Annotated in this window: 54 protein-coding genes; 20 read left to right on the forward strand and 34 right to left on the reverse strand. The window is 54.2% G+C overall.

Translation table 11 applies throughout. The features are described 5' to 3' along the window. Positions 1-418: 418 nt before the first annotated feature. A complete protein-coding gene (locus tag HFD95_RS19090) occupies positions 419-733 on the forward strand; it encodes a hypothetical protein (protein WP_010672113.1) in 315 nt (104 codons plus the stop codon). Positions 734-995: 262 nt separating this feature from the next. Here HFD95_RS19090 and mobA read toward each other — a convergent pair whose 3' ends face one another. After that, on the reverse strand, positions 996-1,601 hold the full coding sequence (gene mobA / locus HFD95_RS19095) for a molybdenum cofactor guanylyltransferase MobA (protein WP_064690977.1): 606 nt from the start codon (positions 1,599-1,601) through the stop codon (positions 996-998). 44 nt (positions 1,602-1,645) lie between these two features. On the opposite strand from mobA, the gene HFD95_RS19100 reads away from it, so the two are divergent. From HFD95_RS19100 to polA, 4 genes are all read left to right on the forward strand, one after another. Then, positions 1,646-1,921 (forward strand): YihD family protein, encoded by a 276-nt coding sequence (locus tag HFD95_RS19100; protein WP_003850728.1) that lies wholly within the window; start codon positions 1,646-1,648, stop codon positions 1,919-1,921. A 45-nt stretch (positions 1,922-1,966) separates the two neighbouring features. Beyond that, complete coding sequence (locus HFD95_RS19105) at positions 1,967-2,953, forward strand: serine/threonine protein kinase (protein ID WP_010258460.1); 987 nt, start codon at positions 1,967-1,969, stop codon at positions 2,951-2,953. A 26-nt stretch (positions 2,954-2,979) separates the two neighbouring features. Next, complete coding sequence (gene dsbA, locus HFD95_RS19110; RefSeq protein ID WP_010258458.1) at positions 2,980-3,609, forward strand: thiol:disulfide interchange protein DsbA; 630 nt, start codon at positions 2,980-2,982, stop codon at positions 3,607-3,609. A 378-nt stretch (positions 3,610-3,987) separates the two neighbouring features. After that, positions 3,988-6,774 carry a DNA polymerase I gene (polA, locus tag HFD95_RS19115; RefSeq protein ID WP_167430620.1) on the forward strand — a complete coding sequence of 929 codons (2,787 nt, stop codon included), beginning with the start codon at positions 3,988-3,990 and terminating at the stop codon, positions 6,772-6,774. Positions 6,775-7,191: 417 nt separating this feature from the next. Here polA and yihA read toward each other — a convergent pair whose 3' ends face one another. Beyond that, positions 7,192-7,827, reverse strand: a complete 636-nt coding sequence (gene yihA / locus HFD95_RS19120) for a ribosome biogenesis GTP-binding protein YihA/YsxC (protein ID WP_010258448.1) — start codon at positions 7,825-7,827, stop codon at positions 7,192-7,194. Between the two features lie 551 nt (positions 7,828-8,378). On the opposite strand from yihA, the gene yihI reads away from it, so the two are divergent. Both yihI and hemN read left to right on the forward strand, forming a co-directional pair. Next, complete coding sequence (gene yihI, locus HFD95_RS19125) at positions 8,379-8,903, forward strand: Der GTPase-activating protein YihI (RefSeq protein ID WP_010258445.1); 525 nt, start codon at positions 8,379-8,381, stop codon at positions 8,901-8,903. 233 nt (positions 8,904-9,136) lie between these two features. Beyond that, entirely contained in the window at positions 9,137-10,510 is a 1,374-nt protein-coding gene (gene hemN, locus HFD95_RS19130; protein ID WP_010672109.1) for an oxygen-independent coproporphyrinogen III oxidase, read from the forward strand. A 41-nt stretch (positions 10,511-10,551) separates the two neighbouring features. Here the strand turns inward: hemN and glnG are convergent, their stop codons facing one another. From glnG to glnA, 3 genes are all read right to left on the reverse strand, one after another. After that, complete coding sequence (gene glnG / locus HFD95_RS19135; RefSeq protein ID WP_010258440.1) at positions 10,552-11,961, reverse strand: nitrogen regulation protein NR(I); 1,410 nt, start codon at positions 11,959-11,961, stop codon at positions 10,552-10,554. Positions 11,962-11,968: 7 nt separating this feature from the next. Next, positions 11,969-13,018, reverse strand: a complete 1,050-nt coding sequence (gene glnL / locus HFD95_RS19140) for a nitrogen regulation protein NR(II) (RefSeq protein WP_008926971.1) — start codon at positions 13,016-13,018, stop codon at positions 11,969-11,971. Between the two features lie 139 nt (positions 13,019-13,157). After that, positions 13,158-14,567 carry a glutamate--ammonia ligase gene (glnA, locus tag HFD95_RS19145; protein WP_010258434.1) on the reverse strand — a complete coding sequence of 470 codons (1,410 nt, stop codon included), beginning with the start codon at positions 14,565-14,567 and terminating at the stop codon, positions 13,158-13,160. A 438-nt stretch (positions 14,568-15,005) separates the two neighbouring features. Between glnA and typA the strand changes: the two genes are divergently transcribed. The 5 genes from typA to fabY all read left to right on the forward strand — a co-directional run bounded on the left by typA (position 15,006) and on the right by fabY (position 19,947). Next, complete coding sequence (typA, locus tag HFD95_RS19150; protein ID WP_010258429.1) at positions 15,006-16,829, forward strand: ribosome-dependent GTPase TypA; 1,824 nt, start codon at positions 15,006-15,008, stop codon at positions 16,827-16,829. 210 nt (positions 16,830-17,039) lie between these two features. Next, a complete protein-coding gene (yihX, locus tag HFD95_RS19155) occupies positions 17,040-17,636 on the forward strand; it encodes a glucose-1-phosphatase (protein WP_010258428.1) in 597 nt (198 codons plus the stop codon). A gap of 3 nt (positions 17,637-17,639) precedes the next feature. Continuing rightward, positions 17,640-18,509, forward strand: a complete 870-nt coding sequence (locus HFD95_RS19160; protein WP_010672108.1) for a virulence factor BrkB family protein — start codon at positions 17,640-17,642, stop codon at positions 18,507-18,509. Then, on the forward strand, positions 18,506-18,943 hold the full coding sequence (gene dtd, locus HFD95_RS19165) for a D-aminoacyl-tRNA deacylase (RefSeq protein ID WP_022624890.1): 438 nt from the start codon (positions 18,506-18,508) through the stop codon (positions 18,941-18,943). Before HFD95_RS19160 ends, dtd begins: the two co-directional genes overlap by 4 nt. 56 nt (positions 18,944-18,999) lie before the next feature. Beyond that, positions 19,000-19,947 carry a fatty acid biosynthesis protein FabY gene (gene fabY / locus HFD95_RS19170; protein ID WP_010258423.1) on the forward strand — a complete coding sequence of 316 codons (948 nt, stop codon included), beginning with the start codon at positions 19,000-19,002 and terminating at the stop codon, positions 19,945-19,947. Positions 19,948-19,981: 34 nt separating this feature from the next. Here fabY and HFD95_RS19175 read toward each other — a convergent pair whose 3' ends face one another. From HFD95_RS19175 to gmk, 7 genes are all read right to left on the reverse strand, one after another. Then, on the reverse strand, positions 19,982-21,661 hold the full coding sequence (locus HFD95_RS19175; RefSeq protein WP_167430621.1) for an AsmA family protein: 1,680 nt from the start codon (positions 21,659-21,661) through the stop codon (positions 19,982-19,984). 118 nt (positions 21,662-21,779) lie between these two features. Then, the gene (locus HFD95_RS19180; protein WP_010258420.1) at positions 21,780-23,153 is read right to left on the reverse strand and encodes an NCS2 family protein; all 1,374 of its coding nucleotides are present in this window, start codon (positions 23,151-23,153) and stop codon (positions 21,780-21,782) included. Between the two features lie 104 nt (positions 23,154-23,257). Then, positions 23,258-25,336, reverse strand: coding sequence for an ATP-dependent DNA helicase RecG (gene recG / locus HFD95_RS19185; protein ID WP_010258417.1), 2,079 nt, complete (start codon positions 25,334-25,336; stop codon positions 23,258-23,260). Further along, on the reverse strand, positions 25,333-26,031 hold the full coding sequence (gene trmH, locus HFD95_RS19190) for a tRNA (guanosine(18)-2'-O)-methyltransferase TrmH (RefSeq protein ID WP_010258414.1): 699 nt from the start codon (positions 26,029-26,031) through the stop codon (positions 25,333-25,335). Before trmH ends, recG begins: the two co-directional genes overlap by 4 nt. A gap of 2 nt (positions 26,032-26,033) precedes the next feature. Further along, positions 26,034-28,142, reverse strand: coding sequence for a bifunctional GTP diphosphokinase/guanosine-3',5'-bis pyrophosphate 3'-pyrophosphohydrolase (spoT, locus tag HFD95_RS19195; RefSeq protein WP_010258411.1), 2,109 nt, complete (start codon positions 28,140-28,142; stop codon positions 26,034-26,036). Between the two features lie 20 nt (positions 28,143-28,162). Further along, complete coding sequence (gene rpoZ / locus HFD95_RS19200) at positions 28,163-28,438, reverse strand: DNA-directed RNA polymerase subunit omega (RefSeq protein ID WP_003851346.1); 276 nt, start codon at positions 28,436-28,438, stop codon at positions 28,163-28,165. Positions 28,439-28,492: 54 nt separating this feature from the next. Continuing rightward, a complete protein-coding gene (gene gmk, locus HFD95_RS19205; RefSeq protein WP_010258405.1) occupies positions 28,493-29,116 on the reverse strand; it encodes a guanylate kinase in 624 nt (207 codons plus the stop codon). Positions 29,117-29,355: 239 nt separating this feature from the next. On the opposite strand from gmk, the gene ligB reads away from it, so the two are divergent. Then, positions 29,356-31,107, forward strand: coding sequence for an NAD-dependent DNA ligase LigB (ligB, locus tag HFD95_RS19210; RefSeq protein ID WP_167430622.1), 1,752 nt, complete (start codon positions 29,356-29,358; stop codon positions 31,105-31,107). On the opposite strand, the gene HFD95_RS19215 is transcribed toward ligB, so the two are convergent. From HFD95_RS19215 to HFD95_RS19245, 7 genes are all read right to left on the reverse strand, one after another. Then, positions 31,045-31,662, reverse strand: coding sequence for a trimeric intracellular cation channel family protein (locus tag HFD95_RS19215; RefSeq protein WP_010258398.1), 618 nt, complete (start codon positions 31,660-31,662; stop codon positions 31,045-31,047). The two genes, ligB and HFD95_RS19215, sit on opposite strands and share 63 nt — an antisense overlap. 432 nt (positions 31,663-32,094) lie before the next feature. Then, positions 32,095-32,739: an oligosaccharide flippase family protein gene (locus tag HFD95_RS19220; protein ID WP_010258395.1), complete on the reverse strand. Its 645-nt coding sequence runs from the start codon at positions 32,737-32,739 to the stop codon at positions 32,095-32,097. A gap of 146 nt (positions 32,740-32,885) precedes the next feature. After that, the gene (locus tag HFD95_RS19225; protein WP_163640555.1) at positions 32,886-33,086 is read right to left on the reverse strand and encodes a hypothetical protein; all 201 of its coding nucleotides are present in this window, start codon (positions 33,084-33,086) and stop codon (positions 32,886-32,888) included. 433 nt (positions 33,087-33,519) lie between these two features. Continuing rightward, positions 33,520-33,915 (reverse strand): hypothetical protein, encoded by a 396-nt coding sequence (locus tag HFD95_RS19230; protein WP_010258391.1) that lies wholly within the window; start codon positions 33,913-33,915, stop codon positions 33,520-33,522. 136 nt (positions 33,916-34,051) lie between these two features. Continuing rightward, positions 34,052-35,194, reverse strand: a complete 1,143-nt coding sequence (locus HFD95_RS19235) for an alanine racemase (RefSeq protein ID WP_167430629.1) — start codon at positions 35,192-35,194, stop codon at positions 34,052-34,054. A 234-nt stretch (positions 35,195-35,428) separates the two neighbouring features. Next, a complete protein-coding gene (lpxP, locus tag HFD95_RS19240; protein ID WP_010258386.1) occupies positions 35,429-36,352 on the reverse strand; it encodes a kdo(2)-lipid IV(A) palmitoleoyltransferase in 924 nt (307 codons plus the stop codon). Positions 36,353-36,775: 423 nt separating this feature from the next. Further along, positions 36,776-37,639: a YicC/YloC family endoribonuclease gene (locus HFD95_RS19245; protein ID WP_010258384.1), complete on the reverse strand. Its 864-nt coding sequence runs from the start codon at positions 37,637-37,639 to the stop codon at positions 36,776-36,778. Positions 37,640-37,794: 155 nt separating this feature from the next. Here HFD95_RS19245 and HFD95_RS19250 point away from each other — a divergent pair, with 155 nt between their 5' ends. Beyond that, positions 37,795-38,220 (forward strand): DUF3574 domain-containing protein, encoded by a 426-nt coding sequence (locus HFD95_RS19250; RefSeq protein ID WP_010672099.1) that lies wholly within the window; start codon positions 37,795-37,797, stop codon positions 38,218-38,220. A gap of 38 nt (positions 38,221-38,258) precedes the next feature. On the opposite strand, the gene HFD95_RS19255 is transcribed toward HFD95_RS19250, so the two are convergent. Next, a complete protein-coding gene (locus HFD95_RS19255; protein ID WP_031591888.1) occupies positions 38,259-39,443 on the reverse strand; it encodes a NupC/NupG family nucleoside CNT transporter in 1,185 nt (394 codons plus the stop codon). Positions 39,444-39,593: 150 nt separating this feature from the next. Between HFD95_RS19255 and rph the strand changes: the two genes are divergently transcribed. Next, positions 39,594-40,310, forward strand: a complete 717-nt coding sequence (gene rph, locus HFD95_RS19260; protein ID WP_010258378.1) for a ribonuclease PH — start codon at positions 39,594-39,596, stop codon at positions 40,308-40,310. A 49-nt stretch (positions 40,311-40,359) separates the two neighbouring features. Continuing rightward, positions 40,360-41,001 (forward strand): orotate phosphoribosyltransferase, encoded by a 642-nt coding sequence (gene pyrE, locus HFD95_RS19265; RefSeq protein WP_010258375.1) that lies wholly within the window; start codon positions 40,360-40,362, stop codon positions 40,999-41,001. 35 nt (positions 41,002-41,036) lie between these two features. Here pyrE and slmA read toward each other — a convergent pair whose 3' ends face one another. The 3 genes from slmA to coaBC all read right to left on the reverse strand — a co-directional run bounded on the left by slmA (position 41,037) and on the right by coaBC (position 43,410). Next, positions 41,037-41,633 (reverse strand): nucleoid occlusion factor SlmA, encoded by a 597-nt coding sequence (gene slmA / locus HFD95_RS19270; protein WP_010258372.1) that lies wholly within the window; start codon positions 41,631-41,633, stop codon positions 41,037-41,039. Between the two features lie 120 nt (positions 41,634-41,753). Further along, positions 41,754-42,212, reverse strand: coding sequence for a dUTP diphosphatase (gene dut / locus HFD95_RS19275; protein WP_159227305.1), 459 nt, complete (start codon positions 42,210-42,212; stop codon positions 41,754-41,756). Beyond that, the gene (coaBC, locus tag HFD95_RS19280; protein ID WP_122889939.1) at positions 42,190-43,410 is read right to left on the reverse strand and encodes a bifunctional phosphopantothenoylcysteine decarboxylase/phosphopantothenate--cysteine ligase CoaBC; all 1,221 of its coding nucleotides are present in this window, start codon (positions 43,408-43,410) and stop codon (positions 42,190-42,192) included. The genes dut and coaBC overlap by 23 nt, the downstream gene beginning before the upstream one ends. A 180-nt stretch (positions 43,411-43,590) precedes the next feature. Between coaBC and radC the strand changes: the two genes are divergently transcribed. The 4 genes from radC to mutM all read left to right on the forward strand — a co-directional run bounded on the left by radC (position 43,591) and on the right by mutM (position 45,791). Then, positions 43,591-44,247: a DNA repair protein RadC gene (gene radC, locus HFD95_RS19285; RefSeq protein WP_167430623.1), complete on the forward strand. Its 657-nt coding sequence runs from the start codon at positions 43,591-43,593 to the stop codon at positions 44,245-44,247. A 241-nt stretch (positions 44,248-44,488) separates the two neighbouring features. Next, entirely contained in the window at positions 44,489-44,725 is a 237-nt protein-coding gene (rpmB, locus tag HFD95_RS19290) for a 50S ribosomal protein L28 (RefSeq protein WP_006121249.1), read from the forward strand. Positions 44,726-44,744: 19 nt separating this feature from the next. Beyond that, complete coding sequence (gene rpmG, locus HFD95_RS19295; protein WP_003024094.1) at positions 44,745-44,912, forward strand: 50S ribosomal protein L33; 168 nt, start codon at positions 44,745-44,747, stop codon at positions 44,910-44,912. 69 nt (positions 44,913-44,981) lie between these two features. Next, the gene (mutM, locus tag HFD95_RS19300; RefSeq protein WP_031591878.1) at positions 44,982-45,791 is read left to right on the forward strand and encodes a bifunctional DNA-formamidopyrimidine glycosylase/DNA-(apurinic or apyrimidinic site) lyase; all 810 of its coding nucleotides are present in this window, start codon (positions 44,982-44,984) and stop codon (positions 45,789-45,791) included. Here mutM and coaD read toward each other — a convergent pair. The 11 genes from coaD to rfaD form a co-directional block, all read right to left on the reverse strand. Further along, entirely contained in the window at positions 45,788-46,267 is a 480-nt protein-coding gene (gene coaD, locus HFD95_RS19305; protein ID WP_124889589.1) for a pantetheine-phosphate adenylyltransferase, read from the reverse strand. The two genes, mutM and coaD, sit on opposite strands and share 4 nt — an antisense overlap. After that, positions 46,264-47,040: a glycosyltransferase family 2 protein gene (locus HFD95_RS19310; protein WP_045139504.1), complete on the reverse strand. Its 777-nt coding sequence runs from the start codon at positions 47,038-47,040 to the stop codon at positions 46,264-46,266. Before HFD95_RS19310 ends, coaD begins: the two co-directional genes overlap by 4 nt. Then, on the reverse strand, positions 47,040-48,314 hold the full coding sequence (waaA, locus tag HFD95_RS19315) for a lipid IV(A) 3-deoxy-D-manno-octulosonic acid transferase (RefSeq protein ID WP_010258275.1): 1,275 nt from the start codon (positions 48,312-48,314) through the stop codon (positions 47,040-47,042). Before waaA ends, HFD95_RS19310 begins: the two co-directional genes overlap by 1 nt. Positions 48,315-48,406: 92 nt before the next feature. Continuing rightward, positions 48,407-49,540, reverse strand: a complete 1,134-nt coding sequence (locus HFD95_RS19320; RefSeq protein WP_022624906.1) for a glycosyltransferase family 4 protein — start codon at positions 49,538-49,540, stop codon at positions 48,407-48,409. After that, positions 49,533-50,609, reverse strand: coding sequence for a putative lipopolysaccharide heptosyltransferase III (gene rfaQ / locus HFD95_RS19325; RefSeq protein WP_010672090.1), 1,077 nt, complete (start codon positions 50,607-50,609; stop codon positions 49,533-49,535). The genes HFD95_RS19320 and rfaQ overlap by 8 nt, the downstream gene beginning before the upstream one ends. Positions 50,610-50,682: 73 nt before the next feature. Continuing rightward, a complete protein-coding gene (locus tag HFD95_RS19330) occupies positions 50,683-51,669 on the reverse strand; it encodes a glycosyltransferase (protein WP_191914759.1) in 987 nt (328 codons plus the stop codon). 327 nt (positions 51,670-51,996) lie between these two features. Continuing rightward, complete coding sequence (locus HFD95_RS19335; protein ID WP_010258267.1) at positions 51,997-53,001, reverse strand: glycosyltransferase family 8 protein; 1,005 nt, start codon at positions 52,999-53,001, stop codon at positions 51,997-51,999. A gap of 9 nt (positions 53,002-53,010) precedes the next feature. Continuing rightward, positions 53,011-54,087, reverse strand: a complete 1,077-nt coding sequence (locus HFD95_RS19340; protein ID WP_124889590.1) for a glycosyltransferase family 9 protein — start codon at positions 54,085-54,087, stop codon at positions 53,011-53,013. After that, positions 54,084-55,061, reverse strand: coding sequence for a lipopolysaccharide heptosyltransferase RfaC (gene rfaC / locus HFD95_RS19345; protein ID WP_167430624.1), 978 nt, complete (start codon positions 55,059-55,061; stop codon positions 54,084-54,086). The genes HFD95_RS19340 and rfaC overlap by 4 nt, the downstream gene beginning before the upstream one ends. Then, positions 55,049-56,104 carry an ADP-heptose--LPS heptosyltransferase RfaF gene (gene rfaF, locus HFD95_RS19350; RefSeq protein ID WP_010258260.1) on the reverse strand — a complete coding sequence of 352 codons (1,056 nt, stop codon included), beginning with the start codon at positions 56,102-56,104 and terminating at the stop codon, positions 55,049-55,051. Before rfaF ends, rfaC begins: the two co-directional genes overlap by 13 nt. A 17-nt stretch (positions 56,105-56,121) precedes the next feature. Further along, positions 56,122-57,054, reverse strand: a complete 933-nt coding sequence (gene rfaD, locus HFD95_RS19355) for an ADP-glyceromanno-heptose 6-epimerase (RefSeq protein ID WP_010258257.1) — start codon at positions 57,052-57,054, stop codon at positions 56,122-56,124. Positions 57,055-57,249: the final 195 nt, after the last annotated feature.

Raw genomic sequence — 57,249 nt, forward strand, 5'->3', positions numbered from 1 at the left:
CATTAAATAAGTGAAGAAGCCCCGCACGAAAGTGCGGGGCTTTTTTACGTCTGCACTTTGCCACGTTAAGCTGAAAACTTGACCTGTAAGCCTGCTCCGGTAGCCTCCAGGTTCCTCCATTTCCTTTTTGAATTACCAGTGGCCTGATAAACACCGGAAACTATAATAATCATTAGATCAAAATATAAAATAAAGACTAGCAGATACAAAGTTTTTGAAATTTATAGCTCAATAAGTTACCAACTTATTAAGCTAATATGATAATAAACCTGCTAACAGGACTAACGCATAGCATTTAGAATGAATGGATTTTATTCTATTTACATTTTTTAGTGCTTGATCGAAACTAATTTCGACATTTAATTAAATGTCTCCGATGGATTTCTATTGAGCATTAACTAATTTAAGGAAGATTAAAATGAAAGAACTGACTGTTGCTGAAACAGAATTAGTATCAGGTGCCGCCTCTACTGGGATCTTAGACAGCATCGGTGGTGCAGTTATCGGAATGTTTGCTGGCGGAATGGGCGTTGCATGGGCGGGCTGGAACATCTCTGCTAATACTAATGGCGTAACCAGTGGAATCCTGGCTCCAGCACAGGGTGTTTTAGGCGGCCTGTTTGGTGGCATTTGGGGCGTTGTTTTTGGTCTGGTAGTCGGTGCTGCGGAAGGTACTGCTGATTCAATGGCACGCGCAGATTCAGTCTGGACAAATATTTTGAACGCTGGCTGATAATGCTCTGATCGTCCGGGGCATCACCTGCCATTTTAAATATCAGGCGTGCTGCCCCTTTTTTCTCTATCCCTGTCTGAAGCTATTTTACTGGTAATCAGTCATCCGATGTTGCAATGGCTGAGAATGCTCAGCGACTCTTATTCCACGAATAACTGTAGCCATCGTCATCCAGAGATAAAAAAGCTCTTTTTTTTGCAAAAATAAGGACGTCCCGTTAATTGTTACTATCGGGCAGGATCTTTTGCTACTGGACTTTACATTATGCTGGCTGACGACCATTTCCGTCCGGCATATTGCCGGCAGGATAGTCCCTAAGGTCATCAGGCGTATTCACATTCAGGAATAGCGATTCATCATCATCCAGCAGCACCGCATGTCCACCCTGATCGAGCAGGAACTGCATCAGGCGACGCTCACCAGCCTGCAGGTATTCACCGAGTGGCGTACGGAGATCGCGATGAATAAGCGCCAGAGTAGGATGATCCCGGGTTTGTGAGCGCACCCACACTGCGGGGGCATCGCCTCGTTGTTGCATCAGCCGCTCCACGAAGTTGAGCGGGATAGCGGGGGTGTCGCAGGCGCTGAATACCGCCCATTCCCCTTCAATCTCACGCAACCCACTGTAGATTCCGGCCAGCGGACCGGGATAATCATCAAAAACATCCTGAATAACCCGACATCCGCTTAACTGATAGCGATCAATATTACGATTCGCATTAATCATGACAATGTCGACTTGTGGCCTGAGCCGTTCAAGGACATGCTGATAAAGCGGCCTGCCATCCAGCTGTACTAAACCTTTGTCCTGACCACCCATACGGCGGCCCTGACCACCGGCCAGAATGATGCCGGTTAATATTGTCATGACTGTGCCCTCGCTGATGACGCACTGTGAAAGGAGAAATCTGAATGAAATGCCATCGTTTAAACGAGTTAATCGCGTTGCTGCAACCCGCCTGGCAAAAAGAGCCTGATCTTAATCTGGTCACATTTTTGCAGAAACTGGCTCAGGAATCTGGTTTCCGTGGCCCGTTAAGTGAATTAACCGATGATGTATTAATTTACCATCTCAAGATGCGTGACTCAGCCAGCGATGATGAGATCCCAGGCCTGAAAAAAGATTATGAAGTTGATTTCAAAACAGCACTGCTCCGCGCACGGGGTGTCATTAAACAGGACGAGTAGTGTTATCCTTGGCTGCTATTTGCAAGGGCAACTACAGGTAACATGATGAGCGACGCTGCTTTTAACTTCCAGACATTGAATCCCGACGTGTTGCTTGATGCGCTCTGGGAAACAGGAATTCGCGTCGAATCGGGTCTGACAGCCCTGAACAGCTACGAGAACAGGGTTTATCAATTCAGCGACGACGAAAAACGCCGCTATGTTGCGAAGTTTTATCGCCCACAGCGCTGGCGTGCCGAACAGATTGCTGAAGAACATCAGTACGCACTTGATCTGCTGGCTGACGAAGTGCCCATCGCGGCGCCACTGCGGTTAAAGGGTGAGACACTGCATAGTCACGCTGGCTTCTTCTTTGCCGTATTCCCCAGCCTGGGCGGACGACAATATGAGACAGACAACGAAGATCAGATGGAGTGGGTAGGCCGCTTCCTGGGCCGCATTCATCAGACCGGGCGTAAAGCGCTGTTCAGGCATCGGCCTGCCATCGGTCTGGATGAATATCTGCATGAACCCCGGCAGGTGCTGGAGCACTCTCTGTTAGTGCCTGCATCGCTTAAAGTCGCACTGCTACAGGCTATCGATAAGCTGGGAAACACGCTGCAACAACAGTGGCACACCACGTGGCAGCCGCTACGATTACATGGCGACTGCCATCCGGGTAATATCCTGTGGCGTGACGGACCGCTGTTTGTCGATCTGGATGATGCCCGTAATGGCCCGGCCGTGCAGGATCTCTGGATGCTGATCAGCGGCGATCGTCAGGAACAGCGTATTCAATGGGATATACTGCTGGAGGCGTACAGTGAGTTCAGTGATTTTGATATTAATGAATTGTCACTGATTGAACCTTTACGCGCCATGCGCATGGTTTATTATCTGGCCTGGGTTGTCCGACGCTGGCAGGATCCCGCTTTTCCGCGCGCTTTCCCCTGGATGACAGATGAAGATTTCTGGCGCAGGCAAATTTCACTCTTTACCGAGCAGGAGAAGCTGTTGCAGGAACCTCCTCTGCAGCTGACACCGCAATATTAATGACGTAGTCAGGAGAATTTTTCACGATGAAAAAAATTTGGTTTGCACTGATGGGTTTAGTGCTGGCATTCAGCGCATCTGCTGCCCAGTTCACTGAAGGTAAACAATATGTGAGTCTGCCTAAACCTGTGGCCGGCGAACCTCAGGTGATGGAGTTCTTCTCCTTCTTCTGCCCGCACTGCTATCAGTTTGAACGTATTTATCACGTCAATGACGCGGTGAAAAAGAATCTGCCTGCTGACACTAAGATGGTGAAATACCACGTCGATTTTCTCGGTGGAGAGCTGGGGCCGGTCGTGACCCATGCCTGGGCTGTCGCGATGGCGCTGGGCGTTGAAGATAAAGTGACAGCACCGATCTTCGATGGCATTCAGAAAACGCAGACCATCACCGATCCTGCCAGTCTGAAAGAGACCTTTGTCAAAGCGGCCGGTATCTCTGCGGCGGACTATGATGCAGCCTGGAACAGCTTCGCCGTAAAAGCGCTGGTTGCGCAGCAGCAAAAAGCCGCTGCTGATGTTGATCTGCGTGGTGTGCCTGCTATTTTCGTGAATGGCAAATACATGGTTAACAACGGCGGTCTTGATACCAGCTCTATGGATAATTTCGTCGCAGACTATGCGAACGTGGTTAAATTCCTGGTAAGCCAGAAGTAATCAGCCTCACACCCCCGTTAAACGCCAGCTCTGCTGGCGTTTTTTTTATGCCTTTGAACAACGGGCCAATTTTTGTCCATCTCCAGGGCATAAATTTAATATCCACACAAGGGATCGCGCTATTAAAAATAGCGATCGGGTCACGGAAATTAAATAAGCCAATGAAATTTATGGTTTTTATTCAAGTGTCGATTATTTATTTTCCTGAAAAACAGCGCGTTATAATTTTTACGCACAAAGTTATCCACAGAACGATCGTTGCGATCCTGTCCCCAAAAGCGTGAAAAACTCCAGACGTGGCACGCCTTAGTTCACCATTTCTGCCTGGTTGTGGCATCCTTATAGCCCAACTCATAGCAACGAAGACTACACAGACTTATGGCGCAAATAGCAGAAAATCCCCTGATTCTGGTCGATGGCTCATCCTATCTTTATCGCGCGTATCACGCGTTTCCGCCGCTGACCAACAGTGCAGGTGAACCCACTGGCGCCATGTACGGCGTGCTCAACATGCTGAAAAGCCTGCTGGCGCAATACAATCCGAGTCACGTTGCTGTGGTGTTCGATGCCAAAGGCAAAACCTTCAGGGACGAGCTGTTTGAGCATTACAAATCTCACCGTCCCCCGATGCCTGACGAGCTCCGTGCACAAATTGAGCCGCTGCATGAGATGGTGCGGGCAATGGGGCTGCCGTTGCTGGCTGTGAGCGGCGTCGAGGCTGATGATGTCATCGGTACGCTGGCGCTGGAAGCGGAGAAAAAGGGTCTCTCAGTACTGATCAGCACCGGCGACAAAGATATGGCGCAGCTGGTCACGCCCGCCATCACGCTGATTAACACTATGAGCAACACCATTCTGGGACCAGAAGAGGTTGAGCAGAAATATGGTGTTCCACCCGCATTGATCATCGATTTCCTTGCCATGATGGGTGATAGCTCCGATAACATTCCTGGCGTGCCAGGCGTCGGTGAGAAAACGGCACAGGCGTTGCTGCAGGGGCTGGGCAGCATGCAGACGATCTATGACAATCTGGACAAAGTGGCCGATCTCGGCTTTCGTGGTGCCAAAACCATGGCGACCAAACTTGAGCAGAATCGTGATGTGGCGTTTCTCTCTTATCAGCTGGCGACCATTAAGACAGACGTTGAGCTGGCGCTGCCCTGTGAAGAGCTCACAGTCACTGAGCCCGATACAGAGGCATTGCAGGCCCTGTTCAATCGTTACGAGTTCAAACGCTGGCTGAGTGACCTGCAGGACGGTAAATGGCTGCAGGGTAAAAAGAGCACTACGCAGGCGCAAAAAGCGCAGGCCGATGAACCGGCCCCGGTGGCTGAAACCAGCAGCGTGTTACCGACCGAGGGTTATGTCACCATTCTGGATCAGGATCTCTTTGATAGCTGGCTGGAGAAGCTGAAAAACAGCGAAGTCTTTGCGTTTGATCTGGAGACCGACGCGCTGGATACCCTGAGCGCTAATATCGTCGGCATCAGCTTCGCGGTGGCGCCCGGTGAAGCCGCCTATCTGCCGGTTGCCCATGACTATCTTGATGCGCCTGATCAACTGGATCGCGCTACCGTTCTGGCACAGCTCAAGCCCTTGCTGGAAGATGAGAGCGCATGGAAAGTTGGCCAGAACCTGAAATACGATCGCGGCGTGCTGAAAAACTACGACATTGAACTGGCCGGTATCAAATTCGACACCATGCTTGAGTCCTATATCCTCAACAGCGTGGTGGGCAAACATGACATGGATAGCCTGGCCGCTCGCTGGCTTAACCATAAAACCGTGACCTTCCAGGAGATCGCCGGTAAAGGCAAAAATCAGCTGACGTTCAATCAAATCGCGTTAGAGCAGGCATCCCATTACGCTGCCGAAGATGCAGATGTGACCCTGCAGTTGCATCTGAAGATGTGGCCAGAGCTGGAGAAAGAAGCGGGCCCGAAAAAAGTCTTTGAACAGATTGAGATGCCGTTACTGACGGTGATTTCGCGCATAGAGCGCAACGGTGTGCTGATCGATCAGTCTATTCTGGCGCAGCATTCGAAAGAGCTGACGGCCCGACTGGCTGAGCTTGAGTTGAAAGCGCATGAGCTGGCGGGGGAACCCTTCAACCTCTCATCCACCAAGCAGCTTCAGGTGATCCTGTTTGAAAAACAGGGCATCAAGCCCACGAAGAAAACACCAGGCGGCGCGCCTTCAACCAGCGAAGAGGTGTTAGCCGAGCTGGCACTTGATTATCCGTTACCCAAAGTGATTCTGGAGCATCGCGGCTTATCCAAACTTAAGTCTACTTATACGGATAAATTACCGCTGATGATCAATCCGATCAGTGGCAGGGTACATACCTCTTATCATCAGGCCGTCACCGCAACCGGACGCTTATCCTCTGCCGATCCGAATCTGCAAAACATTCCGGTGCGTAATGATGAAGGACGCCGAATCCGTCAGGCATTTGTAGCGGCCAAAGGCCATCGCATTGTGGCGGCAGACTATTCACAAATCGAACTGCGTATCATGGCGCATCTCTCTCAGGACAAAGGATTACTGGACGCTTTTGCCCAGGGCGAAGATATCCACCGCGCGACGGCATCCGAAGTGTTTGGCGTGGCGCTGGATAAGGTCAGCGGCGAACAGCGTCGCAGCGCCAAAGCGATCAACTTTGGTCTGATTTATGGCATGAGCGCCTTTGGCCTGTCGCGTCAGCTGAATATCGGTGCGGGTGAAGCGAAAAAGTATATGGATCTCTACTTTGAACGCTATCCGGGCGTCCTGCGCTATATGGAGAACACACGCCAGCTGGCGGCGAGTAAAGGCTATGTCGAAACGCTGGAAGGCCGTCGGCTGTGGCTGCCCGATATTAAATCCGGTAACGCCATTCGCCGGAAAGCCGCTGAACGTGCCGCGATCAATGCGCCGATGCAGGGAACGGCAGCGGATATCATTAAGCGGGCAATGATTGCCGTGGATACCTGGCTGGAACAGCAAAACGACAATGCCGTCAGAATGATCATGCAGGTTCACGATGAACTGGTGTTCGAAGTCAAAGCCGGGGCGGTTGAAGAGGCGAGCCAGAAAATCCGTGCGCTGATGGAAGGTAGCGTGCAACTCGACGTACCTTTACTGGTTGAAGTCGGTGTGGGTGACAACTGGGATGAAGCCCACTGATTCGATGCGTGTGGTCGGTTCTGAAGAACAGAACCGGCCCTGAATCAGGTATAAGAAAATCGTTTAGTTGACCGGTTTAGCGTGGTTAACGCTGGCACTGAGAGAAAACGCTTTTCTAACTGCTTATGGTCTAAACACTTTTTTCGTCATTAAACTACATCGCAACGCTATTTTTGTGACGTGCATGGTAAAAAAAGTCCTGTTTCATGTAAGTAAGCAACAAAAAAGCCTTTGTCACGCACAGAAAATCAGGTAAAGTTCGTCGCGTAGGGTACAGAGGTAAGATGTTCTATCTTTCAGACCTTTTACTTCACGTAATCGGATTTGGCTGAATTTAGCCGCCCCAGTCATTCTGTGACTGGGGCGTTTTTTATTGGGCTTTTTGTACCGTCAGCATCACCGGCACAAGGTTGCCACTCACTCTTCCGCGTCCTGATCTTCAACCGCAGGTTCAAGCGTATTAAACCAGCTGTCCAGCTTCTGACGAACCTTATCCACGCCGATTTTCTTCAGCGATGAGAAGAGCTCTACCTGCACATCACCAACAAATTCGAGTGCGGCTTCACGCACGACATTGAGCTGCGCTTTACGGGCACCTGAGGCCAGTTTGTCTGCTTTAGTGAGAAGCAACAGCACCGGAATGCCACTTTCCACTGACCACTGAATCATCTGCCGGTCGAGATCTTTCAGCGGATGACGGATATCCATCAGGATAACCAGTCCTTTCAGCGCCTGACGTTTTTGCAGGTATTCACCTAACGCGCGCTGCCACTTCAGCTTCATCTCTTCCGGGACTTCGGCATAACCGTAACCGGGCAGGTCGACCAGACGCTTACCTTCTTTCACTTCAAACAGGTTAATCAGCTGCGTACGTCCCGGCGTTTTACTGGTACGCGCCAGACCCTTCTGATTGGTTAACGTATTCAGCGCACTCGATTTTCCCGCGTTCGAGCGGCCAGCGAAAGCCACCTCAATTCCGGTATCGGCAGGCAGATGGCGGATATCCGGCGCGCTCATGACAAAGTGGGTAACGTGGTAATTCAATTCAGACAAGGTGACACTCCAGAAAACGCATTAAGGCAATGCGGGCGATTATACGCGTTATGACGCGAAAGTGCTCAATCGCATCTCGGTAACAAACTTTGTAAGAGATTTGCCATTCACGGTGCGGGTTATTTCGCTTTTTACTTTAATTACTAAAAATAAAAAAATATGTAATTCAAACCCTTATCTTAAAACGTTCTTTTTTTGAACTAACTATTTTTGACACTGACTTGAGGCTTTTACCAGTTGGTCTACATTAGTGTGCAGTGCACGGCAGCACACATCAGGATGATGCGCTCAGGGATACCAGGAGGGTTATGAGCGATGGAATGGAACAGGGTCAGGGATGCGGCCAGACAGGGATAAGGAATAGCTCAGGAGTTGAGCAGGCGCGGGATTAACCGGGATGTTACGAGCCGAAAAGGATTTAAAACATGATTCCTTCTTATGAAGGTATGAAATAAGGCGACAGCTTGAGCTGTCGCCTTTTTTCTTTGTCTACTTTCTGCTAGATTTCGCCGCAATTCTATACTGAATAAAAAAAGCCGGGACCGAATACTATGAAGCAACCTGCACGAGCTGCTAACGGCAAACCTGCCGTCAAAGCCAAACGCAAATCGCGTGACGATATCAACCATGAAGCACGCGATCGCAAACGTGATAAAAAGCATCGCGGACATGCATCTGGCAGCCGTGCTAATCCGGCTGCGTCCGAAAACAATGGCGGACGTCAGGCGGACAGCGTGAAAGATCCGCGCATCGGGAGTAAAAAACCGGTGGCCCTGATCGCTGAAGGAAAAACCGCCGCCGTTAAACCAAAGAAAAGCGCAGAAAAACCGGCAGCAGAGAAGAAAGTGCGTCTGACACCAGAAGAAGAGCTGGCGAAGCTGGAAAATGACGAACGTCTGGATGCGCTGCTGGATCGGCTGGAAAATGGCGAAACGCTGTCGGCTGAAGATCAGGGCTGGCTGGATGCCTCGCTGGATCGTATCGACGAACTGATGGAGCAGTTAGGCATTGTGATGGATGATGCCGAAGATGAGCAGGCTGAAGAAGATATGTACCGTCTGCTGAAAGGCAACTAAGCAAATTTGATCGGCATGCGTTACCCGCATGCCGCGCTTAACAGGTAAACGACAATGTTTTGGCCTGGATCAATTTTCGCGCTGCTGGCGACATGTTATCTGCTGTGGTTATTGTTTAAACTACGACGCCTGTCGCGTCTGAAGCAACGTTTACGTCGGGTCTCATCCCGCTCACCTTTTATCTCCTCTTCTTCGCGACCTTCTCTCAGACGACGTCACCGGAAGGAGTGAGCATGCCATCGCAGCAGATTGAGTGGGATCAGGCGTTAATTGAAAAGTACAATTATGCCGGCCCGCGTTACACCTCCTATCCCACTGCGCTGGAGTTCAGCGAGCAGTACGCGGAAAACGACTTCCAGCGTGCCGTGGCGCGTTACCCTGAGCGTCCGCTGTCGCTCTATGTCCATATTCCCTTCTGCCATCGTCTCTGCTACTTCTGCGGCTGCAATAAGATAGTGACGCGTCAGCGCCACAAAGCGGACCGCTATCTGGATGTGCTTGAGCAGGAGATTATTCAGCGTGCGCCGCTGTTTCGTCAGCGTCAGGTCACGCAGCTTCACTGGGGCGGCGGTACGCCAACCTTCCTCGACAATGCGCAGATTTCCCGGCTGGTGGGTTTACTGAAGCAGCATTTCAGTGTGGCCGATGATGCCGAAATGTCGATCGAAGTAGATCCCCGGGAAATTGCGCTGGATGTGATTGATCACCTGCGATCGCTGGGATTCAACCGGCTGAGCATGGGGGTGCAGGACTTCAACAAATCGGTGCAGGAGCGGGTTAACCGGGTACAGGATGAAGAGATGATTTTCGGGCTGATGGCGCGTGCCCGTGAACAGGGGTTCAGCTCGACCAGCATTGACCTGATCTATGGTTTACCCCTGCAGACGCCCGCCAGCTTCGCCTGGACGCTGGAGCGGGTACTGGCGCTGAGCCCGGATCGTCTTAGCGTCTTTAACTATGCGCATTTGCCGGCGATGTTCGCGGCACAGCGTAAAATCAAAGAGGGTGAACTGCCATCGGCTCAGCAAAAGCTGGATATTTTACAGCAGACCATCGCAACTCTGACTCAGCAGGGCTACCAGTTCATTGGAATGGATCACTTTGCGAAGCCGCAGGATGAACTGGCTATCGCGCAGCGCAAAGGCCAGCTGCATCGCAATTTCCAGGGATACACGACGCAGGGCGACAGCGATTTGCTGGGGCTTGGCGTCTCTGCCATCAGCATGATTGGCGACAGTTATGCGCAGAACCAGAAAGACCTTAATACCTGGTACAATTGTGTGGAACAGCAGGGAAATGGCCTGTGGCGTGGCATCGCCTTAACCGACGATGATTGCCTGCGTCGTGACGTGATAAAAACGCTGATTTGTAACTTCTCGCTGAATTTTGCCGCGACAGAAGCGCAATGGGGCATTCGCTTCAGCGACTATTTTGCTGAGGACCTGGCGCTGCTGAAGCCGTTGATAGCTGATGGGCTGGTGGAACAAACCGCTACGGGGCTGGAGGTGACGGGAATTGGCCGGTTACTGATCCGCAATATCTGCATGTGCTTTGATCGCTATCTGCGTCAGAAAGCGCGTCAGCAGCAGTTCTCCCGCGTTATCTGAAGAAACGGGCTGGCAGACTACACCAGCCCGAACTGAACCGCTTATTCCATGCCCAGCTCTTTGAGCTTGCGCGTCAGCGTGTTTCGTCCCCAGCCCAGCAAACGTGCCGCTTCCTGTTTGTGGCCCTGCGTATGACGCAGCGCAGTAGTGAGCAGCGTGCGCTCCATCTCCGGCTGGGCTTCTGACAGCAGATTCTGATGACCGGAACGCAGAGCGCGATCGGCCCACTGTGCCAGCAGCGTTGCCCAGCTGTCAGGCAGCGACTGCACCGGATTCTCCGGCGTACTGGATTCAAACAGTTCTCCGGGCAGGTCCTGAATCAGGACTTCCTGACCCGCAGCCATCACGGTCAGCCAGCGACAGGTGTTCTCCAGCTGACGCACGTTACCTGACCAGTGCAGTCGGGTTAACGCTGTCTCGGTTTCCGGATGCAGAATCTTCGCTTCCACACCCAGCTCACGCGCCGCCACCTGCAGGAAATAACGCGCCAGACGCGGGATATCCTCACGACGCTCACGCAGCGGTGGCAGATGCACACGAATCACGTTCAGGCGGTGAAACAGATCCTCACGGAACTTGCCTTCCTGTACGCGTAATTCCAGATTCTGGTGGGTCGCCGCGATAATACGCACATCCACTTTGACCGGCGCATAGCCACCAACGCGATAGAACTGGCCATCGGCCAGCACGCGCAGCAGACGGGTCTGCACATCCAGCGGCATATCACCGATCTCATCCAGAAACAGCGTGCCGCCATCCGCCTGCTCAAAACGGCCCTGACGGATCTGGTTCGCCCCGGTAAAGGCGCCTTTTTCGTGACCAAACAGTTCTGATTCAATTAAATCTTTGGGGATCGCCGCCATGTTGAGCGCGATAAAGGGCGCTTTGGTGCGCGGGCTGTGGCGATGCAGCGCATGGGCCACCAGCTCTTTACCGGTACCGGACTCGCCGTTGATCAGCACACTGATCGACGAGCGCGATAATCGCCCGATGATGCGGAACACATCCTGCATCGCGGGCGCTTCACCGATGATATCGGTGGTGGGTCCGCTGACCGGCTGATTACGTGGCTGCTGCTGCTCCTGATAGTGGCTGATAGCACGCTCGACCAGCGCAACCGCTTCATCGATATCGAACGGCTTAGGCAGGTAATCAAAGGCACCCTGCTGATAGGCGCTGACGGCTGCGTCCAGATCAGAATGCGCCGTCATTATGATGACCGGAAGCATCGGATGACGCTGCTTAATCTGTTTCAGCAGCGCCAGGCCATCCATACCGGGCATGCGAATGTCTGACAGTAAAACGTCCGGGGTCTTGGTTGAGAGGGCATCCAGCACCTCGCTTGCGCTGTCAAAAGTCGCACAGCTCAAACCGGCTCCAGTGAGCGCGCGTTCAAGCACCCAGCGGATGGAGCTATCGTCATCGACGATCCAGACTATCCCTCGTTGCATAGAAACCTCACTGGCGAATAGGCAGGTAAACCGAGAATTCGGTGTGTCCCGGCCAACTGTTAAATTCTATTTTTCCTGAATGTTGATCAATCAGGCTACGGGCGATGGAGAGGCCTAAACCGGTACCGCCTTCGCGTCCGCTGACCATCGGATAAAACAGCGTATCCTGCAGCTGGGCCGGAATGCCGGGGCCATCATCTTCAATATCAATACGTGCCACCAGGCGATAACGCGTGCCGTGCAGCGTCAGCTGGAAAGCCGTGCGGGTGCGGATAATAATGGTGCCGCCATCGTCGCCCAGCGCCTGAAGCGCATTGCGCACCACGTTAAGCAGCACCTGTTCAATCTGATCGGGATCGTGCGGCAGTTCCGGCAGGCTGGGATCATAATCCCGTACCAGCGAGACATTCTCCGGCAGCTCCATCGACACCAGATTGACCACCCGTTCGGCCACCTGATGAATGCTCTGCGTGATGTGCATGCCCGGCTGCTGCGGCCCCAGCAGACGATCAACCAGATTCCGCAACCGGTCGGCCTGTTCAATAATCACTTTGGTATATTCATTCAGCGAGGGATCGGGCAGGGCGCGGGATAAAAGCTGTGCCGCGCCGCGCAATCCTCCCAGCGGATTTTTAATCTCATGGGCCAGGCCGCGAACCAGATCGCGAGCGGCCACCTGCTGGGCGTGCTGTAACTGTTCCTGACTGAGACGACGCTGATTATCCATCGGCGCCATTTCCATCAGGATTAAGCCATCGGGTAACCGCTGGGCGGTCAGCGACATAATGTGCGCGCGACCATCTACCACCAGCGTGACCTCACTGTCAGTAAATCCCTGGCCAGCCTCAAGACTCTCGCGCATCACCTCGATATTCAGCGAAAAGTAGCCGGTTAATTCCGGTAACGGCGTGCCGAACAATTTGCGTGAGCTTTGCGCCAGTAATTGCTGCGCCGCCGGGTTGGCGTAATGAATAACCAGATCGTTATCCACCAACAAAATACTGTTGATTAACGCGTTGAGAATCTGCCCTGCATCGGGCAGAGAGCCAGTTGCCATACAACGTTCCTCTGCACTAAAGAGGTGCATTTTAGTCTTTAAGCCGAAAAGAGGGCGAATGAACGGTGAATTCGCGGAGAAAAAAGCCCATCCGAAGATGGGCTAAAAGTTTCCACGGCAACAAAAAACGTCTGACCAGTTAAACGCTGTAGTAGAGCTCGAACTCAACCGGGTGTGGCGTCATGCGAACGCGATCCATCTCTGCTTTACGCAGTTCGATGTAAGCATCGATCGATTCGTCAGTGAATACTCCGCCGCGGGTCAGGAACTCGCGGTCTTCGTTCAGTGCATTCAGCGCTTCTTCCAGAGAGCCTGCAACTTTTGGAATCTCAGCTTCTTCTTCCGGTGGCAGGTCATACAGGTTTTTGTCCATCGCATCGCCAGGATGGATTTTGTTGATGATGCCATCCAGGCCAGCCATCAGCAGTGCGGTGAACGCCAGGTATGGGTTAGCCGCTGGATCCGGGAAGCGCGCTTCGATACGACGCGCTTTCGGGCTGGCAACAACCGGAATACGGATTGAGGCTGAACGGTTACGGGCAGAGTAAGCCAGCATAACCGGTGCTTCGTAACCCGGGACCAGACGCTTGTAAGAGTTGGTGGTCGGGTTCGCCAGGGCGTTGATCGCTTTAGCGTGCTTGATGATACCGCCGATGTAGAACAGCGCCATTTCAGACAGGCCGCCGTACTTATCGCCGGCAAACAGGTTCTGGCCACCTTTGGAGAGTGACATATGGCAGTGCATGCCTGAACCGTTGTCGCCAAACATAGGCTTCGGCATAAAGGTCGCGGTTTTGCCGTAAGCATGCGCAACGTTGTGAACCACATATTTGTAAATCTGAATTTCGTCCGCTTTTTTGGTCATGGTATTGAAGCGGGTTGCCACTTCGTTCTGACCCGCGGTCGCCACTTCGTGGTGATGCGCTTCAACAACCAGGCCCATCTGCTCCATGGTCAGACACATGGCAGAACGGATGTCCTGTGATGAGTCAACCGGTGGAACCGGGAAGTAGCCGCCTTTCAGACCTGGACGGTGACCTTTGTTACCGCCTTCGTACTCTTTACCGGTGTTCCATGCCGCTTCGATATCGTCGATAGCAACGTGTGAACCGGACGTCGATGAGCCGAAACGGATGTCATCGAACAGGAAGAATTCTGGTTCTGGTCCAAACAGTACGGTATCAGCGATGCCGGAAGAGCGCAGGAAATCTTCAGCGCGCTTAGCGATAGAGCGTGGATCGCGGTCGTAGCCCTGCATGGTGCCTGGCTCGAGGATGTCACAACGGATGATCAGCGTAGAATCTTCGAAGAAAGGATCCATGACCGCCGTGGTGGCGTCAGGCATCAGCACCATGTCTGATTCGTTAATGCCTTTCCAGCCGCCAATAGACGAACCATCGAACATTTTGCCTTCTTCGAAGAAGTCAGCGTTAACCTGGTGAGCAGGGATCGTAACGTGCTGTTCTTTACCTTTGGTATCGGTAAAACGCAGGTCAACAAACTTAACTTCATGCTCGTTCATCATCGAGAGAACGTGTTCAGCGGACATACTCAACTCTCCTGGAAATGGTCTTTCATTATCTACATGGCGAGGAAACGTCGTTTCCGGAATACGTTGCGGGAAAACAACTCCCTGACCAACCTCTTCCGGCACGCTCTTCAACCGACATCTGTCTGGCGTTTACGCTTGATTTAGATAAAGCGAATTCTGTGCCAACTTTTTTGATGATGCTTAAATCGCCTTGTGGTGCACCTTTTTGTCATAAAGCGGCTGCACCACGATCGTTTTATTGCACCACTGTGGTGCTTAATGGTCATCTGACGGCACTATTTTGGTGCATCAGACCAACTTAGTGCATTTTCTGCACCGGTAACAGGGCAAATTGGCCTCCATGCAATAAACTTTCAGTGAAAAGTGTGATCGTGTTCAGTCTTCCGCTTAATCAGTGTACAATAACGCGCTATTTCTAATGCCTGAGGCAAAGCTGTGATCGAAAATTTGCGTAACATCGCCATCATCGCGCACGTTGACCATGGAAAGACCACCCTGGTTGACAAACTGCTGCAACAATCCGGTACTTTTGATGCCCGTACCGAAGCAACAGAGCGCGTGATGGACTCCAATGATTTGGAGAAAGAGCGTGGGATTACCATCCTCGCAAAAAACACCGCCATTAAGTGGAATGACTACCGTATCAACATCGTTGATACCCCGGGACACGCCGACTTCGGTGGTGAAGTTGAGCGCGTCATGTCCATGGTGGACTCGGTGCTGCTGGTTGTAGATGCGATGGATGGCCCTATGCCGCAAACCCGCTTCGTGACCAAAAAAGCGTTCGCGCATGGTCTGAAGCCGATTGTGGTTATCAACAAAGTAGACCGCCCTGGTGCGCGTCCGGATTGGGTTGTTGATCAGGTCTTTGACCTGTTCGTTAACCTGGATGCTACTGATGAGCAGCTCGACTTCCCTATCATTTTCGCCTCTGCGCTGAATGGTATTGCTGGTCTTGAGCACACCGACATGGCTGACGATATGACCCCGCTGTATCAGGCGATCGTCGACCACGTTGCACCTCCGCAGGTTGAGGCTGACGCCCCACTGCAGATGCAAATCTCTCAGCTGGACTACAACAACTACCTGGGCGTGATCGGCATCGGCCGTATCAAGCGCGGTAAAGTTAAGCCTAACCAGCAAGTCACTATCATCGATAGCGAAGGCAAAACCCGTAACGGTAAAGTCGGTAAAGTCCTGACTCACCTGGGTCTTGAGCGTATCGACAGCGACCTGGCAGAAGCGGGCGATATCATTGCTATCACCGGTCTGGGCGAGCTGAACATCTCTGACACCATCTGTGATCCACAGAACGTGCAGGCGCTGCCAGCACTGAGTGTCGATGAGCCAACAGTTACCATGTTCTTTAACGTCAACACCTCACCGTTCTGCGGTAAAGAAGGTAAGTACGTGACGTCACGTCAGATCCTTGAGCGTCTGAACAAAGAACTGGTTCACAACGTGGCACTGCGCGTTGAAGAAACCGAAGATGCTGACGCGTTCCGCGTATCAGGTCGTGGTGAGCTTCACCTGTCAGTTCTGATCGAAAACATGCGTCGTGAAGGTTTCGAACTGGCGGTATCCCGTCCGAAAGTTATCTTCCGCGAAATCGATGGCCGTAAACAGGAGCCATTCGAGAACGTTACGCTGGATATCGAAGAGAACAACCAGGGTTCAGTCATGCAAGCCATGGGTGAGCGTAAGGGCGATCTGAAAAACATGGATCCGGATGGCAAAGGCCGCGTACGTCTCGACTACGTGATCCCAAGCCGTGGCCTGATCGGCTTCCGTAACGAATTCATGACCATGACTTCCGGTACCGGTCTGCTCTACTCTACCTTCAGCCACTACGATGACATTCGTGCGGGCGAAGTGGGCCAGCGTCAGAACGGCGTACTGATCTCCAACGGTCAGGGTAAAGCAGTTGCGTTTGCACTGTTCAGCCTGCAGGACCGCGGTAAGCTGTTCCTGGGTCACGGTGCAGAAGTCTATGAAGGCCAGATCATCGGTATTCACAGCCGTTCTAACGACCTGACAGTTAACTGCCTGACCGGTAAGAAACTGACCAACATGCGTGCTTCAGGTACTGATGAAGCCACGACGCTGGTTCCGCCAATCAAGATGACCCTTGAGCAGGCGATCGAGTTCATCGATGATGACGAACTGGTAGAAGTTACACCACAGTCAGTGCGTATCCGTAAACGTCACCTGACTGAAAATGACCGTAAACGTGCATCACGTGGTCCTAAAGACGCATAATTGCGCCTTTAACTGATAAAGAGCCCCGCCTGCGGGGCTTTTTTTTTGCCTGAAATTCCTGCCTCTTCAGCCGGGCCAGCGATTATTTGTGGGATATGTCGCGCTTTTTACCTGCCCGCTGCCGTTTACGCTTTTCTCTCCGCGAGTGCCTGTTCAGCCTGCCCTTTTGCCGCTAGAGTGAATACTCCAGGGAACAGAAGGAGACACACCATGCTGTATATCTTTGATTTGGGCAATGTGATTATCGATATCGACTTTAACCGCGTGCTGGGTGTCTGGAGTGACCTTAGTCGTGTGCCGCTGGCCTCGCTGCAAAGCCATTTTCAGATGGATGAGGCGTTTGAACAACACGAACGTGGCGAGATCAGCGATGAAGATTTCGCGCTGGCGCTGTGTGAAAAGCTGGAAATCGCGCTGAGCTATGAACAGTTTGCCGCTGGCTGGCAGGCGGTATTCGTTGACGTGCGTCCGGAAATCCTGGCGCTGATGAACCGGCTGCGGCTGGAGGGCCATCGGGTGGTGATCCTCTCTAACACCAACAAACTGCATTGCGAATTCTGGCCAACACAGTATCCGGACGTGCAGCAGGCAGCCGACAAGCTCTATCTCTCCCAGGAGCTGGGCATGCGTAAACCGGAAGCCCGGATTTATCAGCATGTGCTGGACGCAGAAGGTGTGGCTGCCGATCAGGCGGTATTTTTTGACGATAATCCACAGAATATTGAGGCGGCCCGCGCCCTGGGTATTGAAAGTGTACTGGTTACTGACAGTAAAACGGTACCCAACTGGTTTGCAGGTCAACAGTAATTCATGATGTCACGTAAATTTCGTCCCGGGCTGCATGCGTTCTGGTTGTGGCTCAAACTGTTGTGGAAACGCATTGATGAGGATGGCATGACGACCCAGGCCGGTAATCTGGCTTATGTCTCATTGCTGGCGCTGGTGCCGCTGATTGCGGTGGTGTTTGCCCTGTTTGCGGCGTTTCCGGTCTTCTCTGATATCAGCGTGCAGTTGAAGCACTTTGTCTTTACCAATCTGATGCCGGCTGCAGGTAACACGCTGCAACGCTATCTTGAGCAGTTTGTGGCTAACGTAAACCGGATGACGGCGGTCGGAGCGGTCGGCCTGATCGTTACCGCCTTACTGCTGATGCATTCCGTCGATACCGCGTTAAACACCATCTGGCGCAGCAACAAGAAGCGGCCGATGGTCTATTCCTTTGCGGTCTACTGGATGATCCTGACACTTGGCCCGTTACTGGCCGGTGCCAGTCTGGCGATCAGCTCCTATCTGCTGTCGCTGCGCTGGATTAACGCGACAGGCGTCACCAGCCTGGTCGATCAGATGCTGCGTATTTTCCCGCTCCTGCTGTCGTGGCTCGCCTTCTGGTTGCTCTACAGCATCGTTCCTACCCAGCGAGTGCCGCCGCGCGATGCGCTGATTGGCGCGCTGGTTGCCGGTGCGCTGTTTGAGCTGGGCAAAAAGGGCTTTGCGCTCTATGTTACTATGTTCCCCTCTTATCAGCTGATCTACGGCGTACTGGCCGTGATCCCCATTCTGTTTCTCTGGGTCTACTGGACCTGGTGTATTGTGTTGTTAGGCGCGGAAATCACCGTTGCGTTAGCCGATTATCGGCAGTTAAAGCAGCAACACAAAGAGGAGCAACGCGAGGAAACATGATTGCATTGATTCAACGCGTACAGCGCGCCAGCGTCAGCGTCAATCAGGAAGTGGTCGGTGAAATTGATGCCGGTTTACTGGTTTTGCTGGGCGTGGAAAAGGGCGATGACAACGCGCGTGCGGAACGTCTCGCAGAACGCGTATTGGGCTATCGCATCTTTAGTGATGAGCAGGGCAAAATGAACCTGAGTGTTCGCCAGGCGGGCGGAAGCGTGCTGGTGGTGTCACAGTTTACGCTGGCCGCAGATACCCAAAAAGGGATGCGTCCCTCCTTTTCGGGTGGCGCCGAGCCCGCTGAAGCCGAGCGGCTGTATGAATATTTCAGCGACTGCTGTCGCAAGCAGGGCATCACCACGGCTAATGGCCGTTTTGCTGCGGATATGCAGGTCTCGCTGGTGAATGATGGTCCTGTGACGTTCTGGTTACAGGTGTGAGAACGTCAGCTGAGCGGCAGGGAACTGGCCACACATCCGAGCGGGAGAAACATTACATGTATCACCTTCGCGTGCCACAGACGGCGGAAGAGCTGGATATCTATTATCAGTTCCGCTGGGAGATGTTGCGTAAACCTCTGCGTCAGCCGCAGGGGTCGGAACGTGACGCCTGGGATGCGCTGGCGCATCATCAGATGGTGGTTGATGAGCAGGGAAATCCGGTCGCCATCGGCCGTCTCTATATTAATGCCGACAATGAGGCCGCTATCCGCTTCATGGCCGTTCATCCTTCGGTTCAGGGCAAGGGACTGGGTACCCTGGTGGCGATGACGCTGGAATCCGTGGCGCGTCAGGAAGGGGCTAAGCGGGTAACCTGCAGCGCCCGCGAAGATGCTGTCGCTTTCTTCGCTAAACTCGGCTACATCAATCAGGGCGAGATTACCGCGCCGCAGACGACGCCGGTTCGTCACTTTCTGATGATCAAACCGGTCGTCACGCTTGACGATATCCTGCATCGCGCCGACTGGTGCGGTCAGCTGCAACAGGCCTGGTATGATCATATCCCGCTCAGCGAAAAGATGGGCGTCCGTATTCTGCAGTTTACCGGGCAAAAATTTATCACCACCATGCCTGAAGCGGGCAACCAGAATCCACACCAGACGCTGTTCGCTGGCAGCCTGTTTTCGCTGGCAACGCTGACCGGCTGGGGGTTGATCTGGTTGCTGCTGCGCGAGCGTCATCTGGGTGGCACCATTATTCTGGCGGATGCGCACATTCGCTACAGTCACCCCATCAGCGGACGGCCTGGCGCGATTGCCGATCTGGGCTCATTAAGCGGCGATCTCGACCGCCTGGCGCGCGGACGTAAAGCGCGTGTGCAGCTCGAAGTTGAGCTTTTTGGCAATGATGAGTGTGGCGCGGTGTTTGAAGGGGTCTATATCGTCCTGCCCGCCGATCCTGACGGGCCGCTGGAAGAGGGGGGGTCCGGCGCGCGTATCAACTAATCATCAGGGCCGCTTCAGCGGCCCTGATCTGTTGTTAACGTACCTCGCCTGCCTGCATAGTCTGCTGCAGTTGCTGACTGTCGGTTGTCACTGACAAACTGCCATTAACCGTCGGGCGCAGCGGCTGATTTGCGGTTAATGCACCGTTCAGCTGCAGCTGCATATTACTGTCACCGGTTAACGGCAACGCGGGCCATCCCCAGTTCTGCAACACATTCACCGGTACAGCACGACCTGTCAGTTGCAGCGTCAGCGGACGGGCTGGCTGCTGGCCTACGGTGGCCGTCCCTTCGAGCAGACCCTTATTACTGAATGCACTCAGCTCCGTAACCTGAATCTGCTGCTGGTCAGCGCTCAGCGCAATCGACGGATGACGCAGGTCGGTGCGATTAAAGGTTGATTCTGCCGCGTTCAGGCTGAGTTTACCCGACCAGATCCCCCACTGATGCTGCTGCGCCAGCAGCAGGTTTTCACCGGATCCATCCAGTGAGGTCAGCTGGAAGGGAAAAGCCGGATTGATGTCGATAATCAGGTTTCGATTAGAGGTGAAGCGCGTCACCTCTACGCTATCCAGCCATGCGGGCAGTGTCGCCTGCCAGCGATCGCGCCAGTCCTGCGGCAGAGTGTATTCCAGTCCCGCCACCGCCAGGTTTTTCAGTGTCAGGCGTTTATCGCTACGCGACCAGTCACCGTCAGCCCGAATTACCCCATTTGCCCAGCGTGAACTGAACTGCGTCAGTGCCACGCCCTGCGGTGAGAAGTCCAGGTTAACGATGGGGTCATTTAGTTCGAATCCACCGTTGATAAAATTGCTGGCATTCAGCGCCAGCGAACCATCGTTACTCTGCCAGTCATCATCCTGCCAGTTAACGTTTCTCAGCGTCAGATCCAGATCCGTTACCGCCCAGTCAGGCCCCTGCAGGCGGGCATCGGTCATGTCGAGTCGCGTAATAGCAATCGAGGGGACAACCTGCAGGCTATGCAGGAAATCTTTCAGGCTGCTGGTGGTCTGCAGACGGATGTCGTTCAGGCGCAGCTGATTAATTTTCCAGTTGCCCTGGGCATCGCGCTCACCGTTGCCGGTCATGGAGCCACGCGCCAGGTCGGCACCAATATTGTCAAAGCGCATCCGACCCTGGGAGACACTGCCCTGGATCAGTACGTTTTCACCCGGCACATTATTCAGTGTCATGCTGCCTGCGCTCATCTGGAAGCGGGCATCGCGGCCCAGCATATCAAGGGCAGTGGGTTTCCACGGCAGAATGCCGCCATTAACCTGCTGAGCAAACAGCGGTAACGCGCTGTTGGGGCTGTCGATACGCATATTGTTGAGTTGCAGGCGATCGGCCTGAATCGGTAGCGCGCTGCCTGGCGCCAGATTGGCCAGATTCACTTCTCCATCTCGCAGCTCAAGGCTGCTGAAATGCAGCGGATCGCTGAACTGAATCAGTGCCAGACCGAGATCGACCCGTTTCGCCACCAGAACTGCAGGCTGTCCATCGTGACCAAAGCTGAAGTCATCCAGAATGATATGAGAGGGAGAGGAGAAATTGTGTTCAATTTTACTCAGGGAGAGATGCCATTCGGTTTTGTCACTCACCCAACGGCTAAACCAGCCTGCACCCCACTGTGTCTGCAACAGAACATAGATCACGACCAGGGTGAAAAGCAGCAGCAAAAGTAAGGTGAGGAAAAACTTTCCAATAAATTTCATAGCATCCTTCCCGAGTTAAATCCGGTGAGAGGTTGTTATGCCTGAATTACCGTTACAGCTCAACAGCCTGGATGTAAATCCGAATAATTAGCAGGCAGGCCGAAGCCTGCCTCTGGCCTTACTTCTCTGGCGGAAAAATCAGGTTGAGTACGATAGCGGTAATACCGCCCGCCGCAATACCGGAAGAGAGCAGGGTTTTCAGCCAGTCAGGCGCAAACTGCAGGATCAGCGGCTGCTGAGAAACGCCCAGGCCCACCGCCAGCGACAGCGCAATAATCATGATGGCGCGGCGGTTAAGCGGCTCGCGTGACACAATGCGGACACCCGAAGCGGCGATAGTGCCGAACATCACAATGGTGGCGCCGCCGAGTACCGGTTCAGGGATCATCTGCACCAGTCCGCTGACCGCCGGGAACAGCCCCAGCACAATCAGCATCAGCGCGACAACAAAGCCGACGTAGCGGCTGGCAACACCGGTTAACTGGATGACGCCATTGTTCTGACCGAAGCAGGAGTTCGGGAAAGTATTAAACAGCGCGGAGACAAAGGAGTTGAGGCCATTCGCCAGCACGCCGCCTTTCAGGCGTTTCATATAGAGGGGTCCGCTGACCGGCTGCTCTGACACATCCGAGGTAGCGGTGATATCGCCGATGGTCTCCAGAGAGGTCACCATAAACACCAGCATCAGCGGGATGAGCAGATTCCAGTCGAAGCCCAGCCCGTAATAGAGCGGGGTCGGCACCACGATTAGCGGCTGATCGGTGGGGATGCCGGCGGCAGGCAGCATGCCCATCGCCCAGGCCAGCAGATAGCCTACCGCCATGGCAATGACCAGGGAGGCAACGCGCAGGTAGGGGTTCTTCTGCCGGTTAAGTAGCACGATCACCAGCAGCACAGCCCCTGCCAGCATCAGATTTTTCGGCGCACCAAAAGTATGGTCGTTAATCGCGCTGAAACCGCCGCCAATGGAGGTCAGCCCCACCTGAATCAGCGACAGGCCGATAATCATCACCACGATACCGGAAACCAGCGGCGTGATGATCCGGCGCGCCAGGTGCAATACGCGTGACAGCACCATTTCGGTACAGGAGGCGACCATCAGCGTACCAAACAGCGCCGCCATCATGGTGGGCACGTCAGCGCCGCCATTTTTTAGCGCCATGCCGCCCATAATCAAGGGCGTAACGAAGTTGAAGCTGGTGCCCTGAATCGACAGCAGGCCCGAACCCACCGGTCCCCATGTTTTGATTTGCAGCAGTGATGCCACACCCGATGCAAACAGCGACATGCTGATCACGTGCCGGGTATCCTCTGCGGGCAGCCCTAACGCCTGACAAATCAGAATCGCGGGGGTAATGACCGCGACAAACATCGCCAGCAGATGCTGACCGGCGGCAAACAGCGTTTGTGGCAGGGGAGGACGATCTTCAAGACGATAAATCAGTTCGCTTTGCGTGGCGGAAGGCTGTTCTGGCTGCGGATTAGTGGACATCTTCTGTTCTTCCCAAAAAATAATGTGGCGATTGTAATCATCCGCAGGCTAAAAGCAATCGTTTGCCCGACAGGGATAAAAAAGCCGAATCAGATGGGGATCATTCAGACGTTGGTATAACGGGTGTTCTCTGGCAGCCAGCGTTCAATCAATGCGCTGGCCTGCTCGGGATAGTGCTGGTGGATGTGGCGCGCCACACGCTGAACTTCGGGCACCATCGCCGCATCGCGCAGCAGGTCGGCCACTTTAAATTCGGCATTGCCGGTCTGACGCGTGCCCAGCAGTTCACCCGGCCCGCGAATCTCCAGATCGAACTGGGCAATGACGAAGCCGTCATTGCTGTCGCGCAGCACCTGTAAACGCTTCTGCGCCGTCTTGCTCAGCGGCGCTTTGTAGAGCAGTACACAGTGTGATGCCACGGCACCACGGCCCACACGGCCCCGCAGCTGATGCAACTGCGCCAGCCCTAACCGCTCCGGGTTTTCGATGATCATCAGGCTGGCATTCGGCACGTCCACGCCAACCTCAATTACGGTCGTCGCCACCAGCAGCTGCAGTTCATTCGCTTTAAACGCCTGCATCACCGCCTGTTTTTCCGCAGGCTTCATACGGCCATGCACCAGCCCGATGTTTAAGTCGGGCAGCGCCGTTTTCAGGGATTCCCAGCTGGCTTCTGCCGCCTGTGCTTCCAGCAATTCTGACTCTTCAATCAGGGTGCAGACCCAGTAGGCCTGACGCCCTTCGCGGCAGGCATGCTCAACCCGCGCCACAATCTCATCGCGTCGGGTATCGGGGATAGCCACGGTGGTCACCGGTGTACGTCCTGGCGGCAGCTCATCGATGGTTGAGGTATCGAGATCGGCATACGCGGTCATCGCCAGGGTGCGCGGAATTGGTGTGGCGGTCATGATCAGCTGATGCGGATGGAAGCCCTGCTCCTCACCTTTCTCCCACAGCGCCAGTCGCTGGTGGACGCCGAACCGGTGCTGCTCATCAATAATGACCAGTGCCAGACCGTTGAACTGCACCTGCTCCTGAAACAGGGCATGTGTGCCCACCACCATCGCCACCTGACCGCTGGCTATCGCTTCCTGCTGTGCCTGGCGGGCTTTGCCTTTCTGTTTTCCGGCCAGCCAGCCCACTTCAATGCCCAGCGGCGCAAACCACTGGCGGAAGTTACTGGCGTGCTGTTCAGCCAGCAGTTCGGTCGGCGCCATCAGAGCAACCTGCTTACCATGTGCGATCACGTTCAGCGCAGAGAGGGCGGCGACCAGTGTCTTACCCGAGCCGACGTCACCCTGCACCAGCCGCATCATCGGAAAGTCATTTGCCAGATCTTTCTCTATCTCCGCCACCACGCGTTTCTGCGCATTGGTCGGTGAAAAGGGCAGCGCAGCCAGCAGCTGGTCGCTAAGGTTGTGCCGGGGAAGCATCGGTAAAGCGTAATAGCGCTGAGCACCGGCGCGTACCGCCAGCATGCTGAGGTTGTGCGCCAGCAGCTCTTCCAGAATCAATCTGCGTTGTGCCGGATGACGACCACTCTCCAGCTCGCTGAGTTTTAGATCGGGTGGGGGACGATGCAGCGTGCGGAGCGCATCTGGCAGGCTGATTAAACCGCCGCTCAGTTCCTGCGGCAGCAGTTCGGCAATCGGGCAGCTCTCCAGCAGCGTCAGTGCCTGATCGGTGAGATTACGCAGCGTGGCCTGCCGAATACCTTCGGTGGTGGGATAAACCGGCGTTAAGGTCTCTTCCAGCGTCACATTGCTCTGTTCGCCCTGGATCCGGTATTCGGGATGGATAATCTCAGCGCCACGCTGACCGCGTTTAATTTCACCATACGCGGTGACGCGCCGGCCCGGCGACAGGTTGTTCTTCATCCCGGCATTGAAATTAAAGAAGCGCATCGTCAGTACGCCGCTGCCATCGCTAATCTGGCACACCATCATCCGGCGGCGACCAAAGGTGATATCTGTGTGCAGCACTTCGCCTTCTACTGTGGCCCAGATACCGGGCAGCAGATCATCAATGGCATAAAGTTGGGTACGATCTTCGTAGCGTAGCGGGAGATGAAGCAGGAGATCCTGAATGGTATGCAGGTCAATTTTGGCCAGCTTTGCCGCCTGGCTGGCACCGACGCCGGTCAGGGTACTGAGCGGTATGGCATCCAGCAGACGGCCTTTCATCTTCTTTTACCGGTCGATTGCATGGTTGCCCACCAGCTGGGATCGGCGTCGACTTCGCCCTGCGCATTGATGCGCGGATAGGGTAAACCTTTCTGTTTTGCGACCCGCGCCAGTACCGGGAATCCGCCTTCGAACAACAGACGTTGCTGCTCATCTTCGTCCAGCAGGCTGTAGTCGCGCAGGTACAGACCCGCGTTCTGCCGCTGCCGCTGTGCTTCATACAGGATCAGCGCGCAGGCGACCGAGACATTCAGCGACTGCACCATACCCACCATCGGAATCACAATCTGCCGATCGGCCAGCGCCAGCGCTTCTTCGGTGATGCCGGTTTTTTCCTGGCCCATCAGGATGCAGGTCGGAAGGGTATAATCGATCTCACGGAAATCCACGGCATCGGCAGAGAGATGGGTCGCTAAAACCTGCATCTTCTGTTGTTTGAGCTTTTTTACAGCATCGCCGATGGTGGGATGGGTGACCACTTTCACCCAACTGTTGCTTCCGGCAGATGCGGAAGCCTGAGTGCGCATCCGCTGGCTCGGCCAGACGGCATGCACTTCGTGGATGCCGACGGCGTCCGCCGTGCGGATCACTGCGGAAACATTGTGCGGCTTATGCACCTGCTCCATACAGACCGTGAGATCGTGCTGGCGCAGTGCCAGCATCGCCTGAATCCGGGCAAATCGTTGATCGTTCATGCCTAATTACGGTTACGATGGACTTTAATCACATCCGGCATCACGCGAATTTTACGCATGATATTCGCCAGATGGACGCGATCACGTGCGGTCAGGCGGATAAAGGCGCTGTAAACGCGGCCATCACGCTCTTCGGTATTCAGGCTCTGAATATTGGAACCGGCCGTGTTGATTGCCGCCGTCAGGTTAGCCAGTGCGCCCTGATGGTTAAACATGTCGACTTTGATTTCCGCCACGAACTCCTGCTCGGTGACTTTATCCCACTCGACCGGCATGAATTTTTCAGGCTCTTTCTGGTAGCCGCGAATATTCCGACAGGATTCATGATGCACCACCAGCCCTTTGCCGGGACTGACATGGGCAACAATCGGGTCACCGGGAATCGGACGGCAGCATTTGGCGAAGGTAATCAACACGCCATCTGCACCTTTGATCGGCAGTTTACCGCGCTTGCTGTTGCTGCTGATGGCGTTGCTGTCAGCCTGCAACAGGTTCTTCGCCACCACGACGCTCATCGCATTGCCCAGACCGATTTCTGCCAGCAGATCGTCAAGCGAGGTCAGCTTCATACGATCCAGCTCCTGCCTGATATTCTCAGGCGGGATCTCAGCCAGTTTACGGCTGCCGCCCAGCGCATGGCTGAGCAGGCGGCGACCCAGATTGACGGAGTCTTCGCGCTTGAGGTTTTTCAGCAGCTGACGAATTTTTGCGCGGGCTTTGGAGCTGACGACAAAGTTGAGCCAGGCGGCGTTAGGACGGGCGCCTGGCGCGGTGATGATCTCAATCGTCTGACCGCTGGTCAGGGTTTGCGACAGCGGATAAGGCTGGCGGTCAACGCGTGCGCCAACGCAGGCATGGCCGATATCGGTGTGGACCGCATAAGCGAAGTCCACCGGCGTCGCACCGGTTGGCAGTTCAACAATACGGCCTTCAGGTGTAAAGACGTAGATCTCATCGGGAAAGAGATCGGACTTCACGCTTTCAATAAATTCAAACGAACTGCCCGCACTCTGTTGCAGCTCCAGCAGGCTTTGCAGCCAGCGCTGAGCACGAATCTGTGCGGTGGTGCCACTTTCGCCCGCCTGTTTATAAGCCCAGTGCGCAGCGACCCCCATTTCCGCCATCTGATCCATATCCTCGGTGCGAATCTGTACTTCGACCGGCACGCCGTGCGGACCAATCATTGAGGTATGGAGCGATTGATAGCCGTTCGCTTTGGGGATGGCGATGTAATCTTTGACGCGGCCCGGACGCGGTTTATACAAACTGTGCATCTGGCCCAGAACGCGATAGCAGGTATCCAGATCTTTCACGATGACGCGAAAGGCATAGATATCCATGATCGAGTGAAAACGCTGCTCTTTCAGCGTCATTTTGCGGTAAATCGAGTAAAGATGCTTTTCACGCCCGCTGACGCGGCAGGGAATGCCCGCTTCCTGCAAACGGCCGTCGATCTCAGAAAGAATCTTCTGGATCATCTCTTTACGATTACCGCGCGCGGCTTTCACCACCTCTTTAATGACCCGATAACGGTTCGGATAGAGGGCCTCAAAACCGAGCTCTTCCAGCTCTGTTTTAAGATGATGAATACCCAGGCGGTGCGCCAGCGGACTGTAAATCTCTAACGTTTCCAGCGCGATGCGGCGACGTTTGTCCGGGCGTAATGCGCCGAGAGTGCGCATATTGTGGGTGCGGTCAGCCAGCTTGATGAGAATGACGCGGATATCCTGCACCATCGCCATAATCATCTTGCGGAAGTTCTCTGCCTGCGCTTCTTTCTTGTCGCGGAATTTCAGCTTATCCAGCTTGGAAACGCCTTCGACCAGTTCCGCCACGCTTTTACCGAACAGTTGTTCCATGTCCTGGTAAGTGGCAGGCGTATCTTCGATCACGTCATGCAGCAGCGCGGCCATGAGAGTTTCATGGTCGAGCTTCATTTCCGCCAGAATACAGGCCACGGCAACCGGGTGGGTGATATAAGGCTCACCGCTGGAGCGTGTCTGTCCCTCGTGGGCATCACGTGCGACAAGGTAGGCTTGCTGGAGGCGCTTGATCTGCTCCTCTGGCAAGTATTTTTCAATCAGTTGATTGAGACTTTCAAACAGATACAAGGGCGACCTGCAGGTGGCTGTTAACGACGACCTTCAGCGATAGCGGTAACGGCCTGTAACTCAGCGGCTTCCTGCTCTTGCTGTTCCTGACGATCACGCACATCTAAAATCTGATTGGTGACCAAACCTTCTTCGATTTCGCGCAGGGCGATAACGGTAGGTTTATCGTTCTCTTCCGGAACCAGTGGATCTTTGCCGCCTACCTGCATCTGACGTGCACGACGTGCAGCGACCAACACCAGGTCAAAACGATTACCAACTTTTTCTACTGCGTCCTGAACGGTTACGCGTGCCATAGGTGTGCTACTCCACAGATGAAGAAATGACTGCGCATCATACTGAAACTGTATTCAGACTGCCAACAGTTTGCTGATTAAAGCATCGTGACGCGCCTTCTGACGCGCCATACGCAGACGTTCTGCGCGAATAATGGTTTTCAGATCGGACAGCGCCAGATCGAAATCATCATTCACAATTAAATAGTCATACTCGGCGTAGTGGCTCATTTCCGCTACCGCCTGAGCCATGCGACGCGTGATCACCTCTTCGCTGTCCTGGCCACGACCGCGCAGACGGCGATCGAGCTCTTCTTTCGAAGGCGGCAAAACAAAGATGCTGCGTGCGCCAGGCATTTTGGTGCGAATTTGCTGCGCACCCTGCCAGTCGATGTCGAGAAACACGTCAACGCCGGTTGCCAGCACCTGCTCAATAGCATGGCGCGAGGTACCGTAATAGTTGTCGAAAACTTTGGCATGTTCGAGGAAAGCCTCTTCCGCGATCATCTGCTCAAATTCATGCTTCTCAACAAAAAAGTAATGTTCGCCATGGGTTTCACCCGGACGCATACCGCGCGTCGTGTGCGAAACAGAGACCTGCGTATCATACAACGGCTGGGTCTTTAACAGCGCCTGAATCAGGCTGGATTTACCTGCGCCGCTGGGAGCAGAAACAATATAGAGCGTGCCTTGAGCCATGGTTTTCTTGAATTGATTAAAAGCGGAGTCGATTTCCTGCACAGTATACACAGCTTCCCGCCGCCACGCAGCGTTTGCGCAGCGGCAACACCCAACTTTTGCGCATCTTCGCGCAAATCTCTGTCGGACGACTGTAATTATCCCCTGATTGCGACGGCATTCCTTCCATAGCTGAACATCACCTCTGGCTGACGCTGAAGCACCGGTATTGAATGCTGCAAAACGTCAGGAGAGAGATCATGAAAGGATTCGGCTGGCCGCTGTTTGCGGCTGCTCTGTGGATCGTCCTATGGCCTGCGCATAGCGCCCTTTGTCCGGTCTGGACTCCCACCCGGGCGACAGAAGAGATCCGTCGTCTGCAACAGCAGCTGCAGCATTGGGATGATGCTTACTATCGTCAGGGGCAGAGTCCGGTGGCTGATGCAGATTATGACAGTCTGCAGCAGCGACTGAATCACTGGCAGCACTGCTTTAACCCTCCGCAGCCTGCTTACGTACCGCAACTGCCGGGTGAGGGTGAGCACCTGCATCCGGTCGCCCACACGGGCGTAAAAAAGATGCGCGACAAGCTGGCCCTGGCTTACTGGATGCAGGGGCGGCACGATCTCTGGGTGCAGCCGAAAGTGGATGGCATTGCCGTTTCCCTGGTTTATCGCCACGGCAGACTGGTTTCACTGTTGAGTCGTGGTGATGGATTACGCGGTGAAGAGTGGCTGGCTAAAGCCGCCTGGATCCCTGCGATTCCGCTGCAGATCGAGACCGGACTTGAAGAGGTTGTGCTGCAGGGTGAGCTGTTTCTGTCGATGACCGGTCATCAGCAGGCGGTTGATGGCGGCAGGAATGCGCGCTCACAGGTAGCAGGCGCCATGATGAGCAAGCAGCGGGTTCCTCTGCTGGACTCGCTCGATATTTTTATCTGGGCCTGGCCAGATGGCCCCGCCACGATGACGGAACGCCTTCAGCAATTCAGCCGCTGGGGACTGGGCGTTGCCGCAAAATGGAGCCACAGCGTTAAAGACGAAGAGGAGGTTGCAGCGTGGCGGGAGCGCTGGTTTTATGCTGAGCTGCCCTTTGTCACTGACGGTGTCGTCGTTCATCAGAGCCTGCGACCTGCGGGCAAAAACTGGCTGCCTGGAGAGGGAACATGGGCCGTTGCCTGGAAATATCAGCCTCCGGAAGTCAGCGCTGAAGTGCTCTCCGTCGGTTTTCCAGTCGGCCGAACCGGGAAGATAGCCGCGGTACTTAATCTGCAGCCGGTACAGCTGGATGATAAGACGGTCAGGCGGGTCAATGTTGGATCGCTGCGTCGCTGGCAGGAGAGCGATATCGTGGCGGGAGATGTCATCACACTGAGTCTGGCAGGCCAGGGCATTCCCCGGCTGGAGCGGGTGATCTGGCGCGTGGCAGAGCGGCACTATCCTCAGCCTCCCGACGCGTCGCGCTACACGCCGCTGAGTTGTTACACCTTCAGCGCTGAATGCCAGAAGCAGCTACTGGCAAAATTACGCTGGCTCAGTCAGAAAACGGTACTGAATATTCCTGGCGTTGAGCGCAGCACCTGGCTGCACTTACTGGAAACCGGCAGTATGACGCACCTGTTCGGCTGGCTGACGTTAACACCGGAACAGATCGCCGCCGCAACGGGCCTCTCTCGGGAGCGGGCGGGTCAGCTCTGGCACCGTTTTAATCTCACCCGTCAGCAGCCGCTTCGTCGCTGGGTGGATGCCTTAGGTGTTTCACTGCCGCGGAAGGCCCTCAATGCGCTGCCCGATCAGCAGTGGGAGAGCTTAACGCAGCGGGATGTCAGGGACTGGCAAGCTTTACCGGGTGTCGGTGCGGCGCTGGCAAAGCGCCTGGTTGCGCAGTTCCATGATGCCCGCCTGCAGGCGCTGATCGCTTTTCTGAGACAGCAGGGAATTCCCGCATCCTCAATGCTCGGGATGGGGATAGTTGAAAATCGGCAAACCAAGACGGAAGCGCAGCGCCAGTAAACGGGCGAAGAATCCGAACAGCAGGGTAATGATAATCACCGCTTCATGCGCCAGTGTGGTTTTCAGCAGCAGGATATACATCCAGCCAGAGGCGAAAGCGATACCGGCGTAGAGTTCCTTCTGAAACACCAGCGGAATGCGATTACAGAACATGTCACGCAGTACGCCGCCAAAGACGCCGGTAATGACCGCACTTATCGCGGCAATAATCATGGCGTGTCCTGAATCGAGCGCAACCTGCGCGCCGATAATAGAAAAGACCACCAGTCCTAACGCATCGAGCACCAGAAACACTTTGCGCAGATGCGTCATCAGAGGTGCCAGGAAAGTGGTCACTACCGCCGCTGCTGCAACAATCATGATGTATTCGGGATGTTTCACCCAGCCCAGCGGATAGTGACCCAGCAGGATGTCGCGCACCGAACCGCCACCAATGGCGGTCACGGACGCGATAATGATGACACCGAACAGATCCATTTTGCGACGCCCCGCCGCCAGCGCACCCGTCATGGCTTCAGCAGTAATACCAATAATGTAGAGAACGGTCAGTAACATAGCAGACTCCAGTAAGACGGCGGCAAGACTACGGCATTGCTTGAGAGACGGCGCCGAAGATTTTCTGGCGATCGGCGTCCGGGATGAGCGCAGTTTATACCAGCCAGCGCTGGCGTCATCATAGAAAGACTTTTTTGCGAAGGGACTGCGGCAGGTGATTGAAAAAGTTGAGAGGAAACAACGTACAAAGGGTTTGCGCGTTCCGGTGTGGGGTTTTCCCACTCAGGGCGGGCGGTGAACTGACGACGATCGCCAGATAGCCGCTGGTCGAAAACCATTTATACAGGAGATAAAAAAGGGCTGGATGCTGCGGGAAAAGAATCGATCAGGTAAATATTGCGACAGACTAAATAAAAAGAAAAGGCGTGCTGGTTAACAGCACGCCAACGCATCGTTTCGGATGCTCAGAGCCCACCATACAGACTTATTTTATTATTTGTTTCTTGCACGAATTTTAGAAAATGCATTCAGGCTAAAACGGTATTCCGGCTGGAACCATGAACGACCGTAGTAGCAGTAAATCAGCATACGAATGGATGCCATCGCCAGGTAACCCCAGATCGCACACAATACTGAAGGGGTCAGCCAGACGGTAAATAAGGTGACGGCAAGTCCGGCTAATACCGAGGAGGTTTCAGCAAAAGCGATACGGGTATATTGTTTTTCGCGCTGTAATATCGCACGGTAATGCTGACCCTGTGGGATGATAATAAACACCACTGAGACCATCTGCAGCATTAATGCCAGTTCAGGCTGATCAAAAAGGCTGGTCAGCAGATGGCTGCCAGTAAATAACAGACCAAACACCGCGACCCCCATCAACATATTACCCCAGTAGATCGTGGAGAGGTCATTGATAGAGAGAATCGAGCGGCGGATCAGCGTATTTGAGAAGCCCCGATCGGCCAGAGTATCGATAGCCAGTAAAGCTATCACGGCGATCGCCAGCAGATTGAGCTCATTCGCCTGCAGAATCTGCGCCAGCAACGAGAGTTGTAATACGCCGATGCCAATAATTTTGATTGAAGAGAGCAGAGACCATTTTGCGCCATTCAGACTGCTTTCACGTATTGCCATAATATACTCGTTAGAGTCCATCGACTCTGTGAGAATTAAATAGTTGTGTAACGGCAAGGAGAGGTTGCTGTAACACCGTTAGTTAGTGCAATTTTTCCGGCCGAAGTCCTGAAAACGCTTTACAGGCTTGCCATGTTATTATGGGTTCAATCAAATGATGCCTGGATAAAAAAGATATCCCTGGTAAAATCGCTGTTTCGTGTCATGGCGGAATTCCCTGCAGCGAATAAGAATTCCGCCAGATCACGAATAAATCCTGTTGTAGTTTTATATTCTCCTGCCAGCATCCTTGCGGCAATCTCAACGCATTCTTTTTCAGATAACAAAGGATACGCTGAGCGGTCCATGACTTTTTTCCTGCTTTATCATTATGGGTATTGCTGTGTGTGGAATGATTTATACATTGTTTTATTTAATTTAACACCATAAGAAAAGTCTGATTACGCGACCGCAGAAATAAATGGTTTCACTTTATGCATGATAAATATTAAACCCTCAGCAGATTGCTAATAAACGATTGTTAATGATTAATGTATGGGTCATTCAGAAATTGTTTGTGCGGCAAACCAGGAGGCCCGAAATCAGAGGGGGTCGCCTGCCTTTCAGAGGATTTTGCCAGGATTTTTCCTGGCAACGATGCTTAAGCAGGGTTGGTGATAAATGCGTAAGGATGATGAGTAATCAGATAAGCGCTTTATGCTTTATCGTCGAAAGTTTTTCTATTTTTTTCATTAGCGGCCAGTGATAAATGCAGAGAAAAAGGCGCGCTAAGTCATTGATTTATTGTGTAAGAAGCTGGTTGAGTTTCTCAAGATCGTTGCTAACCCATTCAATATCCTGCTTAAATTTCTCATCTGAAGTAAATGGCTGGCGATAAACCGTTACCATCACCTCGGCGCCCTGTTCGTTTGCTATCACGCGCATCGGTACGTAGATCTCCTTTCCTGAGCCGCTATCAATCCAGTGATCCATTACCCCAAACGGATTATGTGGCGAGAACCGGATCTTCACATTGCCCTGGGGGCCTTTAGCACGCCAGCGATTGCCATCGGGTTCTAACGCGCTGTGCGTCAGCCCGGAAGCCCACTTTGGGAAAAATTCTGGCTTCCAGATGGTTTCATAAAGATCTAACCAGTGACGTGGAATCGTCAGGCTCAGAGTGCGAGAGGAGAGCATGTAACCTCCGGTGAATAAGCTAAAAAGGCATTAAAGCATGGGGTCAGGCTTGTTAAAACGTTGTAACAGCAGAAGTGTGGTGTTGAAAGGGTTTCGTACAAATGGCAGACAACTGATGAGGCTGTCTGCCACTGACTCAGATGAAATTGCCGCGCGCAGAAACCACATGATCTTCGCTATGGCCGTTAGCGTGCCGCAGAACAAAGCCGTCCGACTGCGCCATCACGGCACAACTGTGATTAGGGAAAATACGCAGCAACGTGCCGACTTCAGGGCGGCGATCCTGATAAAGCAGAAAACCGTGCTCCTCAGATAATTTTGTCACTTCATAAGTCTGACCCGCTTCGTCGGCTGCCACACCAAAGCCGCTGGCATTGGTGCCGTGTGGCCCTTTATCCGAACTCAGCATTTTTGACCCGGCATCCACAATCGCGAAATGATCGTTCACCGCCACGACACGGGTAATGACGCTCATTGCCAGCTGATCGACGTGACTTAATCCGAGACGGCAGGCGGTAAGGTCCAGTAGTGCATAGTTTCCTGGCCGGATTTCATTCATGCAGGGTGCAATCTCTGCTGCCAGCGCCGTAGGCGTTGAACCTACAGAGAGAGGGCAGTCGGTAAAACCAGCCGCCTGCAGTTTTGCCTGTACTCGCTGCATCAATGCCGTTTCCTGCCGGGCGACATCCGCAATGGCCGCGGCATTACCGGCACCATAAGCGTGGCCAGCATGTGACACTAATCCGGCAAAGCGTAACCCTTTGTCCTGCAGCGCCTGAGCAATCAGCACCGCTTCATCTGTATCAGGATTGACACCTATCCGATGTAATCCAACATCAACCTTAATCGCTACCGCCGGGTCGCATTCCGGTTGCTGCTGGCAGGCATCAGCAATAGCCGCCACGCCCTGCAGCCTGTCCGCAATCAGGGTGAGCTTTGCCTGATGAAGCACGGCGTGGCGCAGCAATTCAGCCACGCTTTGCGGTTGCACAATCGGGTAGGCTAATAGCAGATCACGAACACCGCCCTGAATAAAGCTGATGCCTTCGCTGGGCTTAGAGACGGTAACACCCTGTGCACCGGACGCGATCTGACGCTGCGCAATCCAGACGCTTTTATGCGTTTTGATATGGGGTCGCAACGCGACGCCTGCCGCACTGGCTTTGCGCTGCATATGCTGCAGGTTCTGCTCCAGGCGCTCTGCATCCACTTCAATATAGGGCGTAAGGCGATCATCAATCAGCGGACGCTGCCACTGCTGTGTATCGTTGATATCCATAAGATTGTCCGGCATTGACGAGGTAAGGGGATTCATCATTCCTTAATTATCTCTTTGATACCAGCCTGCCGGAAGCAGACAGGTGTGCTGAACAGCAGAAACTGTAGAGGTAGCTATAACGGCAGAGGCAGTATGAGAGCACAGCAAACGGGGATGAGAGAGTGGACGTAAAGCAGATGTCGTTCAGCGGATTAAAACAACAAAGCAGGCACGAGGCCTGCTTTATCAGTTAACTCAGACGTAGAGCGACTTTTCACCCGGTGGCCGGGTTTTGAAGCGACGATGCAACCAAAGGTACTGTTCGGGTGCGCGAAGGATCTGATTTTCGATCACTTTGTTCATATAAGCTGCAGCAGCAGCCTCGTCCGTATGAGGATAATTTTCCAGCATCGGTTCGATGATCAAATGGTAGCCATCATTTCCTGGATTACGAATCAGCATAATCGGCACCATCGCTGGCTTCGCCAGACGCGACAGAACAAAAGTCCCGTTAGTCGTGGCGGCTTTTTCCACCGCAAACAGCGGCGCAAAGGTGCTGCCTTTAGGGCCGTAATCCTGGTCAGGCGCAAACCAGACCGATTCACCCTGTTTCAGGGCATTAACCATACCGCGTAGATCACGACGGTCGATCATCGCTTTATTTGAGCGCATCCGGCCTTTAGTCTGCACATACTCCATCGCCTGGTTATTGTGTGGGCGATACATCGCCATCATTGGCTGACAGAGTCCGCTGATGCGACCGCCCAGCTCCAGTGACATGAAATGCACACCAATCAGCATCACGCCTCGCTTTTCTTTCTGCGCGGCATGCAGGTTTTCCATTCCCGACACTTTAAACAGACGTCTTACCGCACGGTCAGACCAGAACCAGGCAACACCGGTTTCAGCCAGCGCCATCCCGAGCGACGCAAAATTGCCGGCAATCATATGTTCTGTTTTTTCTTCGCTGATGCCCGGAAAGCAGAGTTCGATGTTACGACGGGTAATACGCTCGCGGCGCTGCAGGAAATGGCGAGAGATTTTGCCGGCACCGGCACCGAGACGCATAAGAACAGGATAGGGGAGCTGGACCAGCAGCCAGAGTACGCCAAGGCCAAACCAGGTAAACCAATAACGCGGATGCAGCAGCGAACTGCTAAATTTTCCGGTGTTTTTCATTAACAACCTTCATGGGATAGAGGGATGCATCGCACAAAGAGCACTTCCATGAGTCTTAAGGCGGTACAGCTGTACTGATTTCGACCAACATTTTATCAAAAAGTGCCTTCAAAGAAAGGGAAACTCCGGCATCTACAGGATTGACCTGTTTCATGGAGAGGAGTTAATACCGGCTATAAAAGTACATTAATCATATAAAATCATTATTTTTCAACTGTTTAATCTAAGTCTGAAAGCAGCTTTAATTGTAAGTGAGGCCGTTTCAGGAACAGTCTGGAAATGATTATTTATTTATCTTTACCTGATTCTGATGCTGGCCGCGCTGAAAAAGCGATCAATTGACGGAAGGAGCTAACTCTTTAAGTGCTGACAGCGCCTGACAGGGGAACAAAGCGCTACTGCGAGCGCTTTGTTGAGTGGAAATTACTCGATATTCTGAATCTGCTCGCGCATCTGCTCAATCAGCACCTTCAGTTCAATAGCTGACGTGGTGATTTCAGCGTTGATCGACTTCGAAGCCAGCGTGTTCGACTCACGATTGAACTCCTGCATCATAAAGTCGAGACGGCGGCCAACTGCTTCTTTCTTTTTCAGGATGTTGTAAGTCTCTTTAACGTGCGCATCCAGACGATCCAGCTCTTCAGAAACGTCAACACGCTGCGCCATCATCACCAGTTCCTGCTCAAGGCGATTGTTTTCCAGCTGGACTTCAGCATCTTCCAGTTTGGCGACCAGCCGCTCACGCTGCCATTTGATCACCTCAGGCATCTGCGCGCGCACTTTGCTGACTTCCTGCGAGACGCCTTCCAGACGCTGCTCAATCATCGCTTTCAGGGCGGTACCTTCGCTTTCGCGTGCCGCAATAAAGTCATCAAGCGCACCATCCAGTGCCTGCAACAACTGGGTGTTGATGGCATCCAGATCCTGTTCCTGCGCAGACATCACACCCGGCCAGCGCAGAATATCCAGCGGATTAATCGCGCCTTCGTCGCTCTGCATTTTTACCCAGTTGGCAGCCTGCACCAGCTGTTTCGCCAGCGTTTCGTTGAGCATCAGTTCGCCCTGTGCGCTGGGATCGGCATCATAACGGAGGTTGCACTCAATTTTACCGCGCGTCAGACGCTGGCGAATGCGCTCGCGGATAACCGGCTCCAGCCCACGAAACTGTTCCGGCAGGCGGATGTAGGTTTCCAGATAACGCTGGTTCACGGAACGCAGCTCCCAGGCGGCGCTGCCCCATTCGCCTTTGGCTTCGCTGCGGGCATAAGCGGTCATACTGCGGATCATAAGCGGTACTCATTTGCGGAAAGATGGGTGAAGTATAGCGAGGCGAGCCACGGCATAACAGGCATAAGCGTCGCACAGGAAAATAACGAACCATTTCCGCTTTCAGCGACAGCCACTTATGATGACCATTGACCCTTTGTGAGGATGACTGATCTATGTCTCGCGTTATTGCCCTTCCTGTTGTGATGGCTCTGCTGCTGGCAGGTTGCCAGGCACGCCACTCGCCGCCCACTAAACCGCAACCTATCTGTGCGGGTGGCGACATGATGATGCAGACCACGTTGTGGTTTGGACTGAGCAAGCCTGATGGCGGCAGGGTGAGTTCACTCGACTGGATGAACTTCGTGGATAATGAGGTCACGCCACGGTTTAAAGCGGGCCTGTCGGTCTATGATGCCAAAGGGCAATGGCTGGGCGAGAACGGTCAGCTGGCACGGGAGAACAGTAAGGCGTTGATGCTGATCCACGGGATCGACCCCGCCACCAACGTTGATATTGAGGCGTTACGTAGCCTCTATAAAAAACGGTTTGGTCAGGAGTCGGTTATGCGGGTGGATGCACCCGTCTGCGTCGGATTCTAAGGCGAAAGCGGGCGGCAGAACTGCCGCCCGTTGAATAATCAGATAAACAGACCAGCAAAGGCTGCGGAGAGCAGACTGACCAGCGTGGAGCCATAGACCAGCTTCCAGCCAAAACGGGAAACCACATTTCCCTGTTTCTCATTCAGGCCTTTTATTGCGCCTGCCACAATGCCGATAGAGGCAAAGTTAGCGAACGAGACCAGGAACACCGACAGAATACCCAGTCCACGCGCACTCATGCCTGCCGCGACTTTCTGCAGTTCAATCATCGCCACAAACTCATTCGCCACCAGTTTGGTTGCCATGATGCTGGCCGCCTGCAGGGCATCGGCTTTGGGAATGCCAATCAGCCAGGCCAGAGGATAGAACAGGTAGCCGAGCAGTTGCTGGAAGCTGTAGCCGAACACCGCCGCAAACAGCGCGTTGACGGCAGCAATCAGGGCAATAAAGCCAATCAGCATGGCCAGAATAATCATCGCGACTTTGAAGCCTGCCAGGATGTACTCACCCAGCATCTCAAAGAAGCTCTGCTCTTCATGCAGTTTATCCAGCGCGATAGGCTGCTCATCCTGGCTTTTCATCGGGTTGATGATCGACAGGATAATAAAGGTGCTGAACATGTTAAGCAGCAGTGCCGCAACCACATACTTCGGTTCGATCATCGACATATAAGCACCGACAATCGACAGCGAAACGGTAGACATCGCGGTCGCCGCCATGGTGTAGAGCCGACGTGGCGGGATATCACCCAGAATCCCTTTATAAGCGATGAAGTTTTCCGACTGCCCAAGAATCAGCGTGCTGACGGCGTTGAACGACTCCAGCTTGCCCATGCCGTTAATCTTCGACAGCAGCGTCCCGAAAATACGGATCAGCAGCGGCAGGATGCGCCAGTGCTGCAATATGCCGATCAGTGCCGAAATAAAGACAATCGGGCAGAGCACGCCAAGGAAGATAAATGCCAGCCCCTGTTTGCTCATTCCGCCAAACACGAACTCCGTGCCCTGTGCGGCAAAACCCAGCAGCGTCTCAAAGAAACCGGCGAACGAGCCGACCAGCGCCAGACCCCCGGCAGAGTGAAGGAAGAACCAACCCAGCGCGGCTTCCACCACAATCAGTTGAATAATAAAGCGCAGGCGAATCTGTTTACGGTCATGACTGACCAGCAGCGCAAGGGCGAAGATCACCACCAGCGCCAGCAGGAAATGAAGAATGGCGGCCATATGTCTTTTTTATCAGAGAGAAAGGAACGCGCATTTAGCCACAGCTGGCGGGGAATTTCATCTGATGCCTGCGTCAGACCAGCGTAAGAGACAGCGGACAAGGAAGTCCGTATAATGCGCAGCCAATCATTAGCAAGCCGGAGAATACCCATGCGTCCAGCAGGCCGTAGCGCACAACAGGTGCGTCCAGTCACATTGACCCGCAATTACACCAAACACGCAGAGGGTTCCGTTCTGGTGGAATTCGGCGAAACGAAAGTGCTTTGCACTGCCTCGGTAGACGAAGGGGTTCCGCGTTTCCTCAAAGGCCAGGGCCAGGGTTGGGTAACGGCCGAATATGGCATGCTGCCGCGTTCGACCCACAGCCGTATGGCGCGTGAAGCTGCAAAAGGCAAGCAGGGCGGACGTACGCTGGAGATTCAGCGTCTGATCGCCCGTTCACTGCGCGCCGCGGTTGATCTTAAAGCGCTGGGTGAATTTACCATTACGCTCGACTGTGACGTAATTCAGGCCGATGGCGGCACTCGCACCGCATCAATCACCGGAGCCTGCGTGGCGCTGGCTGATGCGCTGAACAAGCTGGTGGCCAGCGGTAAACTGAAAGCGAACCCGATGAAGGGCATGGTCGCGGCGATTTCAGTGGGCATCGTCAAAGGCGAAGCGCTGTGCGATCTGGAGTATGTTGAAGACTCAGCCGCAGAAACCGACATGAACGTCGTGATGCTGGAAGATGGCCGCATGATCGAGGTGCAGGGCACTGCCGAAGGCGAACCGTTCAGCCATGAAGAGTTGCTGACGCTACTGGCGCTGGCTCGGGGCGGAATTGAGGAATTAATTCAGGCGCAGAAAGCAGCGCTGGAAAATTGATGTAACAGGCGACCTCAGAGTCGCCTTTTCTTTATTTGAGGAGTGAGAAATGAAAGCCTGGCAGCGTCAGTTTATTGAATTTGCCCTGAACAAGCAGGTGCTGAAGTTCGGTGAGTTCACTTTGAAGTCCGGGCGTAAAAGCCCCTATTTCTTTAATGCTGGTCTGTTTAACAGCGGACGGGATTTAGCGCTGCTGGGACGCTTCTACGCGCAGGCGCTGGTGGATGGCGCTGTTGATTTTGATCTGCTGTTCGGCCCGGCCTATAAAGGCATTCCGATTGCCACCACCACGGCGGTGGCGCTGGCGGATCATCATGACCGCGATGTGCCTTACTGCTTTAACCGTAAAGAAGCGAAAGATCACGGCGAAGGTGGCCTGCTGGTTGGCAGTTCGCTGCAGGGCAAAGTGATGCTGGTGGACGATGTGATCACCGCAGGCACCGCGATTCGTGAGTCGATGGATATTATCGGTGCGCACAACGCCACTCTGGCAGGCGTGCTGGTCTCGCTTGATCGTCAGGAGCGTGGACGCGGAGAAATGTCGGCGATTCAGGAAGTGGAACGTGATTACGGCTGCAAAGTGACCGCAATTATTACGCTGGCAGACCTGATTGCCTGGCTGGAAGAGAAGCCTGAGATGGCCGATCATCTGGCTCAGGTACGTGCCTATCAGAAAGCGTACGGGATTTAACAGAGGCGGGCGCAATGCCCGCCTTCTTTTACGCTTTACGCCAGCTGCGCGGCAATCAGCGGCCAGCGAGCCTCAAAGTCTGCGGTAGGACTGAAACGAAACTCAGAACGGACATACCGTGACAGTAAACCCTCACAGAAAGCCAGCAACTGACTTGCCAGCAGCGCCTCATCAGCCTGAAAGGCTTCGCCCTCGCGCATTTTCCGTTCCCGCATCACCTGTCGCAGCTGCACTTCAATCCGCTCAAACAGCTGATTGATGCGTCCCTGCAGTCGGTCCTGCTCAAACATCAATGCATGGCCGGTCAGAATGCGCGTCAGTCCCGGATTACGCTCACCAAATCCCAGAATCAGTTGCACGATCAGACGCAGACGCGTCATGGTCTCTTTTTCATCCTTGAGGATCAGATTGATGCGGGTAATCAGACTGTCTTCGATAAACTCAATCAGGCTATCGAACATTCGTGTTTTACTCGGGAAGTGACGATACAGCGCCGCTTCGGAAACGCCCACCGTGGCTGCCAGTTTGGCTGTGGTAATGCGCTGACTGCCATCACCCGACTCCAGCATCTGCGCCAGCGCCTGCAAAATCTCTTCGCGACGATTCCGCTTCGCGACTTTTTTTTCTGCCATGACCTTAAAGACCCCTGAAATTCACCTAAAAACAGGCAACACCTACGCATCTGCCACAGGAACGCGTCCTGTGGCGATGAGGAAAAAATAACGGGCGTAAGTGAAAGTCGGTAATGCGGGTTACTGGCGACCGGAGTGGCCGAAGCCGCCTTCGCCGCGCAGGCTGGCGTCGAAATCTTCGACCAGGTTAAATTCCGCCTGCACCACCGGTACAAAGACCAGTTGTGCCATGCGATCGCCGGGTTGCAGCGAGAAGCTTTCCTGGCCGCGATTCCAGACCGAGACCATCAGCTGTCCCTGATAGTCGGAGTCAATCAGACCCACCAGGTTGCCCAGCACGATGCCATGTTTATGGCCAAGGCCTGAGCGCGGCAGGATCACAGCGGCCAGGTCGGGGTCGGCAATATGAATCGCCAGGCCGGTCGGAACCAGCGTTGTGATGCCTGGTGCGATGTCGAGAACATCATCAATGCAGGCGCGTAAATCTAACCCAGCGGAACCTGAAGTCGCGTAGGTCGGCAGTGGAAACTCTTTGCCGACGCGCGGATCCAGAATTTTAACGTCTATTTTTTTCATCATAACGGCTGACAATCTCGTCTATTAATTGTTGGCCAAGGAGAGACTTATCGCTGAGCGGTAAGCGTTTTTCTCCATCCTGCCAAAAAAGGTGAAGAGCATTGGTGTCGCTATTAAACCCCTGTCCGGCTTTAGCGACGTCGTTAGCGCAGATCAGATCCAGATTCTTGCGCACCCGTTTTTGCCGGGCGTATTCTTCCACATTCTGTGTTTCAGCAGCAAATCCAACGACGAATGGCCGGTTTTCCTGAAGTGCAGCGACGCCGGCAACAATATCGGGATTCTTTACCAGGTTCAGCGTGACGTTATCATCGCCGCCCTGTTTCTTGATTTTATCGGCCGCAATATCGGCTGCCCGGTAGTCTGCCACGGCTGCGCTTGCAATGAAAATATGTTGTTTATCTATCTCACTCATGACGGCGGCCTGCATCTCCAGCGCGCTGGTCACATCAATTCGCCGCACACCCGCTGGCGCAGACAGGGTGACCGGGCCGCTGACCAGCGTGACCTGTGCACCGCGTCTGGCGGCGGCGGCGGCAATAGCAAAGCCCATTTTGCCGGAGCTGTGGTTAGTGATGTAGCGCACCGGGTCCAGCGCCTCACGGGTAGGGCCGGCGGTAATCATAATGTTGAGATGTTGCAGATCGTTGACGGGCGTAGCCCACTGTACCGCATGGTCAACAATCACCAGCGGGTCGAGCATCCGGCCCGGCCCGACATCGCCGCAGGCCTGGCTGCCGCTGTCCGGTCCCCAAATCAGCACGCCACGCGCCTGCAGGCTCTGCAGGTTATGCTGGGTCACCGCCGCACGATACATCTGCTGATTCATAGCGGGCACCACTGCCACGGGTGAGGCCGTCGCTAACACGGCGGTCGTCACCAGATCGTTTGCCATACCGGCAGTAATACGGGCAATCAGGTCAGCAGTGGCCGGTGCCAGCACAATAAGGTCGGCCCATTTTGCCAGTTCAATATGACCCATCGCCGCCTCCGCTGCCGGATCAAGCAGATCGTCAAATACCGGATAGCCGGAGACAGCCTGCAGGCTGAGCGGAGTAATAAATGCTTTCGCCCCCTCTGTCATCATCACGCGGACATCAGCACCGCGATCGCGCAGGCGGCGCACCAGCTCAGGTGCTTTATAAGCAGCAATACCGCCGCTCACGCCAAGAAGAATTTTTTTGCCGGCTAATCCCATCATGATGTTGGCCTCACTAAGCTCTCTGCCGCTCGCGGCGGCGAATGCACGGACTTTATCACAAAAGCGCGGATGCGCCTTTTCACTGACTGCGTTTGCGAGCCGTCTCGTAGATTGCAGCTTCACTGATAGCTGCACTCTTCATGATGGGCCATGCTGAGGCTCATCTCAGGGAGAGCGGATATGAAAATAAAGGGACCACGGGAAAAACTCCGGAAGCTGGGTGCGCATGCCCTCAGCGATACCGAACTACTGGCCATTTTTCTCCGTACCGGATCGCCTGGACAGAACGTCCTGGAGCTGGCCGGAAAGATGCTGGACGGTTTTGGCTCGCTTTATCAGCTCATGACGTCAGACAAAGCGGCATTCGGTGAAATCAAAGGGGTCGGCGATGCCAAGCTGGCACAACTTCATGCGATTGCCGAACTGGCGAAGCGTTTTTTCGCCAGTAAGCTGGCCCGCGAAAGCGCAATGGAAAATCCACAAATCACGCGCCAGTATCTGCAAAGTCTGTTAGCCCATCAGGAGCGTGAGATCTTTATGGCACTGTTTCTGGATAATCAGCATCGGGTGCTGCGGGCACAAAATATGTTCTCTGGTTCCATTAACAGCGTGGAAGTTCACCCCCGCGAGATTGTCCGGGAAGCGCTGAAGCTCAATGCTGCCGCTCTGATACTGGCGCATAATCACCCGTCGGGCATGGCGGAGCCGAGCCGTGCAGACCGTGAAGTGACCCATAAAGTCAGCGAAGCCTGCCAGCTACTCGACATCCGTCTGCTCGATCATCTGGTGATTGGTCATGGCGAATATGTCTCCTTTGCCGAGCGGGGATGGCTCTGACAGGAGGAAATTTCACGCCAGGTGGCGGCTTTTTGCCCGATCATTCGGGATCTTTATCTGTTCGGGACTTGAGCACTTGGGCTGAGCGGCGTATACTACGCCACCTTTGAGAATCTCGGGTTTGGCGGTTAGGCCAGCTTAGCGGGTTCCATGGAATTCGCCTGGCGGGCTGCAAGCCTGACGAGGCGGCCCAAACCTAATTTTTAAAGCTCGAGCTGATTTGATTTTTGGAGATATTGACATGTCACGAGTCTGCCAGGTAACTGGAAAGCGTCCGGTGACGGGTAACAACCGTTCCCACGCAATGAACGCGACGAAACGCCGTTTCCTTCCGAACCTGCACTCACACCGTTTTTGGGTTGAGAGCGAGAAGCGCTTCGTTACTCTGCGTGTATCTGTTAAAGGTATGCGTATTATTGATAAAAAGGGCATTGATACGGTGTTAGCCGATATGCGTGCCCGTGGTGAGAAGTACTAAGGTACTAAGGAACTGAATCATGGCTAAAGGTATTCGTGAGAAGATCAAGCTGGTTTCCTCTGCTGGTACAGGTCACTTCTATACCACCACGAAGAACAAACGTACTAAACCAGAGAAGCTGGAACTGAAAAAGTTCGATCCGGTTGTACGTCAGCATGTGCTCTACAAAGAAGCTAAAATTAAGTAATTTTAGTGTTCTGCTAAAAACCCGGCTCCGGCCGGGTTTTTTGTTTGTGTAAAACGCTGAGGAGAGGGTATGCCAGAGTTGCCAGAGGTTGAAACCAGCCGTCGCGGTATCGAACCGCATTTGGTCGGTGAAACCATCCTTCACGCCGTGGTGCGTAATTCACGTTTGCGCTGGCCTGTTTCGCAGGAGATCCTGGCGCTGAGCGATCAGCCGGTGCTCAGTGTGCAGCGCCGGGCGAAATATCTGCTGCTGGAGCTGCCGCATGGCTGGATCATTATCCACCTTGGCATGTCCGGTAGCCTGCGCGTGCTGTCAGAAGAGCTGCCAGCGGCGAAGCATGACCATGTTGATCTGGTCATGAGCAACGGCAAAGTGCTGCGCTACACCGACCCGCGCCGCTTTGGTGCCTGGCTCTGGAGCAGCGATCTGGCGGGCAGCAGCGTGCTGGCACATCTCGGGCCGGAGCCGCTTAGCGAGGAGTTTGACGGCGCTTACCTGTTTGAGAAGTCACGCGGCAAGCGGACGCTCATCAAGCAATGGCTGATGGATAACAAAGTGGTGGTGGGCGTGGGCAACATTTACGCCAGCGAGTCACTGTTTACCGCCGGGATCATTCCCGATCGTGCTGCCGGCAGTCTGTCGCAGGCCGAAGCGGAACTGCTGGTCAATACCATCAAAGCGGTGCTGTTACGCTCCATTGAGCAGGGCGGAACCACACTGCGTGACTTCTTACAGAGCGACGGTAAACCCGGCTATTTTGCACAGCAGTTACAGGTTTATGGGCGGGCAGGCGAACCCTGCCGGGCATGCGGTACGCCGATTGTCAGCGGCAGACACGGGCAGCGCAGCACCTACTGGTGCCCGAACTGCCAGCATTAAGCCAGTTTAGCCAGCAATGCCTGATGCACCGGCGCGGGCAGGAAGGTGGTAACATCGCCGCCGTGACGCGCCACCTCTTTGACCAGCGAAGATGAGATAAACGAGAAGCCTTCAGACGGCATCAGGAAAACACTCTCCAGCGTTGGCAGCAGGTGACGATTCATCTGCGCCAGCTGCATTTCATATTCAAAGTCTGACACCGCACGCAAGCCACGAACCAGCACATTCGCCTGCTGGTCACGGGCGAAATTCGCCATCAGGTCGCTGAATCCGACCACCTCAACGTTGGGCAGATGGGCTATCACTTCACCGGCCAGCGCCACGCGCTCATCCAGGCTGAACATTGGTTTTTTGCTGGGGCTGGCGGCAACGGCCAGAATGACCTGATCAAACATCTGCGCTGCCCGCGTCACGATGTCGAGATGGCCGAGCGTCACAGGATCGAACGTTCCGGGATAGATGGCTTTCGTGATCATACTCGCCCTTTTGCCGAAGCATGATTCAGCGCCCAGAGGGCTGAATATTTATTGAAGGTATATTGCGCATTGACCACCGCCAGAATCCAGCCCTGCTTTCCGTCAAGAAAACCGGCACGCAGCAGCAGGGTTTTCATAAACGCGCCCAGCGTATGGCTGAACAGAGAAAACAGGCTGCAACGCTTACCGCGCCGATGGCGTTCCGTAGCCCAGGCTTCGGCATAAGCCAGCTGCTTGCGCTGAAAGGCGATTAAATCGCGGCAGGTCAGATGCTGCAGATCGCCGGGTAATGCCACCACCGGCGCGCCGTCACTTTGCAGTGATTCATGCACCAGATTGTCATTGTAGCGGAAGGTGCGTGGGTAGAGTCGCATGACGCGGTCAGGATACCAGCCGCTATGGCGCATAAAGCGGCCGAGAAACAGATTACTGCGGCCCAGGCTATAAACCGTACGGCTGGGTGGCGCGACCAGCACCTGCTCAATCGCGGCGCGCAGTTCAGGTGTCACGCGTTCATCCGCATCGATCATCAGAATCATGTCGCCGGTGGCATAGTGCTGCGCGCGCTGGCGCTGGATACCATAGCCCTGCCAGTCATCATTGAGGTAGACCTTCGCCCCAGCCTGTGTGGCGATGTCGACACTGTTGTCATGGCTGCCTGAGTCCAGCACGATAATTTCATCGGCCCAGCTGACCGAGGCCAGGCAATCAGGCAGCAGTTCCGCTTCGTTTTTGGCGATCATCACCACGGAAAGACGTTGGCGTGCTGACATTAGTGGGCCCGTGGTGGCAGATGCGGTTCGAGTAACTGTAGCAGACGCTGTAGCGCACCCTGATTCTGGTGCAGCACGTCTACCGCATGACGTCCGTAATAACGGCGGTAATCATCATCCTGTAACAGGTTGGTGACCTCTTTTTCCAGCGAAATCACGTCGGTGACGGTGATCAGCCCCTGGCCTTCCTGCAACTTGCTGCAGATATCTTTGAAGTTCCAGATATGGGGTCCCATCAGAACCGGAAGCGCATGGGCAGCAGGCTCCAGCGGGTTGTGTCCACCCCGTTCAACCAGGCTGCCGCCGACAAAGGCCAGATCGGCAATGCCGTATAGCAGCATCAGTTCGCCCATTGAGTCTCCGATGACCACCTGCGTTGAGCCAGACGGGATCTCGCCGCTGCTGCGCAGGATAAAACTGAAGCCGCGTTCCTGCGTGAGTTCACGGGCATCGTTAAAACGCTCGGGATGGCGGGGCACCAGAATCAGCAGCAAATCCGGAAACGTCTGCAGCAGGCGGCGATGAGCATCCAGCACAATGGCCTCTTCACCTTCGTGCGTGCTGGTGGCGATCCACACCGGACGGCGCGGCGCCCACTGACGACGCAGCGTCACCGCTCTGGCGGCCAGTTCTGGCGTCACGGAAATATCAAACTTCAGGCTGCCGGTAATCGTTAGTTGAGAACGTTTCAGGCCCAGGCTCAGGAAGCGGTCGCCATCTTCCGCATTCTGCGCCGCGATAAGCGTGATGCTCTGCAACAGCCGGCGCATGAATTTACCCAGCTTGCGGTAGCCTTTGGCCGATCGGGCCGAGAGGCGGGCATTGGCGATCACCAGCGGAATATTACGCTGGTGCAGAATGCGGATAATATTCGGCCATAGCTCGGTTTCCATGATGATCACCAGGCGTGGGTTGACCGTATCCAGAAAACGATTAATCGAACCCGGCAGATCATAAGGCAGATAGACGTGATGCACATCTTTGCCAAATGCAGATTGCGCGCGTTCAGAGCCGGTAGGCGTCATGGTGGTGACGGTAATCGGCAGGGTCGGGTAACGATGACGCAGAGCGCGCACCAGCGGGATCGCAGCCAGGGTTTCACCCACAGAGACCGAGTGCAGCACAATGCCGTCGGGCTTAACTTTGCCGACACAATAGCCATAGCGTTCTGCCCAGCGTTTGCGATAGGCAGGCGCTTTACGACCGCGCAGCCACAGGCGCAGCCAAATCAGTGGCTGAATTAAGTAGAGCAATGCGGTGTAAAAGGTCGTCATAGTTACCGTTACAGCAAATTCGCGTCTAAAAGCAGATTAAAATCAGATGGCGGCATGTTATCAGAAACCCCGCATGCACTCATCCCACATTGTCAGTTGCTGCTCAGGACCTGCTGATAAAGCGAAGTCAGCGCCTGCGCCAGCCGTTGTGGACCATAAGGTTCAATTTTGCGCCGCGCCGCGTCACCCATTCGTGAATCGACGGAAAGCGCCGGTATTGCATTAACAGCCTGATTTAACCCGTTGATATCCAAAGCATCACAGACGAAGCCTTCCTGACCAGCGGTAATAAATTCTGCGCCACCGCAGCCAGTGCTGGTAATCACCGGTAAGCCGCAGGCCATCGCCTCCAGTACCACATTAGGAAAAGGATCGTAGAGGGTGGGCAGCAGCAGGCCATCAGCCGCGTGATAGAACGGCTGCACATCCTGCTGTACGCCGACAAAGCGCAGGCGGTCCAGACAGTTAAGCTGATTTGCCAGCTGCTGATACCGCTGCAGTTGCTTATCCTGACCCACCACAATCAGATAACGGTCGCTGGCAGCCAGCGCCTGTATCGCCGCTTTCAACCCCTTGCGTTCAAAGCCGGAGCCGACATAAATCAGTACGGTGGCCGCATCGGGCAGCGCCAGCTGCTGACGGGTGGCGCGACGTGCAGCTTCCGTGGCGGGCTGGAAACGGCTGGCATCGATAGCATTATGAATAACGTGGATTTTTCCGGCGTCGAGCGAGAAACAGCGCAGGATATCGCGCTTTACCATCTCAGAATTACAGATCACCGCTTTCAGCGTCGGAGAGTTAAACATCTCCGCTTCCGCCTGCAGGACATAGCGATGATAAGGGCTGAGCACAGCACTCAGTCGTTGCCACGATGAGACGATGCGGGCGCGCTGTTCCAGCCAGACGCGATGAACACCATCACCCGCGCGAAAAATATCACAGCCCGCGATGCGCTCGTGGCTTTGCACAATATCGAACTTTTCGCGCTCCCAGCAGGCGCGTGCTGCAAGGGCAAAACCGCGCTCACGGGATACCCGGCCCAGCTTTGCAGGATTACAGATATGCAGATGCCAGTCAGGATTGGGTGTGCCCTGCCAGCTGCGGGTAATGATGTTGAGATCGAGCTGCTCGCTGCCCAGCGCTTCCAGCGCGCGCGAGATAAAACGCTCGGCACCGCCATCCGGACGATATTTCTGCCGGACAATCGCCAGCCGTAACTTACTCATTCAGATAGCTCCTCGCTGCCGCGACCACATCCTTCACCGGAATGGCCGACAGATAACGCTGGTCTGTTTTGGTGTCGATGGAATCGGGTGAGGGCAGCGGGCCATAATCCCCCGCCCAGATGACATGATTATTGTCGCCCCATGGCCGCCAGTGCTGCAGCTTGGTCGGGCCAAACAGCGCAATACAGGGCGTTTCAAGTGCGGCGGCCATGTGCATTGGTGCAGAGTCGACACCAATAAACAGCCGGGCATGATCGATAAGCGCCGCCAGCTGCGGCAGAGTAAACTGACCGGCCAGCGAAACCACATCCGGCGACGCACACAGTGCCCGAATGCGGTTGATCATTGCCAGCTCCTGTTTGTCCGGCCCGGCGGTCAGCACCACTTTGCGGCCCGGCTGCGCCAGCTGATCGAGCGTGGCAGCAACGCTCTCCTCTTCCCAGCATTTAAAGCCCCAGCGTGAGGTCGGCTGCACCACAATATAGGGCGCGGTTACCTGGTGTTCTGCCAGTCGGGTCAGCACAATTTGCTGGTCAGCGTCGCTGTAGTGCATTGAGACACGTGCGCCGTCGCTGCTGATGCCGAGGGGTGCCAGCGCCGACATATTCTGCTCAACGGTATGCAGCTTGCTGTGATTGTGTGTGGAGACCAGCTGATTGTGACACCATCGCCACAGGACGTTATCACGTTTTTTATAGGCAAAACCGATGCGAACGGGTGCCGCAGAGAGCCGCGTAATCAGGGCAGCCCGCCACTGATCGGCCAGATTAATCACCAGATCATAATGTGCGTCACGTATGGCGCGAATTAATGCACGCTCATGGCCCAGCTTGCGCCAGGTGCCCTCCTGCTTCCATTTACGATCGATGACGTGCAAATGGCGGATAGCCGGATGCGCTTCCAGCATCGGACGCGTCTCCTGATAGAGCAACACGTCGATGCTGGCCTGCGGATAACGCTCATGAAGCGCATTGATGGCGGGTGTTGTGAGCAGCATGTCACCATGATGGCGCAGCTTAATCAGTAATATATTTTTTGGAGAGATGTTTGCTGGAGTCAGGCTGGCCATAAACAAGAGTTCTCAGAATTCAGTGAACCGATTGTAGGGCAAACCCTTTTTAGGATAAAGCCAGCCTCAAAGGTTATTTATCACGCCAGCGATAGAGCCGGGCCAGCCACAACAGCAACTGATACCACTGCTTAATTCCCCGGGCGTTGCGTAACATGCGCAGGTGTGTCCGGGTGGCGAACAGCTCGGCAATGATTGCCTGGCGTGCGCGGGCGTCAGGCTCACGTCTTACACTGTGGCAAACGCTGAGCGCTTCATGGGTCACCTGATAGTGAAACGACGGGTAGATCTTCACGCGGTCACGATAGCGGTCATTGAGCTCTTCCAGCAGTCGCGCAATCTTCATGTAGTGACGCTGATACTCTACGTTGCGCTCGCCGGTACGTTTGCGATTGCTGATTGAGGCGTCGTGCATATAGTAGCGATAGAGTACCGCTTCGGTATAACGCACGCGTTTTGCCAGCAGCATAAACTCGGTGGTCCAGGGAATATCCTGATGATGCAGGCCGGGTTCAAACTGCAACTGATGCTGCTCAATCAGTTCCCGGCGATAGATGCCCAGCCAGACCACATGCATATAACGATGGGTTTTTAGCGCGGTATTCAGCCAGTCGGCACCGCTCAGCACCGGCGTGCTGCGCAGGCGATCCAGCGGAATCAGCGGCTTTACCCGCTGGCTGTGTTTGAAAAACCACTCGGCGTTGCACTGTGCCGCATCCAGATTATCTGCTTCCGCCAGCGTCACCAGCGTCTGATACATATCGGGTTGCATGGTGTCATCCGCATCAGGGAAGGTGACATATTTCCCGCGGGCAATCGCCAGCCCGGCGTTACGGGCGCGCGAGACGCCGCCATTTTCCTGATGAATCACACGAATGTGAGAATGCTGCTGTGCATACTGATCGGCGCGCTCGCCTGAGCCATCGGTTGAACCGTCATCGACGATAATGATCTCAAGCAGAGTCAGCGTCTGCGCCAGCAGTGACTGCATGAACTCATCAAACATGCTGCCCGCATTGTACATCGGGGTAATGATACTCAGAAGAGGAGAAGTACTCATGACAATATCTGCACCAGCATTGTATTCACTGCGAAAGGGCGTTGCCTCGTCATAAATCATTTCCAAATCAGCAGAGTGAAATCAGGGAGTTCACAATTATAAAACGATGTTGCATCCCTGCTTTACTAAAAACCACGCCCGACAATAATAATGCGCTATATGCGCTTTTTTTACGCAATGTGGCCGTGCAGGTAAACAGATTATTATGCTGGCTTGCTGTCAGCGTCGTTATTACAGAGGTCGTGGCAAACAGCCGGCGGGATAAATGGCGGGAAAGTCAGGCGCTGAAATAACAGCGCCCGTATCAATCTGATAAACCTGAGTGTGCTATTGCTCACTCTGTTTAAAAAACTTGAGACTGACATACTTCATCATCCAGCTCAGGCTTTCAGCATACTGTTTCTGATGCCATTTTACGCGGGCGAATCGCTTCATCTCTTTATAATGCTTTGGTGTATCAAGCGGTTGTGAAGCCCAGGGTGAGCGCTGGTAATAGCTGTAGTAGCGGTGGGAAAGATCGCTGCCAGCCCATGCATGCCAGGGTTTGCATTTACCGGTGTAGTGAATCATCACTGTCTCTTCAGGCACGCCCGTGTGATCCCAGACTTTATTGGCGATGATGTCGTAAATGTGGTTATAGCGGTCTGGCAGGATCAGGACCTCATCCTCCAGCACGATATTCAGCGCATCCTGATCGGGAAAACCAAACTCTGCGCCCCGCGTTACCAGCACGTCGGTAATGCGCGCGGTGGTCTGCCTTTCGAGCCAGCGTGGAATATTAATCAGCATAAAGCCGGAGTTGAAATAGTGGTGGTGCTTCAGCCCCAGCCTTGCGCACTGGTTATGTCGCGCTCGCGGTGTGTCATTACAGGCCGCCAGCGTGTAATCAGTGATATCCAGCGTGAACAGGGGAGAGTAGTCGCCCACCACCAGGGTGTCAGCATCAATATAGATCACCCGATCGCTGTAGCTCGCTACGGTTTCCGGGATCAGGAAACGGTAGTGGATACTTTTGGGATAGCGTCCGACCGCAGGCAGCTGATCAACCCAGGCACGGTTAAAGATATGCAGCGTGATCGCCAGACGATGGCCCGTGGCCAGTGAACGCAGTTTTTCCACATCCTCTTCGCAAAGCGAGTCTGAAAAAACATGGGCGTGGAAAGCGGTATCAGGATGATGGCTGAGAAGTGAAAACAACGTAATGCCCAGGCCACGCGCGTAGGCGTAGTTGATGCCAAACGCAACATGAACCGGATTATCATCCGTGTCAGCAAGCGTGTTAACCAGCAGCTGACTTTGCTGAACGGCCTCAGCAAGAGGGGTAATTGCCATTACGCTTCACTATTCCAGATTATGAGTAATAAACGTTTGTATTCTAGTCAGTTTATCGTGATCCAGCCCGAATAATTTTTCAGCAGGCTGATCAAACTGAAAACGGGTGGCAAAAACGAACGTCGACGCAGCAATATTATCCGGTCCGATAAACAAAACGTTATTGACCGGACGCTGTTCCCTGACTTCACACGGCCCGTAAAGCATGATCACCGGTATCTGCTGCGCATCCGCAATATAAGCATTGCCAGAGTCAGAGGAGATGTAGAAATCCATCTGTGCAATGGCCCACGGAACCTCTTCCAGTTTTAGCTCACCAATCAGACTGACGATATTGTCTTTCGGGCCGGTCAGGCTCAGTAACTCATCCAGCCACGGCTGCTCAGCCGGTGGGCCAAACACATAAAAGGTGCAGGGCAGGTCAGCCAGCGATGCCATCAGCTGCTGCCAGATGCTGGCAGGAATGGTTTTAGCCCGGTTACCAGCAGAAATACTGATGCCAATTTTAATACCGCTGCGCGGATTAAGCAGCGCGGCGGGCGGCGCAGGCGGCTGCCAGAGCGGTGAGGTCGCATGCTTAGGGAAATCGGTGTGGCGGTAGTCACGATTAATCAGCTTCAGGTAGCTATCGAGCGTTAAATCCGTTTTGGTGTGGTCGACAATACCGCTGGCGCTGCGATAGAAGGTCTTATGGTAGGACTTACGCACATAGGTGCGCAGAAACTGCTTGTTCGATGCGTTGCAGAGCGCGGCGAAAAACAGGTTCACGCTGTTTGGCTGCACCAGATAGACGTTGTCATAGCGGTTCATCAGCGTGAACGCGAGCTTCAGTTTGGCAAAAAAGCTGCGCTTCGCCTCTTCAATCAGGAAATAGCGGCTGACCGTGTCATCGTGACGCGCCAGCGGCTCCACCGCTTTGCTGATCAGCAACTCAGACTGACCCAGTGCGCGCAGCATCGGGGTGATATTAATAAAATCACCAATCTTTGCCGTCTGGATGATCAGGCTGCGTCCGGTTGGACGGTAAAACAGCCGCATTATGGCCCGGAAAGGCAGCAGAAGCAGGTAGATCAGCACATAGTTCATGGCATGTTTTCCGTAATAACGGCTCGCAGTTTCTCTGCCACCGTGTCAGCAGTCAGCTCTGCCAGATTATGATTCGGGGCGCTCAGTGCCTGTTGGTTCTGCCCGTAACCGCCAATCAGTCCAGGATCGGTCGGACCATACAGCGTGAGGTTGGGGCGATCCAGTGCCGCCGTCAGATGGCTCAATCCGGTATCCACTGAGACCACCGCCCGTGCGCCCGCCAGCTGTTGTGCTATCGCTTCCAGCGTCAGCTTAGGCAGTACATCGACATGCTCAAATCCTTCTGCAAGGCGCTGCGCACGCTGATGCTCATGTTCAGCACCCCAGGGCAATTTCACCCGCAACCCGCTGGGCTGCATCAGCTCAATCAGCTGTCGCCAGTGTGATTCCGGCCAATGCTTGTTGTCACGCGTTGTGGCATGCAGAAAGACCAGGTAATGATGTGCGTCAGCGGGCAGATGATGCAGGAAGTGTCCGGCAATGGCGTAGTCACCCTGACTTTTCGGCTTTTCATAGCCCAGGCTTTTGGCGAACAGTTCGCGCGTCCGCTCAACCGCGTGCTGTCGCTTACTGACCTCATGGCGGATGTCATACCACCAGCTGGCGAACGGCTCACGCGCGCTGCGGCTGTCCTGCCCATGTTTCACCCCTTTCGATAAGCGGGTGACCAGCGCGGCACTTTTGATCAGGCCCTGTGCATCAATCACGATATCGTACTCACGTGACTGTAACGCGCGCTTAAACAGCACGCGCTCTTCACGCTGCTGACTGCCAAACCAGTGTTTGCGCCAGCGGCGAATCGCAACCGGTAACACCTTATCTACTGCGGGATGCCAGCCAGGGATCTGTGCGAAATTCTCTTCCACTACCCAGTCGAAACGGATGCCGGGAATGGCATGCATTGCATCGGTCAGTGCCGGGAGCGAATGCAGCACATCGCCCATTGATGAGGTTTTAACAATCAGGACGTGCATGGCACCTCCTGTGGCGCGAGCAGTTCGCTCAGCGTCTGATGTACACGTTCAGGCTGAATATCGATCAGGCTCTGGTGATAGCCCTGTTCGGCATCGCCTTTGCGCACTTTGTGATAGCCGGTAATCAGGCGAATAATTCGCGCCTGCTTTGCCAGCGGCGGCGTAAAGTCAGGACTGCTTGGTCCATAGAGTGCCACCAGTGGACGATCCAGCGCCGCGGCGATATGCATCAGGCCTGAGTCGTTGCTGACCACGGCACGGCATTGCGCCAGCAAAATCACCGCCTGTTCCAGCTGGGTTTCACCCGCCAGATTACGGCAGTGGCCGCGAGCCTCTTCGGGCAGCGCCGCGATAATCTCTTCGCCGGTCGGGCGATCTTTGGCGGAGCCAAACAGCACGATCTGAAAGCCTTCAGCAATCAACTGGCGGGCCAGCGTGGCGTAGTGATAGTGCGGCCAGCGTTTGGCCGGACCAAATTCAGCGCCCGGACAAAAACCGATGACCGGACGGGTCGCGGCGAGCTGAAACTGTGCGGCCGTTTCAATTTTTTCCTGCTCTTCAACCTGCAGTTTTGGCCACAACAGCGGCTGAGGCAGCTGCGCCGCCGACGCAACAGGTGTGTCGTAGCCCAGCGCAACGTAGCGCTCAACCATCAGTGGAAATGCGGCTTTATCCAGCACGCGCAAATCATTCAGCAGGCCATAGCGCATTTCACCGCGCCAGCCGACGCGGCGTTTTATTCCGGCAAAGAAGGGGACCAGCGCCGACTTGAAGGAGTTAGGCAGCACATAAGCACGGTCGTAGTGACTGGCGCGCAGCACTTTGCCCAACCGGCGACGCTCACCGATTTCCAGCGCGCCATGCCCAAGCGGCATCGCCAGCGCCTGATTCACCTCCGGCATGCGTGACAACAACGGACGGCACCATGCAGGTGCCATCACGTCAATCACCGCATCGGGATGTTCGGCCTTGAGGGTGCGATAGAGACTTTGCGACATCATCATATCGCCGACCCACGACGGGCCGATTACCAGAATTTTCATCGCCGGAGCAGCTTCCTTTATGCGTTACGGTTCAGCCAGACCATATAGTCAGCGACGCCCTGCGCCACCGTTTTAAATGGCTTGTCGTAGCCGGCCGCACGCAGCTTAGTGAGATCGGCCTGAGTATAGGCCTGGTACCGTCCTTTGAGTTTTTCCGGGAACGGGATGTACTCGATCTGACCTTTCTGGTGGAACTTCAGTACTGCGTCAGCCACTTCCTGGAAGGACTCGGCGCGGCCTGTGCCACAGTTGTAAATCCCGGAGACGCCATTTTCCCAGCACCACAGGTTCACTTCCGCAACATCATCAACGTGGATGAAATCACGTTTAAAGCCGTCGCTGCCTTCAAACAGTTTTGGATTTTCATCGTTGCTGATCTGCGTGTTCAGATGGAAGGCCACGCTTGCCATGCTGCCCTTGTGGCCTTCACGCGGTCCATAGACGTTGAAATAGCGGAAGCCGCATACCGGCGAGTTCGCTTCCGGCAGCATCTGACGGACGTAATGGTCGAACAGCATCTTAGAGTAGCCATAAACATTAAGCGGCTGCTCATACTGACGCTCTTCAATGAAATTCTCGTTGCGTCCGCCGTAGGTCGCTGCGGAAGAGGCGTAGAGGAACGGGATCTCGCGCTCAAGACAGAAGTGCAGCAGCTCTTTGGAGTACTGATAGTTGTTCTCCATCATGTACTTGCCATCCCACTCGGTGGTGGAGGAGCAGGCGCCCTGATGGAACACCGCTTCGATCGGGCCTAAATCATCGCCCGCCATCACGCTCATCAGGAACTCTTCTTTGTCCATGTAATCGACGATATCCAGGTCGACTAAATTGGCAAACTTGGTGCCATCCTTCAGATTATCCACCACCAGAATGTCGGTGTGACCGCGATCGTTCAGCGCTTTGACGATGTTGCTGCCAATCATTCCTGCGCCGCCAGTTACGATAATCATGTTGTTACCTTCAACGTTGTGGGGTGAAACAGGAGGTTTCACACACGAATACCTCACATCATAACATTTCATCAGGGTGCAGACAGCCAGATGACTCTGTAACGCTTTGTGCGTACATCCTTGTGGCGTGAACTATGCTGCAAAAATGATATTCTGTTGGGCGATTTATCGTGAAGAAGCGGCCTGTTCAGTAAG

Origin of the sequence: Pantoea sp. EKM10T, from assembly GCF_011800685.1 — a bacterium.
Taxonomy (GTDB): domain Bacteria; phylum Pseudomonadota; class Gammaproteobacteria; order Enterobacterales; family Enterobacteriaceae; genus Pantoea; species Pantoea agglomerans.

What these genes read in the sequence shown, in the direction of transcription:
- HFD95_RS19090 (WP_010672113.1), top strand. Translation starts at nt 419, where the DNA reads ATGAAAGAACTGACTGTTGCTGAAACAGAATTAGTATCAGGTGCCGCC.
- mobA (WP_064690977.1), bottom strand. Translation starts at nt 1,601, where the DNA reads ATGACAATATTAACCGGCATCATTCTGGCCGGTGGTCAGGGCCGCCGT.
- HFD95_RS19100 (WP_003850728.1), top strand. Translation starts at nt 1,646, where the DNA reads ATGAAATGCCATCGTTTAAACGAGTTAATCGCGTTGCTGCAACCCGCC.
- HFD95_RS19105 (WP_010258460.1), top strand. Translation starts at nt 1,967, where the DNA reads ATGAGCGACGCTGCTTTTAACTTCCAGACATTGAATCCCGACGTGTTG.
- dsbA (WP_010258458.1), top strand. Translation starts at nt 2,980, where the DNA reads ATGAAAAAAATTTGGTTTGCACTGATGGGTTTAGTGCTGGCATTCAGC.
- polA (WP_167430620.1), top strand. Translation starts at nt 3,988, where the DNA reads ATGGCGCAAATAGCAGAAAATCCCCTGATTCTGGTCGATGGCTCATCC.
- yihI (WP_010258445.1), top strand. Translation starts at nt 8,379, where the DNA reads ATGAAGCAACCTGCACGAGCTGCTAACGGCAAACCTGCCGTCAAAGCC.
- hemN (WP_010672109.1), top strand. Translation starts at nt 9,137, where the DNA reads ATGCCATCGCAGCAGATTGAGTGGGATCAGGCGTTAATTGAAAAGTAC.
- glnG (WP_010258440.1), bottom strand. Translation starts at nt 11,961, where the DNA reads ATGCAACGAGGGATAGTCTGGATCGTCGATGACGATAGCTCCATCCGC.
- glnL (WP_008926971.1), bottom strand. Translation starts at nt 13,018, where the DNA reads ATGGCAACTGGCTCTCTGCCCGATGCAGGGCAGATTCTCAACGCGTTA.
- glnA (WP_010258434.1), bottom strand. Translation starts at nt 14,567, where the DNA reads ATGTCCGCTGAACACGTTCTCTCGATGATGAACGAGCATGAAGTTAAG.
- yihX (WP_010258428.1), top strand. Translation starts at nt 17,040, where the DNA reads ATGCTGTATATCTTTGATTTGGGCAATGTGATTATCGATATCGACTTT.
- HFD95_RS19160 (WP_010672108.1), top strand. Translation starts at nt 17,640, where the DNA reads ATGATGTCACGTAAATTTCGTCCCGGGCTGCATGCGTTCTGGTTGTGG.
- dtd (WP_022624890.1), top strand. Translation starts at nt 18,506, where the DNA reads ATGATTGCATTGATTCAACGCGTACAGCGCGCCAGCGTCAGCGTCAAT.
- fabY (WP_010258423.1), top strand. Translation starts at nt 19,000, where the DNA reads ATGTATCACCTTCGCGTGCCACAGACGGCGGAAGAGCTGGATATCTAT.
- HFD95_RS19175 (WP_167430621.1), bottom strand. Translation starts at nt 21,661, where the DNA reads ATGAAATTTATTGGAAAGTTTTTCCTCACCTTACTTTTGCTGCTGCTT.
- HFD95_RS19180 (WP_010258420.1), bottom strand. Translation starts at nt 23,153, where the DNA reads ATGTCCACTAATCCGCAGCCAGAACAGCCTTCCGCCACGCAAAGCGAA.
- recG (WP_010258417.1), bottom strand. Translation starts at nt 25,336, where the DNA reads ATGAAAGGCCGTCTGCTGGATGCCATACCGCTCAGTACCCTGACCGGC.
- trmH (WP_010258414.1), bottom strand. Translation starts at nt 26,031, where the DNA reads ATGAACGATCAACGATTTGCCCGGATTCAGGCGATGCTGGCACTGCGC.
- rpoZ (WP_003851346.1), bottom strand. Translation starts at nt 28,438, where the DNA reads ATGGCACGCGTAACCGTTCAGGACGCAGTAGAAAAAGTTGGTAATCGT.
- gmk (WP_010258405.1), bottom strand. Translation starts at nt 29,116, where the DNA reads ATGGCTCAAGGCACGCTCTATATTGTTTCTGCTCCCAGCGGCGCAGGT.
- ligB (WP_167430622.1), top strand. Translation starts at nt 29,356, where the DNA reads ATGAAAGGATTCGGCTGGCCGCTGTTTGCGGCTGCTCTGTGGATCGTC.
- HFD95_RS19215 (WP_010258398.1), bottom strand. Translation starts at nt 31,662, where the DNA reads ATGTTACTGACCGTTCTCTACATTATTGGTATTACTGCTGAAGCCATG.
- HFD95_RS19220 (WP_010258395.1), bottom strand. Translation starts at nt 32,739, where the DNA reads ATGGCAATACGTGAAAGCAGTCTGAATGGCGCAAAATGGTCTCTGCTC.
- HFD95_RS19225 (WP_163640555.1), bottom strand. Translation starts at nt 33,086, where the DNA reads ATGGACCGCTCAGCGTATCCTTTGTTATCTGAAAAAGAATGCGTTGAG.
- HFD95_RS19230 (WP_010258391.1), bottom strand. Translation starts at nt 33,915, where the DNA reads ATGCTCTCCTCTCGCACTCTGAGCCTGACGATTCCACGTCACTGGTTA.
- HFD95_RS19235 (WP_167430629.1), bottom strand. Translation starts at nt 35,194, where the DNA reads ATGGATATCAACGATACACAGCAGTGGCAGCGTCCGCTGATTGATGAT.
- lpxP (WP_010258386.1), bottom strand. Translation starts at nt 36,352, where the DNA reads ATGAAAAACACCGGAAAATTTAGCAGTTCGCTGCTGCATCCGCGTTAT.
- HFD95_RS19245 (WP_010258384.1), bottom strand. Translation starts at nt 37,639, where the DNA reads ATGATCCGCAGTATGACCGCTTATGCCCGCAGCGAAGCCAAAGGCGAA.
- HFD95_RS19250 (WP_010672099.1), top strand. Translation starts at nt 37,795, where the DNA reads ATGTCTCGCGTTATTGCCCTTCCTGTTGTGATGGCTCTGCTGCTGGCA.
- HFD95_RS19255 (WP_031591888.1), bottom strand. Translation starts at nt 39,443, where the DNA reads ATGGCCGCCATTCTTCATTTCCTGCTGGCGCTGGTGGTGATCTTCGCC.
- rph (WP_010258378.1), top strand. Translation starts at nt 39,594, where the DNA reads ATGCGTCCAGCAGGCCGTAGCGCACAACAGGTGCGTCCAGTCACATTG.
- pyrE (WP_010258375.1), top strand. Translation starts at nt 40,360, where the DNA reads ATGAAAGCCTGGCAGCGTCAGTTTATTGAATTTGCCCTGAACAAGCAG.
- slmA (WP_010258372.1), bottom strand. Translation starts at nt 41,633, where the DNA reads ATGGCAGAAAAAAAAGTCGCGAAGCGGAATCGTCGCGAAGAGATTTTG.
- dut (WP_159227305.1), bottom strand. Translation starts at nt 42,212, where the DNA reads ATGATGAAAAAAATAGACGTTAAAATTCTGGATCCGCGCGTCGGCAAA.
- coaBC (WP_122889939.1), bottom strand. Translation starts at nt 43,410, where the DNA reads ATGATGGGATTAGCCGGCAAAAAAATTCTTCTTGGCGTGAGCGGCGGT.
- radC (WP_167430623.1), top strand. Translation starts at nt 43,591, where the DNA reads ATGAAAATAAAGGGACCACGGGAAAAACTCCGGAAGCTGGGTGCGCAT.
- rpmB (WP_006121249.1), top strand. Translation starts at nt 44,489, where the DNA reads ATGTCACGAGTCTGCCAGGTAACTGGAAAGCGTCCGGTGACGGGTAAC.
- rpmG (WP_003024094.1), top strand. Translation starts at nt 44,745, where the DNA reads ATGGCTAAAGGTATTCGTGAGAAGATCAAGCTGGTTTCCTCTGCTGGT.
- mutM (WP_031591878.1), top strand. Translation starts at nt 44,982, where the DNA reads ATGCCAGAGTTGCCAGAGGTTGAAACCAGCCGTCGCGGTATCGAACCG.
- coaD (WP_124889589.1), bottom strand. Translation starts at nt 46,267, where the DNA reads ATGATCACGAAAGCCATCTATCCCGGAACGTTCGATCCTGTGACGCTC.
- HFD95_RS19310 (WP_045139504.1), bottom strand. Translation starts at nt 47,040, where the DNA reads ATGTCAGCACGCCAACGTCTTTCCGTGGTGATGATCGCCAAAAACGAA.
- waaA (WP_010258275.1), bottom strand. Translation starts at nt 48,314, where the DNA reads ATGACGACCTTTTACACCGCATTGCTCTACTTAATTCAGCCACTGATT.
- HFD95_RS19320 (WP_022624906.1), bottom strand. Translation starts at nt 49,540, where the DNA reads ATGAGTAAGTTACGGCTGGCGATTGTCCGGCAGAAATATCGTCCGGAT.
- rfaQ (WP_010672090.1), bottom strand. Translation starts at nt 50,609, where the DNA reads ATGGCCAGCCTGACTCCAGCAAACATCTCTCCAAAAAATATATTACTG.
- HFD95_RS19330 (WP_191914759.1), bottom strand. Translation starts at nt 51,669, where the DNA reads ATGAGTACTTCTCCTCTTCTGAGTATCATTACCCCGATGTACAATGCG.
- HFD95_RS19335 (WP_010258267.1), bottom strand. Translation starts at nt 53,001, where the DNA reads ATGGCAATTACCCCTCTTGCTGAGGCCGTTCAGCAAAGTCAGCTGCTG.
- HFD95_RS19340 (WP_124889590.1), bottom strand. Translation starts at nt 54,087, where the DNA reads ATGAACTATGTGCTGATCTACCTGCTTCTGCTGCCTTTCCGGGCCATA.
- rfaC (WP_167430624.1), bottom strand. Translation starts at nt 55,061, where the DNA reads ATGCACGTCCTGATTGTTAAAACCTCATCAATGGGCGATGTGCTGCAT.
- rfaF (WP_010258260.1), bottom strand. Translation starts at nt 56,104, where the DNA reads ATGAAAATTCTGGTAATCGGCCCGTCGTGGGTCGGCGATATGATGATG.
- rfaD (WP_010258257.1), bottom strand. Translation starts at nt 57,054, where the DNA reads ATGATTATCGTAACTGGCGGCGCAGGAATGATTGGCAGCAACATCGTC.